50 protein-coding genes, 3 tRNA genes, 1 pseudogene and 1 riboswitch are annotated in these 57,671 nt (G+C 59.6%); of the genes and pseudogenes, 12 read left to right on the top strand and 42 right to left on the bottom strand.

From position 1 onward, the window contains the following. Both INT39_RS10080 and zapE read left to right on the top strand, forming a co-directional pair. Positions 1-233: pseudogene (locus INT39_RS10080) on the top strand (amidohydrolase); the annotation flags it as partial. Between the two features lie 108 nt (positions 234-341). After that, positions 342-1,454, top strand: a complete 1,113-nt coding sequence (gene zapE / locus INT39_RS10085; protein ID WP_193073803.1) for a cell division protein ZapE — start codon at positions 342-344, stop codon at positions 1,452-1,454. A gap of 23 nt (positions 1,455-1,477) precedes the next feature. Here the strand turns inward: zapE and yghU are convergent, their stop codons facing one another. The 9 genes from yghU to hrpB all read right to left on the bottom strand — a co-directional run bounded on the left by yghU (position 1,478) and on the right by hrpB (position 11,556). Next, a complete protein-coding gene (gene yghU / locus INT39_RS10090) occupies positions 1,478-2,320 on the bottom strand; it encodes a glutathione-dependent disulfide-bond oxidoreductase (protein WP_193073804.1) in 843 nt (280 codons plus the stop codon). A gap of 101 nt (positions 2,321-2,421) precedes the next feature. Then, positions 2,422-3,498, bottom strand: coding sequence for a sulfate/molybdate ABC transporter ATP-binding protein (locus INT39_RS10095; protein WP_193073805.1), 1,077 nt, complete (start codon positions 3,496-3,498; stop codon positions 2,422-2,424). Positions 3,499-3,508: 10 nt separating this feature from the next. Next, positions 3,509-4,399: a sulfate ABC transporter permease subunit CysW gene (cysW, locus tag INT39_RS10100; protein ID WP_193073806.1), complete on the bottom strand. Its 891-nt coding sequence runs from the start codon at positions 4,397-4,399 to the stop codon at positions 3,509-3,511. A 10-nt stretch (positions 4,400-4,409) separates the two neighbouring features. Next, positions 4,410-5,240: a sulfate ABC transporter permease subunit CysT gene (gene cysT, locus INT39_RS10105; protein ID WP_193073807.1), complete on the bottom strand. Its 831-nt coding sequence runs from the start codon at positions 5,238-5,240 to the stop codon at positions 4,410-4,412. Positions 5,241-5,300: 60 nt separating this feature from the next. After that, positions 5,301-6,317 (bottom strand): sulfate ABC transporter substrate-binding protein, encoded by a 1,017-nt coding sequence (locus INT39_RS10110; RefSeq protein ID WP_193073808.1) that lies wholly within the window; start codon positions 6,315-6,317, stop codon positions 5,301-5,303. Between the two features lie 218 nt (positions 6,318-6,535). After that, complete coding sequence (locus tag INT39_RS10115) at positions 6,536-6,715, bottom strand: DUF2292 domain-containing protein (protein WP_193073809.1); 180 nt, start codon at positions 6,713-6,715, stop codon at positions 6,536-6,538. Between the two features lie 186 nt (positions 6,716-6,901). Next, on the bottom strand, positions 6,902-7,468 hold the full coding sequence (locus INT39_RS10120) for a TMEM165/GDT1 family protein (RefSeq protein WP_193073810.1): 567 nt from the start codon (positions 7,466-7,468) through the stop codon (positions 6,902-6,904). A 92-nt stretch (positions 7,469-7,560) separates the two neighbouring features. Further along, a riboswitch (yybP-ykoY riboswitch) is annotated at positions 7,561-7,679 on the bottom strand. 26 nt (positions 7,680-7,705) lie between these two features. Next, positions 7,706-8,725: a methyltransferase gene (locus INT39_RS10125; protein WP_193073811.1), complete on the bottom strand. Its 1,020-nt coding sequence runs from the start codon at positions 8,723-8,725 to the stop codon at positions 7,706-7,708. A gap of 290 nt (positions 8,726-9,015) precedes the next feature. Further along, positions 9,016-11,556: an ATP-dependent helicase HrpB gene (gene hrpB / locus INT39_RS10130; protein ID WP_193073812.1), complete on the bottom strand. Its 2,541-nt coding sequence runs from the start codon at positions 11,554-11,556 to the stop codon at positions 9,016-9,018. Between the two features lie 71 nt (positions 11,557-11,627). Between hrpB and INT39_RS10135 the strand changes: the two genes are divergently transcribed. The 6 genes from INT39_RS10135 (at position 11,628) to INT39_RS10160 (ending at position 16,260) form a co-directional block, all read left to right on the top strand. Continuing rightward, complete coding sequence (locus INT39_RS10135; RefSeq protein ID WP_193073813.1) at positions 11,628-12,038, top strand: polyribonucleotide nucleotidyltransferase; 411 nt, start codon at positions 11,628-11,630, stop codon at positions 12,036-12,038. Next, positions 12,038-12,952, top strand: a complete 915-nt coding sequence (locus tag INT39_RS10140) for a cation diffusion facilitator family transporter (protein WP_319021349.1) — start codon at positions 12,038-12,040, stop codon at positions 12,950-12,952. The genes INT39_RS10135 and INT39_RS10140 overlap by 1 nt, the downstream gene beginning before the upstream one ends. Positions 12,953-13,237: 285 nt before the next feature. Beyond that, positions 13,238-13,726 (top strand): Lrp/AsnC family transcriptional regulator, encoded by a 489-nt coding sequence (locus tag INT39_RS10145; protein ID WP_193073814.1) that lies wholly within the window; start codon positions 13,238-13,240, stop codon positions 13,724-13,726. 32 nt (positions 13,727-13,758) lie between these two features. Continuing rightward, positions 13,759-13,959 (top strand): DUF2788 domain-containing protein, encoded by a 201-nt coding sequence (locus tag INT39_RS10150; RefSeq protein ID WP_193073815.1) that lies wholly within the window; start codon positions 13,759-13,761, stop codon positions 13,957-13,959. Positions 13,960-13,990: 31 nt separating this feature from the next. Further along, positions 13,991-15,637 (top strand): isovaleryl-CoA dehydrogenase, encoded by a 1,647-nt coding sequence (locus INT39_RS10155; protein WP_193073816.1) that lies wholly within the window; start codon positions 13,991-13,993, stop codon positions 15,635-15,637. Between the two features lie 14 nt (positions 15,638-15,651). Then, a complete protein-coding gene (locus tag INT39_RS10160; RefSeq protein WP_193073817.1) occupies positions 15,652-16,260 on the top strand; it encodes a pseudouridine synthase in 609 nt (202 codons plus the stop codon). 63 nt (positions 16,261-16,323) lie between these two features. Here the strand turns inward: INT39_RS10160 and INT39_RS10165 are convergent. Both INT39_RS10165 and INT39_RS10170 read right to left on the bottom strand, forming a co-directional pair. Continuing rightward, positions 16,324-16,400 (bottom strand) — tRNA-Asp (locus INT39_RS10165). Between the two features lie 13 nt (positions 16,401-16,413). Continuing rightward, positions 16,414-16,489: transfer RNA gene (locus INT39_RS10170), tRNA-Val, on the bottom strand. A gap of 191 nt (positions 16,490-16,680) precedes the next feature. Here INT39_RS10170 and rdgC point away from each other — a divergent pair. Further along, complete coding sequence (gene rdgC, locus INT39_RS10175) at positions 16,681-17,598, top strand: recombination-associated protein RdgC (protein WP_193073818.1); 918 nt, start codon at positions 16,681-16,683, stop codon at positions 17,596-17,598. A gap of 398 nt (positions 17,599-17,996) precedes the next feature. Here rdgC and bamD read toward each other — a convergent pair whose 3' ends face one another. The 25 genes from bamD to dapA all read right to left on the bottom strand — a co-directional run bounded on the left by bamD (position 17,997) and on the right by dapA (position 45,272). Beyond that, the gene (gene bamD / locus INT39_RS10180) at positions 17,997-18,611 is read right to left on the bottom strand and encodes an outer membrane protein assembly factor BamD (RefSeq protein ID WP_193073819.1); all 615 of its coding nucleotides are present in this window, start codon (positions 18,609-18,611) and stop codon (positions 17,997-17,999) included. A gap of 35 nt (positions 18,612-18,646) precedes the next feature. Further along, positions 18,647-19,402 (bottom strand): type II secretion system protein N, encoded by a 756-nt coding sequence (locus INT39_RS10185; protein WP_193073820.1) that lies wholly within the window; start codon positions 19,400-19,402, stop codon positions 18,647-18,649. Continuing rightward, the gene (gene gspM, locus INT39_RS10190) at positions 19,402-19,887 is read right to left on the bottom strand and encodes a type II secretion system protein GspM (protein ID WP_193073821.1); all 486 of its coding nucleotides are present in this window, start codon (positions 19,885-19,887) and stop codon (positions 19,402-19,404) included. Before gspM ends, INT39_RS10185 begins: the two co-directional genes overlap by 1 nt. Further along, positions 19,884-21,119, bottom strand: a complete 1,236-nt coding sequence (gspL, locus tag INT39_RS10195) for a type II secretion system protein GspL (RefSeq protein ID WP_193073822.1) — start codon at positions 21,117-21,119, stop codon at positions 19,884-19,886. Before gspL ends, gspM begins: the two co-directional genes overlap by 4 nt. Before the next feature lie 25 nt (positions 21,120-21,144). Next, entirely contained in the window at positions 21,145-21,948 is an 804-nt protein-coding gene (locus INT39_RS10200; RefSeq protein WP_319021342.1) for a type II secretion system protein GspK, read from the bottom strand. Continuing rightward, the gene (gene gspJ, locus INT39_RS10205) at positions 21,945-22,577 is read right to left on the bottom strand and encodes a type II secretion system minor pseudopilin GspJ (protein WP_193073823.1); all 633 of its coding nucleotides are present in this window, start codon (positions 22,575-22,577) and stop codon (positions 21,945-21,947) included. The genes INT39_RS10200 and gspJ overlap by 4 nt, the downstream gene beginning before the upstream one ends. Continuing rightward, positions 22,574-22,972: a type II secretion system minor pseudopilin GspI gene (gene gspI / locus INT39_RS10210; protein WP_193073824.1), complete on the bottom strand. Its 399-nt coding sequence runs from the start codon at positions 22,970-22,972 to the stop codon at positions 22,574-22,576. Before gspI ends, gspJ begins: the two co-directional genes overlap by 4 nt. Then, positions 22,953-23,471 (bottom strand): type II secretion system minor pseudopilin GspH, encoded by a 519-nt coding sequence (gspH, locus tag INT39_RS10215; protein ID WP_193073825.1) that lies wholly within the window; start codon positions 23,469-23,471, stop codon positions 22,953-22,955. The genes gspI and gspH overlap by 20 nt, the downstream gene beginning before the upstream one ends. A gap of 2 nt (positions 23,472-23,473) precedes the next feature. After that, positions 23,474-23,944 carry a type II secretion system major pseudopilin GspG gene (gene gspG, locus INT39_RS10220; RefSeq protein WP_193073826.1) on the bottom strand — a complete coding sequence of 157 codons (471 nt, stop codon included), beginning with the start codon at positions 23,942-23,944 and terminating at the stop codon, positions 23,474-23,476. 1 nt (position 23,945) lies between these two features. Continuing rightward, positions 23,946-25,157, bottom strand: a complete 1,212-nt coding sequence (gspF, locus tag INT39_RS10225) for a type II secretion system inner membrane protein GspF (RefSeq protein ID WP_193073827.1) — start codon at positions 25,155-25,157, stop codon at positions 23,946-23,948. A gap of 2 nt (positions 25,158-25,159) precedes the next feature. Then, the gene (gene gspE, locus INT39_RS10230) at positions 25,160-26,692 is read right to left on the bottom strand and encodes a type II secretion system ATPase GspE (RefSeq protein WP_226944691.1); all 1,533 of its coding nucleotides are present in this window, start codon (positions 26,690-26,692) and stop codon (positions 25,160-25,162) included. Next, positions 26,689-28,740 (bottom strand): type II secretion system secretin GspD, encoded by a 2,052-nt coding sequence (gene gspD / locus INT39_RS10235; protein ID WP_226944692.1) that lies wholly within the window; start codon positions 28,738-28,740, stop codon positions 26,689-26,691. The genes gspE and gspD overlap by 4 nt, the downstream gene beginning before the upstream one ends. Positions 28,741-28,747: 7 nt before the next feature. Then, entirely contained in the window at positions 28,748-29,614 is an 867-nt protein-coding gene (gene gspC / locus INT39_RS10240; RefSeq protein WP_193073828.1) for a type II secretion system protein GspC, read from the bottom strand. Between the two features lie 309 nt (positions 29,615-29,923). After that, positions 29,924-32,023, bottom strand: coding sequence for a PhoX family protein (locus INT39_RS10245; protein WP_193073829.1), 2,100 nt, complete (start codon positions 32,021-32,023; stop codon positions 29,924-29,926). A 123-nt stretch (positions 32,024-32,146) separates the two neighbouring features. Continuing rightward, on the bottom strand, positions 32,147-33,880 hold the full coding sequence (locus INT39_RS10250) for a bifunctional protein-serine/threonine kinase/phosphatase (protein WP_226944693.1): 1,734 nt from the start codon (positions 33,878-33,880) through the stop codon (positions 32,147-32,149). An 8-nt stretch (positions 33,881-33,888) separates the two neighbouring features. Further along, positions 33,889-34,713 carry a formate/nitrite transporter family protein gene (locus INT39_RS10255; RefSeq protein WP_193073831.1) on the bottom strand — a complete coding sequence of 275 codons (825 nt, stop codon included), beginning with the start codon at positions 34,711-34,713 and terminating at the stop codon, positions 33,889-33,891. Between the two features lie 22 nt (positions 34,714-34,735). Continuing rightward, positions 34,736-35,140, bottom strand: coding sequence for a nitrite reductase small subunit NirD (gene nirD, locus INT39_RS10260; RefSeq protein ID WP_193073832.1), 405 nt, complete (start codon positions 35,138-35,140; stop codon positions 34,736-34,738). After that, complete coding sequence (gene nirB / locus INT39_RS10265; RefSeq protein WP_193073833.1) at positions 35,140-37,698, bottom strand: nitrite reductase large subunit NirB; 2,559 nt, start codon at positions 37,696-37,698, stop codon at positions 35,140-35,142. The genes nirD and nirB overlap by 1 nt, the downstream gene beginning before the upstream one ends. Positions 37,699-37,932: 234 nt before the next feature. Further along, positions 37,933-40,401 carry a mechanosensitive ion channel family protein gene (locus INT39_RS10270; RefSeq protein ID WP_193073834.1) on the bottom strand — a complete coding sequence of 823 codons (2,469 nt, stop codon included), beginning with the start codon at positions 40,399-40,401 and terminating at the stop codon, positions 37,933-37,935. Positions 40,402-40,488: 87 nt separating this feature from the next. Then, complete coding sequence (locus INT39_RS10275; protein WP_193073835.1) at positions 40,489-41,439, bottom strand: adenosine deaminase; 951 nt, start codon at positions 41,437-41,439, stop codon at positions 40,489-40,491. A 126-nt stretch (positions 41,440-41,565) separates the two neighbouring features. Continuing rightward, positions 41,566-41,655 (bottom strand) — tRNA-Ser (locus INT39_RS10280). Between the two features lie 44 nt (positions 41,656-41,699). Then, positions 41,700-42,413, bottom strand: a complete 714-nt coding sequence (gene purC, locus INT39_RS10285; protein WP_193073836.1) for a phosphoribosylaminoimidazolesuccinocarboxamide synthase — start codon at positions 42,411-42,413, stop codon at positions 41,700-41,702. Positions 42,414-42,450: 37 nt separating this feature from the next. Next, positions 42,451-43,254 (bottom strand): MBL fold metallo-hydrolase, encoded by an 804-nt coding sequence (locus tag INT39_RS10290; RefSeq protein ID WP_193073837.1) that lies wholly within the window; start codon positions 43,252-43,254, stop codon positions 42,451-42,453. A 1-nt stretch (position 43,255) separates the two neighbouring features. After that, positions 43,256-44,365 carry an outer membrane protein assembly factor BamC gene (bamC, locus tag INT39_RS10295; protein WP_193073838.1) on the bottom strand — a complete coding sequence of 370 codons (1,110 nt, stop codon included), beginning with the start codon at positions 44,363-44,365 and terminating at the stop codon, positions 43,256-43,258. A gap of 31 nt (positions 44,366-44,396) precedes the next feature. Then, positions 44,397-45,272, bottom strand: coding sequence for a 4-hydroxy-tetrahydrodipicolinate synthase (gene dapA / locus INT39_RS10300; protein ID WP_193073839.1), 876 nt, complete (start codon positions 45,270-45,272; stop codon positions 44,397-44,399). Between the two features lie 201 nt (positions 45,273-45,473). On the opposite strand from dapA, the gene INT39_RS10305 reads away from it, so the two are divergent. Both INT39_RS10305 and INT39_RS10310 read left to right on the top strand, forming a co-directional pair. Further along, positions 45,474-46,031 (top strand): glycine cleavage system protein R, encoded by a 558-nt coding sequence (locus tag INT39_RS10305; protein WP_193073840.1) that lies wholly within the window; start codon positions 45,474-45,476, stop codon positions 46,029-46,031. A 20-nt stretch (positions 46,032-46,051) separates the two neighbouring features. Then, positions 46,052-46,519, top strand: coding sequence for a peroxiredoxin (locus tag INT39_RS10310; RefSeq protein ID WP_193073841.1), 468 nt, complete (start codon positions 46,052-46,054; stop codon positions 46,517-46,519). Between the two features lie 85 nt (positions 46,520-46,604). On the opposite strand, the gene INT39_RS22520 is transcribed toward INT39_RS10310, so the two are convergent. The 5 genes from INT39_RS22520 to INT39_RS10335 form a co-directional block, all read right to left on the bottom strand. Next, positions 46,605-47,729 (bottom strand): T6SS immunity protein Tli4 family protein, encoded by a 1,125-nt coding sequence (locus INT39_RS22520; RefSeq protein ID WP_226944694.1) that lies wholly within the window; start codon positions 47,727-47,729, stop codon positions 46,605-46,607. Positions 47,730-47,760: 31 nt separating this feature from the next. Then, positions 47,761-48,900 (bottom strand): T6SS immunity protein Tli4 family protein, encoded by a 1,140-nt coding sequence (locus INT39_RS10320; RefSeq protein WP_193073842.1) that lies wholly within the window; start codon positions 48,898-48,900, stop codon positions 47,761-47,763. After that, positions 48,897-52,127, bottom strand: coding sequence for a phospholipase D-like domain-containing protein (locus INT39_RS10325; RefSeq protein ID WP_193073843.1), 3,231 nt, complete (start codon positions 52,125-52,127; stop codon positions 48,897-48,899). The genes INT39_RS10320 and INT39_RS10325 overlap by 4 nt, the downstream gene beginning before the upstream one ends. A gap of 6 nt (positions 52,128-52,133) precedes the next feature. Beyond that, complete coding sequence (gene tssI, locus INT39_RS10330; protein ID WP_193073844.1) at positions 52,134-54,539, bottom strand: type VI secretion system tip protein VgrG; 2,406 nt, start codon at positions 54,537-54,539, stop codon at positions 52,134-52,136. A 129-nt stretch (positions 54,540-54,668) separates the two neighbouring features. Then, positions 54,669-54,935 carry a sulfurtransferase TusA family protein gene (locus INT39_RS10335; protein WP_193073845.1) on the bottom strand — a complete coding sequence of 89 codons (267 nt, stop codon included), beginning with the start codon at positions 54,933-54,935 and terminating at the stop codon, positions 54,669-54,671. Positions 54,936-55,095: 160 nt separating this feature from the next. Here INT39_RS10335 and INT39_RS10340 point away from each other — a divergent pair, with 160 nt between their 5' ends. Continuing rightward, positions 55,096-56,523: a M48 family metalloprotease gene (locus tag INT39_RS10340; RefSeq protein ID WP_193073846.1), complete on the top strand. Its 1,428-nt coding sequence runs from the start codon at positions 55,096-55,098 to the stop codon at positions 56,521-56,523. On the opposite strand, the gene nadA is transcribed toward INT39_RS10340, so the two are convergent. Next, a complete protein-coding gene (gene nadA / locus INT39_RS10345) occupies positions 56,524-57,558 on the bottom strand; it encodes a quinolinate synthase NadA (RefSeq protein ID WP_193073847.1) in 1,035 nt (344 codons plus the stop codon). It lies immediately after the preceding gene. Positions 57,559-57,671: the final 113 nt, after the last annotated feature.

A 57,671-nucleotide genomic window follows, 5' to 3' on the forward strand; every position in this document is an offset into this window, starting at 1 on the left:
CCGATGGCAAAGTGGCTACCGCTGAACTCCCTGGCGCGGCCGAAGACTTTTCCTTCTTTGCCCAACAGGCACCAGGCTTTTATGTGTTCCTCGGCGTCACCCCGGATGGCCAGGACCCCACTACCGCTGCCCCCAACCACAACCCTGAGTTCTTCGTGGATGAAAGTGCACTGGTGGTAGGTACCCGCGCCATGGCGATGATGGCGGTCGATTTTCTTGCCAGCGAAGATTGAGCCTGCAAGCTTGCTGCCACCGGAACAATGCGGCAAGCTTGCTTTTTTCACCGCACCCCCTTCTCCAGGTCTGGTATCGCAACGCCGGCTGGGCCACCATATACCGCCATGAACCTACCTATTCCCCTCTCCCCTCTTCAGGCATGGCAACAGGCACTTGAGCAGGGCTTTGTATCCGACCAGGCTCAGCATCGTGCTGTGTTGGCACTGGAAGCTCTGCACCAGACATTGCATGCCGACGCCACTAACTCATCACCTACGGGCGTCTATCTCTGGGGGCCGGTGGGCCGGGGCAAGACCTGGCTTATGGACAGTTTTCATAGCAGTCTTCACGTACCGAGTCGGCGTCAGCACTTTCACCACTTCATGCAATGGGTACACCGGCGTCTTTTCCAGCTCACCGGCACGGCCGACCCACTGACGGTTATCGCCCGCGAACTGGCTACGGAAGTACGTGTGCTGTGTTTTGACGAGCTGTTCATCAGCGATATCGGCGACGCCAGCATCCTCAGCCGGCTGTTTCTGACCATGTTTGCCGAAGGCATGATAGTGGTTGCCACCTCCAATCAGCCGCCTGAACAGTTGTATGAAGATGGTCACAACCGCGAGCGATTGCTGCCGGCCATTGCGGCGATCGAAAAGCATATGCAGGTGCTGGATGTGGATGGCGGCCAGGATCATCGACTGCATCCGGGGCAGCAGCACCCACGTTATTGGGTACGCGATGCCAAGGCTCTGGCAGCCGTGTTTGATCAGCTCTGTGACGGCGGTGCGGTATCCAGCGAACCGGTTCAACTCAACCACCAGCAGCTGCGGCCCATTCAACATTGTGACAGCGCCATCTGGTTCAGCTTCGCCGAACTCTGCGGCCAGCCGCTGGCTGCCGGCGATTTCATCGCGTTGTGCGACCGTTATTCGATGATATTGCTGAGTGAGGTACCTGACCTCAGCAGCGCGCAGCGGGAAGTGAAGATTGCCCGAGGCACCGAAGATGCGGCAGAACAGGTAGCCGCCGGCGACCGGGTGCTGGCCCCCCTGTCAAAACAGGATGACAGCGTGCGCCGCCTCATTGCATTGGTCGATGAGTGCTATGACCGCCGAGTGCCATTGTATATCGAAGCGGCAGTTCCCTTGACCGATCTGTACACCGAAGGCGCCCTGACCTTCCCGTTCCGCCGCACCCTGAGCCGCTTGCAGGAGATGCAGCTGGAACGGTTCTGAGGGAAGCCTGAGACCGGCCAGTCTCAGTGATCGAAATCACTGGCTGCATGCCGCTCCGGCACCTGCTCATCCAGTTCGCCCCAAGTGCGGTTGACCTGGCGCCCACGTTGCGCCGCCGGGCGCTGCCCGACCTCCTCTGCCCAACGCAGCACATGGGTGTAGTTATGCGCCCCGAGGAATTCCGCAGCCTCATAGACCTGGTTGGTCGCCACACCGCCGTACCAGGGCCAGATCGCCATATCGGCAATACTGTACTCTTCCCCGGCGACGTAGCGCTTGTCGGCCAGCTGCCGATCGAGCACATCCAGCTGACGCTTGACCTCCATGGTGTAGCGATTGATCGGATACTCGAATTTTTCCGGAGCATAGGCATAGAAATGACCGAAGCCTCCGCCGAGTAGAGGTGCACTACCCATCTGCCAGAACAACCAGTTCAGACACTCGGTGCGCCCAGCAAGATCCTGCGGAATGAAGCGGCCGAACTTCTCCGCCAGATACAGCAGAATGGAGGCAGACTCGAAGACCCGCAGCGGCGGGCTGATGCTGGTATCCAGCAGCGCCGGGATCTTCGAGTTGGGATTGATATCGACGAAGCCGCTGCCGAACTGGTCGCCCTCGCTGATGCGGATCAGCCAGGCGTCATATTCAGCCTCGGCGATGCCCAGCGCGACCAACTCCTCAAGCATGATGGTGACCTTGACCCCATTGGGTGTGGCCAGCGAATACAGCTGCAGCGGATGCTCGCCCCGAGGCAATTCCCGGTCATGGGTAGGTCCAGCGATTGGCCGATTGATATTGGCAAACTTGCCGCCATTATCCTTGTCCCAGGTCCAGACCCGCGGTGGTACGTAGGTGTCGTTGCTCATTCGGCTCTCCCATGCTGATTCCGGCAGAATGTCCGCCAGAGAAGAATGACATGGAAAGATACTAGCCCTCGCGGGCTTCACTGACCACCGCAGCCACTGAATCAGGCTCTACGGATTTCTCCATCGTCCAGGAATACACGGCTGTTCAGCAGCCTGATCCAGGCATCGCCGCCCTGCGCCAGACCCAGTTCGCGGAAGCGGCCGCGGGACATTTCTGCGTGTACCGTCTGGCTGCTGTTCTCGGTCTGCAGCTCCAACCGCACCCGCGGTCCGATCACCGACACCAGGTCGATCCGCGCATGCAGGCTGGCATCGCTGGCGCCCGGTAGCACTTCGATGTCATGCGGTCGCACGTAAGCCACCGCCGGGCTATCACTCTGACCGGCATATTCCGGTGCGGACACCTGCAGCCGCCCGATCTGCGCCACTCCATCCCGGACTCGCGCGCCGAACCGATTGACGCTGCCCAGGAACTGGTAAACGAATGGATTAGCGGGATGATCATAGACCTCTTCCGGGCAGCCATCCTGCTCGACCCGGCCGTGGTTCATCACCACCACCCGGTCAGACACTTCCAGCGCCTCTTCCTGATCGTGGGTAACAAACACACTGGTAACATGGATTTCGTCGTGCAACCGCCGCAGCCAACGGCGCAATTCAGCCCGCACCTTGGCATCCAGGGCGCCGAAGGGCTCATCCAGCAACAGCACCTTGGGCTCAACGGCCAGCGCCCGCGCCAGTGCGATACGTTGGCGCTGACCACCGGACAGTTGCGATGGCAGCCGATCAGCCGTCCAGTCCAGTTGCACCATCTTCAGCAGGTGCATGACCTTTTTGCGGATATCCGCCTTGCTCGGTCGCTGGCTACGCGGCTTGACGGTCAGGCCGTAGGCAACGTTCTCGTAGACACTCATGTGCTTGAACAGCGCATAGTGCTGGAAGACAAAGCCAACGCCACGGTCGCTGACATGCAGATCAGTGGTGTCCTCACCATGAAAGCGGATACGCCCGCTGTCCGGCTGTTCCAGTCCGGCAATGATGCGCAGCAAGGTGGTCTTGCCCGAGCCAGAGGGCCCGAGCAATGCGGTCAGTTCACCGTCATTGAGGGTGAGGCTGACGTTGTCGACGGCGACGAAATCGCCAAAACGCTTGTTTATCCGATCAATTCCAATACTCATATCAGCTCTCTCAATGACTGTCGGTTGCAGGGTGATTGCGCTCATCCAACCACTCAACAAAACTCTTGACCGCAATGGTGACCAGCGCCAGCCCGGTCAACAGCGAGGACACGGCAAAGGCGGCGGTGAACATGTACTCGTTGTACAACACCTCGATATGCAGCGGCATGGTGTTGGTTTCGCCACGAATACGCCCCGACACCACCGCTACGGCGCCGAACTCACCCAGCGCCCGCGCGTTGCACAGAATCACCCCGTAGATCAGTCCCCATTTGATGTTCGGCAGGGTGACGTACCAGAAGGTTTTCCAGCCGCTGGCGCCGAGGGTCAGGGAGGCTTCTTCCTCCTCCTTGCCCTGCTGCTGCATCAGCGGAATCAGCTCGCGGGCGATAAACGGCATGGTGCCGAAGGCGATCACGATGACGATGCCCGGCACCGCGAAGATGATGCGCATATCGTGCGCTGCCAGCCATGGCCCCAACCAGCCCTGGGAGCCGAACAGGATGACGAAGATCAACCCCACCACCACCGGCGAGATGGCAAAGGGCATGTCGATCAGCGAGATCAGGATCGGCTTGCCGCGGAATTCGAACTTGGCAATGGCCCAGGCAGCCGACACACCAAAGATCAGGTTGATCGGCACGACAATCAGCACCACCAGTAACGACAGGCGAATCGCTGCCAGCGCGTCCGGTTCGTTGACGGCGGCCCACCACGCTTGCAGCCCCTGCTCGAAGGCACCGTAGAGTACAACTATCAATGGCAGAACCAGGAACAGGGCAAGAAAGGTCAGCGCTACACCGATCAGCGTCCAGCGTACCCAAACGGGTTCTTCAGTGGCGCGGCGCCAACGTGCAGCCTGCTCAGGGTTCGCCACATGGGCCAGGGTTTGGGTAGTCATCCTTGGTTCCTCACCGGCCACGACGCTGGGTCCACCACTGCAGACCATTGATCAACAGCAGCAGTAAAAACGCAGCAATCAGCATGACGGTGCCGATGGCGGCAGCGCCGGGGTAGTCGTACTGCTCGGCCTTGGCCACGATCAGCAGCGGAGTGATCTCGGTGCGATAGGGCATGTTTCCGGAGATGAATACTACCGAGCCGTACTCGCCGACAGCGCGAGCAAAAGCCAGCGCGTAACCGGTCAGCAAGGCCGGTAGCAAAGACGGCAGGATCACCCGACGGATGGTGGTGAAGCGGCTGGCACCCAGACTGGCGGAAGCTTCTTCGCGCTCGGCTTCCAGATCCTCCAGCACCGGTTGCACGGTACGCACCACGAAAGGCAAGCCGATATAGGTCAGCGCAATCACCACACCCAACTGCGAATAGGCCACTTTGATGCCGAAGATATCAAGGTACTGCCCTACCCAGCCGGTCGAGGCGTAGAGCGTTACCAATGCAATACCGGCCACCGCGGTAGGCAAGGCGAACGGCAAGTCCACCAGCGCATCGACGATCTTCTTGCCGGGGAAGGTATAACGCACCAGTACCCAGGCCACCAGCGCGCCGAATACCAGATTGATGGTCGCGCCAATCAGCGAGGCGCCGAAAGACAGCTTGTAGGAAGCAACCACTTGCGGATGGCTGACGGCGCTCCAGAAGTCATCCCAACTCATCAGCGAGGTGTACAGCAGCAGCCCGCCCACCGGAATAAGAAAAATGAAGCCCAGGTACAGCAGGCTGAAGCCCATGGTCAGCCCGAACCCGGGTATGACCCTGCGTTGCTTGGTGGCAGAAAACATTCATCACCTCGGAAAAAGCCCGGGCGTATGGCGCCCGGGATAGCTGCAGATGAATCCGGATCAGCGTCGGGAAATACTTTCCAGAATGCGGTCGAACTTGCCACCATCGTTGAAATGTTCGTTCTGTGCCTGTTCCCAGCCACCGAACACCTCGTCGATACCAAACAGTTCGACGTCGACGAACTTGTCGGCAAACTCCTTGGCGATCTGCGGGTTGCTCGGGCGGTAGTAGTGCCTGGCTGCCAGACGTTGCGCGTCATCGGTATACAGTTGTTGCAGATACGCTTCGGCCACCTCACGGGTGCCCTTGCGCTCGGCGTTCTTGTCCACCACGGACACCGGCGGCTCGGCCAGAATGCTGACCGACGGCACGATGATTTCGAACTGGCCCTTGCCCAGCTGTTCAACCGACAGATAGGCCTCGTTTTCCCAGGCGATGAATACATCACCCAGCCCACGCTGAACGAAAGTATTGGTGGCGCCACGGGCGCCGGGGTCGAGCACCGGCACGTTGGCGAACAACTTGCTGACGAACTCGTAAGCCTTGTCCTGATCGCCGTCGTTGTGCTTCAGCGCATAGCCCCAGGCCGCCAGGTAGTTCCAGCGCGCGCCGCCGGAGGTTTTCGGATTGGGGGTGATCACCTCCACGTCGTCGCGGATCAGGTCATCCCAGTCCTTGATGTTCTTCGGGTTGCCCTTGCGCACCAGCAGCACAATGGTCGAGGTGTAGGGCGAGCTGTTCTTGTCCAGGCGGCTCTGCCAGTTTTCGGGAATCAGATCGGCGTGCTGACGCAGCGCATCCACATCGTAGGCCAAGGCCAGGGTTACCACATCGGCATCCAGGCCGTCGATCACCGACCGGGCCTGGGAACCGGAGCCGCCGTGGGATTGGCGCACGGTGACGGTGTCGCCTGTGGCCTGTTTCCAGTATTCGCTGAACGCCTCGTTGTACTCGCGATAGAACTCGCGGGTCGGGTCGTAGGACACGTTCAACAGGGTGATGTCTTTCGCCAGCACGGAGCCAGCCAACAGAGTGGCCAGGCCACCCACCAGGGTATTGCGCAGAATCTTCTTCATGATAATTACTCAGTAAAAGCTGTCAGGGAAATCGCTTGGATCGGCTGATTACCGACACATTCGTGCAGTGACGCTTTTACAGAGGCGGGTCTGACTGGATGTGGCAAGCCGTGTCATGGTGTGCTCCATGTTGTAGTGGCGGTTGCACACACCTCTGGTTATCCAGTCGGCGGGCGATTACTTAAAATCGTGTTGGCGCAATCCCGTGGTCGGGTAACTCAGGACGTTCGTGTCGGTGGCTGGAAGCGGATCTTTTCCTTGCGCTCGATCTGCACCACCTGGCCGTTATGCAGGGTAATCTCCACTGCACCGAACTGAATGCTTTGCAGCGCTTCAGCAATGGCGGCCAGTACCTTCTGATCGTCCACAGCCGCATGAAGTTGTGTTGTTGCGGTCATGGTCTTGCTCCGGATCATGGTTTGATACTTGCGTATCGGAGGAGCAGATAGTAGACAGAGAAACATATAACGAAAAATATTATTTTGGAACTTGGTTATAACCAAAAATAACAGCTAATACCCCGTAGAAGCACCGCCTCGGGGCGCGACGGCGCCTGCCAGAACGCCTCCGCTCACCTACCGGGCTTACCCCAGGGCCAACCAGCCCGCATACAGGCCAAGCAGAAGAAAGATCACCGCGGTAATTCCTCGAATCAGGCCCAGCGGCAGCTTGCCCGCCGCAGCGTTGCCGAGAAATACCACCGGTACGTTGGCCAGCATCATTCCCAGAGTGGTACCTGCAACGACCCACAGATAGGCGTCGAACTGCGCGGCCAATACCACGGTGGCAACCTGCGTCTTGTCGCCCATTTCCGCGAGAAAGAAGGCCACCAGCGCCGCCATGAAGGCGCCGTAACGGCTAATGGGGGGAGTGTTATCGTCATCCAGTTTGTCCGGAACCAGGGTCCAGGCGGCAACGGCCAGAAAGCTGATGGCCAGCAAGCTGTACAGCCAGGTATCGTTGAGCAGATCCGCCACCAACTGACCTACCGCACCCGCCAGGGCGTGGTTGGCAATCGTTGCCAGCAGAATCCCCCAGATAATCGGCCAGGGCCGACGAAAACGCGCAGCGAGCAGCAACGCCAACAGCTGGGTCTTGTCGCCGATCTCTGCCAGCGAAACAATACCGGTTGAAACTAAAAAGGCTTCCACGGACTTTCCAAACGAGGGCGGGTCAGACTGTTCCAATGACACAGGCCCACCCCCGCCCCTCGGCTGGTGTTCCTGTGTCAAAGGTCTCGTCAAACCCCATCACCCCAAGGGTGATCGATGGGTCGCAAACGCCACGGCCTGAGGGCCGAGTATGTTGACGTTTGCCTTGGAAGGCAGGCTTCCGGAGAGACTACTCCCCTAAGACGGCGGCAACTTTAGCAGGGGCCGCCTGTTGAATCAACCTGGCGCTACCGCCGAGTACACCTTGAACCTGTTGTTCTCGCGCAGCACCCGGCATTTTCCGATATGCGCCTCGATCAGCGGCGGGTACTTGAGAAAGCCGTTCGCCACGATGCGCAACTCGCCGCCCGGCAACAGATTGCGGGTGACCTCGTTGAAGAATTGTTCGGCGATACTGGTGTCGTGACGGATGCCGGTATGGAATGGCGGATTGCTGACCACGGCGGCAAAACGGCCATGCACATCGCTGAGGCCATTTGACGGATAGACCTGCGCCTGCACCTCATTCTGGCTCAGGGTCTGTGTCGCGCAATACAGCGCCAGCGCATCGATATCCACCAGTTCGAAGCGAGCGCCTGGATTGCGCCGCGCCAACACGGTAGCCAACACCCCTGCCCCGCAGCCAAAATCCAGCACTTTGCCGGAGGGCAGCGGCGCCATCTCTTCCAGCAACAGCTGACTGCCCTCATCCAACCGACCATGACTGAACACCCCCGGCAGGCTGATCAGATCGACAGCCTGATCGGGGAATTCCAGACGAATGGAGCGCTGCCAGTCAGCCAACTGGAAAGCCGCGATCTGGTCATGGGCAATACTCCGCCACAGTTGGCAGTGGCGTGCGGAGTCCAGCTTCTCTATCGCCGAGCCATAAGGGGCCAACAGCTTTTCTGCCCGGGTTACACCGCCCTTCTTTTCCCCTACCAGATACAACGGGCACCCGGATTTCAGCAATGGCGCCATCTGCGCCAATGCATACTCAGCCCGCTCGATGGCCTTGGGCATCACCAGAATGGCCGCATCCAATCCGTCAACCTGCGGGCACAGATGGGAGAAGCTCAGATGCTGTTGATCCAAACGGGAACTCAGCCCCTGCTGCACGGAATAATCCCAGGTCCAAACGTGCCAGTCCGCGGGCAGCTCGCCGGTCAGCCCATCCGCAGGCGGATTGACCAACAGCAGGCGCTTTCCGGCAAACAGCTCGGCGCTGCGTTCAAGTATCTGACTGGTGTTGTCCATGATGATGCTCCGAAGATAAACCGGGCCGGGCATTGTACGCGTGGCCAGCAAGAGCTTAAAGACAGGGCCAGAAATTCAGCGGTCGAGCCCACCGTCCGCACAACAGCCAAAACCGGGACGCAGAGCTCATACCATATGGTGCCCACGCTCCAGCGTCCGAACCTGCCGGCTGCACAACAACCAAACCGGGGCGCAGAGCGTCCCAGCAGGCATTCCCACGCTGGAGCGTGGGAACGATCGAACGCAGCGCTCATCTCGGGTGCTTGAGCGTGCACGGGGCTTGTGAGGCTTCAGGGTTTTCTTGGTTTGGCTCGGGCCGTTGGTTCCGCCTCGAGAGGGTTTTCAGGCCAATAATGCTTGGGATAGCGGCCGCGCATATCCTTGCGCACCTCGGCATAACTGCCGCTCCAGAACCCGGCCAGATCCTGAGTGACCTGCACTGGCCGCCGGGCCGGGGACAGCAGGTGCAACTTGAGTGCTATCCGCCCATTGGCGATGCGCGGAGTTTCTCGGCTGCCGAACATTTCCTGCAGACGCACGGCCAACACCGGTGGTTGTTCGCCGTAGTCGATCCGAATGCGTGATCCCGTCGGCACCGTCCAATGAGTCGGAGCCTGCTCATCCAACTGTTGTGGCAATGGCCAGGCCAACAACCCGCTGAGAATGCCGGCCAGATCCAACGCCGCGAAATGCGCCAGCCGGCTGACCTTGTCCAGCCAGGGCGCCAGCCAATCTTCCAGGGTATCGAGCAAGCACTGATCGGACAGATCAGGCCAGGCGCTTACGCGGCCTTCCTGCAGATCCTGCTGGCGCAGCAGCAGGATGCGCGCCTGCCATTGGCGCAGCGCCGGCGTCCACGGCAGCAAGGCCAGCCCCTGACGGCGCACCACGCCGCAGAGCGCACGGCTGCGCTGGGCCGGATCGATTCCCGGCAAGGGTTCGCGATTGAGAATCAGCGCACCTATCCGCCGTTGCTGCTCGGCAATCAGTGTCTCACTGCGCGGGTCCCATTCCAGAGTCTGCTCCTCATGCAGCAGTTCCGGCAGATACTGCTCCAGCCATTGCGGGTCCAGCGCGGCAGCCATGAATATCCGCGCATTTCGCTGTGCGGCATGCCCTCCCAGACTGGCAATCACCAGCCATGCCTGTTGTTGCAGGCTATCGACCTGAACGAAGCCGGCAGAACGCCCATTGGCCAGACGGTAATCACTACCCTTATCGCCACGGCGCTGGGCAATGCGGTCCGGATAGGCCAGCGCCAACAGCAGCCCAGCCCAGCGCTCGCTATCCGGCTCCGGTAACGAAGACGTGACAGAGCCTCGACCGATAAGCCGTTGCCACTGCTCGGCCAGCTTGCGCGCACGCTGCAGCGCACCGCGGTCCAGCGCCGGTTCATTACGGGGTTGTTCAAACACCGCCAGTCGACGGCTGATATCGGCATCATCGACACCACGCAGCAGATCCCGCTCACCGAGTATCGCCGCCAGCCGACAGGCCTGACGACCCAGTCCCAACTGCTGGCCGCGCACCAGCATGTGTGCCAGCCGCGGATGCATCGGCAGTGCCGCGAGCGCACTGCCGTGCTCAGTCAGTTGCCAGCCCCGCTCCCCGGCTTGCAACACACCCAGCTGACCCAGCAAATCACGCCCTTGTTGCAGAGCTGCGGGAGGAGGCGCATCCAGCCAGGCCAGCTCGGCAGGATCATCAATACCCCACTGGGCCAGTTGCAGCGCCAGTGGCGCCAGATCCGCCTGAAGTATCTCGGCCTGACTCTGGGCCGCCAGTTGGGCATGCTGATCAACAGACCAGAGCCGATAACAGACACCCGGCTCGGTACGTCCGGCGCGACCTGCACGCTGCTCGGCGGCAGCACGCGAGATGCGGCGAGTATGCAAGCGGGTCATGCCGGATACCGGATCGAAAGCCGGCTCACGGCACAGACCCGAGTCAATCACCACCCGCACCCCTTCGATGGTCAGGCTGGTTTCGGCAATGGGCGTAGCCAATACCACCTTGCGCCGACCGGGCGCAGCCGGACTGATCGCCTCGCGCTGGGCAGCAAAGTCAAGATCACCATACAGCGGGGCGATGTCCACCGTCGGCCAAGCCGCCAGGGAATCCTCAAGCCTCGTTTGCAGTCTGCGGATTTCCGCCGCCCCCGGCAGAAACACCAGCAGACTGCCATTGTCTGTGGCCAGCGCTTGCAACACCGCCTGCTCAAGTTGCGGCTCTAGCGACTGACCCGGCGCTACGGCTGCACCATGTTGGATCTGCACCGGGTACTGCCGGCCCTCGCTGCTGACCAGCGGCGCATCGTCCAGCAACCGGCTGACGGCAGCAGCATCCAGTGTGGCGGACATCACCAACAGCTTCAGCGGTATCTCATCACGCAGGTATTGCTGGGTCTGCAGACACAATGCCAGGCCCAGATCGGCATCCAGACTGCGCTCATGAAACTCGTCAAAAATCACCAGCCCGACACCCGGCAACTCCGGGTCGGTCTGTAACAGGCGCTGCAAGATACCTTCGGTGACCACCTCTATGCGGGTAGCGGCACTGACTCGCGTTTCCAGACGAATGCGATAACCCACAGTCTGCCCCACCGGCTCGCCAAGCATGTGCGCCAACCGCTCGGCGGCAGCGCGGGCAGCAAGACGACGCGGCTCCAGCAAAATGATCTTCTGTCTCGCCAGCCAAGGACTGTTGAGCAGGGCCAAGGGCACCAGTGTGGTCTTGCCGGCACCGGGAGGTGCCTGGAGCACCACGCTGGGGTGACTGGCCAATTGCTGGTCGAGCTCACCCAGCACGGCATGTACAGGAAGTTCGTTCATCAGTTCTCGCAATCAGTCTGGCAGCGTATAGTGATGGCTTACTGAATCACCCGCAATGTACGAGGATCGAAATGCGTCTGAAGGCTCTGGCCAGCATCCTGCTGAGCACCACACTGGTTACCCAATTAACAGCGTGCGGATCGATTTTTTATCCCGAGCGGCGCGGCCAGATCAGCGGGGAGATCGACCCCGGCGTAGCGATTCTCAACGGCATCGGCTTGCTGTTCTATGTCATTCCCGGACTGATCGCCTTTGCTGTGGACTTCACTACCGGCGCTATTTATTTCCCGGATGAGCGCTACACGCTGACACCGGAACGTCTCGACCAGGCCGTCGATGCGGATGGCGAGGTGAACCCGCTGAAACTCAAAGCCATTCTGTACCAGGACCTGGGCCTGCAGTTACCTCTGGAACAGGCCCGGCAACTGCATCACCCGCAGGCAGAACACCTCGCCCTGCTCGGCCTGCCGGCGCGCGCATGATGGATATGACTGCTCAGCAACGCAATGAACGCAATGCCCGTTTGCTGCGGCTGGCAACCTACGCCTCGGTCTCACTCGCCGTTGCACTGATCATACTCAAGGCTATCGTCTGGTTCATGTCGGGTTCGGTGAGCCTGCTGGCATCATTGATCGACTCGGTAATGGACGCCGGCGCTTCAGTGATCAACCTGGTCGCAGTGGCCTATGCACTGACACCGGCAGACAAAGGCCACCGGTTCGGCCACGGCAAGGCCGAAGCCCTCGCAGGTCTGGCACAGTCCGTATTCGTCGCAGGCTCGGCGATTCTGGTATTGCATCAGGGCATCGACCACCTGCGCAATCCCCGCCCGCTGGATGCAGCCTGGTTCGGCGTCGCCGTGATGCTGATATCGATCGTCGCCACTCTGCTGCTGTTGAGCTTCCAGCGCCACGTGATTCGGCACACCGGCTCAACGGCGATACGCGCTGACGCCCTGCATTACCGCTCCGACCTGATGATGAACGCCAGCATCATCGCCGCTCTGGTGCTCGCTCATTACGGCCTTCCCCAAGCAGACGCCCTGTTCGGTATCGGGATCGCCCTGCTCATCGGTTTCAGTGCATTGCAGATTGGTCGGGATGCGGTCCAGATTCTGATGGATCACGAGTTACCCGATGAGGTACGCAAGGAAGCACTGGCACTGGCTCGCGCCGTGCCCGGCGTAGTCGACGTGCACGATCTGCGCACCCGCGAATCTGGCCAGCAGTGGTTCATGCAGCTGCACCTGGAGCTACCCGGTGACCTGCTACTGACCGACGCCCACGAACTCGGCGAACAGGTACGCCACGCCATAGAGCGGCGATTCCCTCAGGCTGACGTACTGGTGCACAAAGACCCCGTCGACCAGAACCCACAAACGCAAACGGCCGACTAGGTCGGCCGTTTGCGCTGGGTCCGCTGAGTATCCTTTTGGGATATTGCCTGTCCCGTGGCCTTGTGGGCTGGGTAGCCGGGTGACGACCAGATGCGGTAGAACCTGTCGTCCCAATGTCACTCTCGTAGAGCACTTGGTTGGACTCGCCGGCTAGGGCTTGAAAACATGTGGTTATAATAGCGACGCCTCTGCGACATTTCTTGCCTTTTATTGCGCAATTCAACCACGACAGCGCAATAATAACTCGCTATACTCTGATTCTCAGCAACGCAAGAAGAGAACATCATGCAAGAAGACAATCTTGACCGTTATGACCTGAAAATTCTTGCTGCCCTGCAGCACGATTCACGCATCAGCAACCAGGAACTGGCCGAGCGTATCGGCCTGTCACCCTCCCCCTGCTCCCGGCGAGTCAAACAACTGGAAGATGCGGGCTTCATCACCCGCCAGGTAGCGCTGCTTGCGCCGAAGAAACTCGGACTGACCCTGACAGCCTTCGTGATGATCGGCATGGATAGACACACACCGGACCGTTTCGCCGGTTTCGAGGAGACCATTCGTTCCTGCCCAGAGGTGCTGGATTGCAGCCTGGTCACTGGGATGGATGCCGATTACCAGTTGCGGGTGGTGGTGCCGGACATGGACCACTATCAGCAATTTCTGCTCGGCACCCTGACCCGGATCGAGGGTGTTTCCAGCGTGCGTTCCAGCTTCGTCTTGAACCAGGTGGTATCCAGTACGGAATTGCCGCTCAATCATCTGGTCAGAAAATAAACAGCCTTTTCCTTTCCTTACAGGAGTCCATCGTGTCCTACGAAGAATTTGAAGCCCTTGCCCTGCCCCTGACGCTTTTTGCCCTGGTGGCCTTCATGGGCTTTATCGTTTGGGATCTGGCCAAAAAATCCAAGGCAGGGCGCTACGGCACCATGGTGCTGTTCTTCGCCCTGGGTCTGGGTGTGCTCGGCTTCGTGATCAAGGCCATTATTCTTGGTAGTGTGGAAGGCTAAAAAATATAAAACCTCCTCGGAGCGCCGCGCCATGAACCTGCACCAATACGCTGAAACACATGAGGTCACCAACCAGGTCCCGCCGCTGGATGGCTTGAATCTGTACCGCAGCGACCTGCCTTTGCAGCAATGGGTGCACCGCTACCGAGGCGATTGGGCCGACGAGCAACTATCTGCCTATGGTCAGCTTGCCGGCACTCCGTTGATGCATGCCGGCTTTCAAGCCAATGAGAACCCACCGACTTTCCATAGCCATGATCGTTATGGCCAGCGTATCGATGTAGTCGAGTTTCACCCGGCCTATCATGAGCTGATGCATGCCGGGATCACCCATGGCATCACCTCCGCACCATGGAGCGACCCGCGTCCGGGCGCACACGTTGCCCGCGCTGCGACCATGTATCTGCATAATCAGGCCGAAGCTGGCACCAGCTGCCCGATGACCATGACCTTTGCCTGCGTACCCGCATTGCGCCTGCAACCGAATCTCGCGGAAAGCTGGCTACCAAAAATATTGTCGCGTCAGTACGACCCGCGCAACCTGCCGATGGAGCAGAAGACCGGCTTGACCATCGGCATGGCCATGACTGAAAAACAAGGCGGCACCGATGTGCGCGCCAACACCACGCGCGCGTGGCCCATGGATAATCCAGGCCCTGGCCGGCCCTATGAATTACTGGGGCATAAATGGTTCTGCTCGGCGCCCATGTGTGATGCCTTCCTGACCTTGGCGCAGACCGACAAGGGCCTGAGTTGTTTCCTGCTGCCGCGCCACCGGCCCGATGGCAGCCGTAACCAATTCTATATCCAGCGCCTGAAAGACAAGCTCGGCAATCAGGCCAATGCCTCCAGCGAAGTGGAGTTTCGAGGTGCATTGGCCTGGATGGTAGGTGAGGAAGGCCGCGGCGTACCGACCATTATCGAAATGGTTGCCATGACCCGCTTCGACTGCATGATCGGCTCCAGCTCGCTGATACGTCAGGCACTGACTCAGGCCATCCACCATTGCAGCCATCGTCAGGTGGGCGGTCGGGTGCTGGTCGAGCAGCCGTTGATGCAGAACGTACTGGCCGACATGGCGCTGGAAAGCGAAGCTGCTGTGGCGCTGACCATGCGCATGGCCAGCGCACTGGATAATCTGGGTGATGAACATGAAGCCGGGTTCGCTCGACTGGTCACCGCAATCGGCAAATATTGGATCTGCAAACGCGCCCCCGCAATGATCAACGAAGCTCAGGAATGCCTGGGTGGCGCTGGTTACGTGGAAGACAGCATCCTGCCGCGACTGTATCGGGAAGCGCCGGTGAATTCCATCTGGGAGGGGTCCGGTAACGTGCAGTGCCTGGATGTATTGCGCGCGCTGAGCAAAGAACCCGGCCTCGTGGAAATGCTGTCCGCCGAACTGGGCGATGGCCACGGCGATTCCTATCTGAAAGCTCATATCCATAGGCTGCAGCAACAGATTGCAGATAAGAACGACATCCAGTACCGCGCACGCCAGCTGACCGAAGATATCGCCGTCGCACTGCAAGCCAAGCTGTTGCTGGAAGCAGGCAACAGCACAGTATCCGACGCCTTCATTGCCAGCCGGCTACAGCATCGCGGCCGCGTCTACGGCACCTTGCCACGCGGACTGGACGTAGCTGCCCTGATTGCCCGAAGCGCACCACAGGTTTGATTGGCAGATCCCTGATGAATACTCGCCCGCGTAAACCATCGCTCCTCCGCCCAACCGGCAAGCCTCGGCGCCAGGCAGCACCGCCCGCCGACCCGATATTGATTGCATTGAACAAGCCCTTCGATGTGCTGACCCAGTTCAGCGACGACCAAGGCCGAGCCACCCTCAAGAACTTCGTCGATACACCCGGCATCTACCCCGCCGGCCGCCTGGACCGGGACAGTGAAGGACTGCTGTTGCTGACCAACGACGGCCGCCTGCAGGCACGCATCACCGACCCGAAACACAAACTGGCAAAGACCTACTGGGCACAGGTTGAAGGCGAACCAACCGCAGAACAGCTACAGCAACTGCGTGCCGGCCCCGAACTGAATGACGGCCCTACCCGCCCTGCAGAGGTTGAACAGATCAGCGAACCAGCACTCTGGCCACGTAACCCGCCGGTACGCTTTCGCAAGAACAAACCCACCTCCTGGCTCGCCATCACCGTCCGCGAAGGCCGCAACCGACAGGTACGCCGCATGACAGCAGCAGTAGGCCTGCCAACGCTGCGACTGGTGCGTGTACGAATCGGGGATTGGGTATTGCAGGATCTGCAGCCGGGGGAGTGGCGGGAATTGTAGGCTTGGGCTGGGCATACAAGCATAAAAAAACCCTCGCATCTTTCGATGCAAGGGCTTCGGATATGGCGCAGTGGACGGGACTCGAACCCGCGACCCCCGGCGTGACAGGCCGGTATTCTAACCAACTGAACTACCACTGCGCGTTACCTCGAGTGGTGGGTGATGACGGGATCGAACCGCCGACCCTCTGCTTGTAAGGCAGATGCTCTCCCAGCTGAGCTAATCACCCGTTTACTCTCGAAGTGGGGCGCATTCTAGGCAGGTTTTTCGCTTCTGGCAATACCTTTTGTGAAAAAAATCTCGCTTTCTTTCAATATGTTATGCAGCCGTCGGCCAGCACTGGCTGAAAATGTCGTCACGCGCAATAATGCCCGCCCTTTCCAGCTCTTTCATCCACGCACCGTCACACAAGGACTACCCATGTGGTTTCGTAATCTACTGCTCTACCGTTTCAGTCAGGATGTACCCTTCAACGAAGCAGAACTGCTCGCCGCTCTCGAAGAGCGCCCCGCCCGCCCCTGTGCCAGCCAGGAAACCCACACCCTGGGCTGGACCACGCCTTTCGGACGTCATTCCGAAAACCTGCTGCAGGTCGGTGACGGCTACTGGCTGATCGCGCTGCGCAAAGAGGAACGCATTCTGCCCGGTAGCGTAGTAAAGGACGCCCTGGCCGAGAAGGTGGAAGAAATCGAAGCTCGTGATGCCCGCAAGATCTACAAAAAGGAACGCGACACACTAAAGGACGACATCATCATGTCGCTGCTGCCACGCGCCTTCACTCGCACCCAGACCACCCTCGCCTGCATCGCACCGAAGGAAGGCTGGATTGCGGTGGACACCTCAAGCGCCAAACGTGCCGAAGACCTGCTCAGCTTGCTGCGTGAAGGCACTGGCAGCCTGCCGGTACGTCCGATGAACGTGAAAATGGCTCCAGCCGCGTGCATGACCGAGTGGGTCAAGAGCGGCCAGGCACCGGAAGGCCTGCTGATCTCGGATGAGTGCGAACTGCGTGACACGGGTGAAGGCGGCGGTGTGATTCGTTGCAAGCGTCAGGATCTGTCCAGCGACGAGATCCAACAGCACCTGACTGTCGGCAAGCAGGTCAGTCAACTGGCTCTGCATTGGCATGACAAGCTGTCCTTTACTCTGGACGACAAACTGGCAGTCAAACGTCTGCGTTTTGAAGAGCTGCTGCGTGACGAAGCGGACGACCAGGGCGGCGATGACATGGCCGGCCAACTCGATGCCAGCTTCATCATCATGTCCCGCACCCTGTCAGAACTGCTGCCAGCACTGACCACCGCGCTGGGCGGAGAAGATATTCCCCAGGGAATCTGACCCCGCAACCCCGGCGCTATCGGGGCTTGGGCAAGCTATCCACAAAACCTGTGGAAAACTCTGTGGATAGCCTGCTTAAAACTCGTTCCGCAGCATGAAATACGTGGCCGCGAGTCAGAATGATCAAAATATAACCAACATTTTTTATCAATAAAATCAACGAGTTAGTGTAGTTCGTGATATATCATGGACTTATAGCCAAGCGTTCGCACAAATCCGACCCGAATCCCTTTGACTGTGCACAATGTCAAGCGTCAATATCTCAAAATCGCGTAAAAAACCGGATCAAAACTCGGCATTAGCTATTGACGAACTCGCGGTCCGTGGAATCAATCTGTGCCGTGAGAGAACGAGTGGTGCTCCCTGCGGGAGCGGTCGGGGGCTTCTGCGGGGCGAGGCTACCGCTCCTCGTGCTGGTCCAGCCAGGCGTTGGCGTCTCGGCCGGGGTTGGTGTGGGGGTAGTATCGGGCGATATAACGCATGCGTTGTTCGCCGATCTGAGCGTCGCCGGCTTCGATGGCCTGCAATGCCAAGCGGTACTCGGCCCCCGCCATCTCTTCCAACAGCTCATTCAGCCGAGGTGCGATTTCGGCGCGGTAGTCGGACTCCGGAAAGTCCCGGACAAACTCGGCGAACAGAGCGTGAACCTTGCGCGCTTCCTTCAGCCGCAGTGCATCATCATCCTGGGTCATTTCAAACCGGGCATATTGCGCCAGCGTCATCAGGTACGCTGAGTAATCCGGATACGGCGGATCGACATGCCGCTTGCGGTAATCCTTGAGCAGCGCTTCCACCGCCACCACTTCGCCCTGCTGCAAACAGATATAAGCCGCCTGCTGCTCAAGCTCCGGAGCCTTGTGCCGGCGCAGATCAGCAACCAATCCATTATCGCAGCGGCCCATGCTGATCTTGGCCCGAGCATCGACCAAACCTGCCTCAGTCTGCTGCGATGAGCCCATTCCCGCACACCCCGTCAGCCCGACCAGTAACATCAGCACCACAAATAAACGCATCAGATATCCCCTGCCATCATGGCCGTTGTTCCATTTCACTGTAATTGCGCGCGCCAGCTGACCCAGCCCTGCGCATTCGGTTGGCCAAGCAGCCCCAGACCATCAGCCAGCCCACGCTCGGCATCCGGTCGCGCCTGCAGCTGCACATTGAGTTTCATCGGTTGCCCGGGACGCCAGCGCGCATCGCCCATCAGCCCCAGCGGCCCGCCCTGGTCCTGCAGATTGAGCAGCAACCAGCCATCGTCGTCCTCCAGTGTCGCGGTCAGATGTCCGAACGGCATCGCCTGCGGCAAACCACCCGCCGCATCCTGCCATACCAGACGGCCATTGGCTGCCACCACCGACTCGAAATCCTTCAGCGCCACTTCGGGCACATCCAGCAACCAGACTCCACGCAGAACAAAAGGAGCGTTGTTGATGGCCGCCATGCTCGCCGCATCGAGCGTGCCATTGATCTGGCTGATTGTCAGCGAACCCAGACCCGCATGCAGTTGCGCATTGACCTTGCCATTGCGCGGCTGCCAGAGCAGGTCGAGCCCGATCTGGCCACGCAGCAATCGGGACGGCAACCAGTCCCAGCTGAGCCTACCCTGATCGATGCCATCCACTTCCATCCGAGCCACCTGCCCGGACCACAGCGTACCGGTCAACCCATGCAGGGTCACCGGCGTCGGCAACTGCCCCTCCAGTCGTTTCCAGACAAAGGCTGCGGGCAGATTCCATAGCAGCGTGAGCACATACAACAACAGCGCACAGACCACCATCATTTTGATGTTCCAGGCTTTGATCATCAACGCGGCTCCACCTTGACTCGGGCCGACACCTGACCCGGTGCCGTTCCCGCATCCACGGCCAGTTGGCTGACCTGTAAACCATGACGCTGCTCCAGCTCGGCCAGCCACACCAGCAACACGTCAAAGCTCATCTCGTTGAACCACACCCGAGCACCCTGTCCTTCGGGTTGTACGCGCTCCATGGATTCGCGGATGCCCGCCGCGCTGGCCGAGACCTCCACCAACGTCAGCACCGAACCACCTGCCGCCACGCCCCCGCTCTGACTGCCCCGCTGCGTGCCCTGTCGTTTGACCTGCCCAGCTACCTGCTGCATCCAGGTCAGGTCGGCGGTCAGTGCACTGATGTCCGCCCGCTGCTGTTCGCGCTTCTGCACCAGCGGCTCCCAGATCAGCAACCAGAGCACCAGTATCGACAGCAATAGGGCACCGCCAATCAGCACCGCTCGTTCACGCGGAGCCAGCCCTGCCCACCAGGTATTCATGATCCACCCCTTTGTACCTTGAGCCGGGCAGTAACACCCTCATTGCCTGAGTCAGCACCCTGCAAGGTCTCGCTCAGACCAGGTCCGGCAGCCAGTTTGCTGCGAATACTTTCCAGTTCAGCGAAGGACGGCAGTTGCAGCTCCAATTCGACCTCGGTTGGCGTCGCGCGAAACTGTTTGATCTGCTCCGTATTGCCCTCACCCACCACCGCCAGGACCTCGTACAACAAACTACCGGTGCCACTCTGACTCGCCTGTGCCGTCCCGCCGGCAAGTGCCTGGCGGAACTGGGTGACCGGATCTACCCGTCGGCTTTTCGGCAGCGTGCGATCGAACAGCTGGTCAATTTCCGTCACCAGCCGCTCACGCTCGTTGGATAACAGCATGCCCTCGATCACCAGCTGCCCCACCAGCACCGCCAGCAATACGCCTGCCGCGATCATCACCGGCCGCAGTTTGCGCCAGGGAGGCGTGGCCATGCCGTTGGTGTAAGGGCCACATAGCAGGTTCAGCACCCGCGCCGGTTGCTGGCAGCGCTTGAGTGCGGCGTCCAGCGCCGGGATCAGCTCTGCCTGCTGCACCTTGCACTCGGCTTCCGACAGTCCCAGCTCGGTCAACTCATAGCCGCTCAGCTCCAGGACCCGCTGCTCCCCATCCAGTTGTGCCAGACGCTGTTTCAGCCAGAACCCGAGCAACCCGGTTTCGATCAACACCGGCTCCTGATCGACGCTGGTAACCAAGGCTCTATCAGCCTCGGCGGGCCAGGGTGATGGTTGCACCCGCAGCCCTGCCGCGGGCGCCATATCATCGTGCAGACTGGCTTGCGGCAGTAATGCTTCCAACCGCCAGCCGGCGGCATGACAGCCATCCAACCAGGCCACCATATGACGCTGCTCGGTGACAGCGGCGGCGAAGCGGCCATCGGCTCGACGCGGGCCCGCCACCAGATGCAGCTCTTCCAGCTCCTGGCCCAGTTGATCCTCCAGCGCAAAGGGCAGCGCGGCGCGGGCTGCCGAGGCGCTGCGCACCGGTATGGCAATGCGGTACAGATTCACTTCGGTGGCCGGAGCCAGTGCGCGTAAACGTTCGGTCGGAAAGCGTGTGCGCAACTGGGCCAGGCTGTCTTGCCCAGACTCCTCCGGCGTACCCTCACGACCGGTGCGCCACCAATGCAGTCGGGGCGGCTCAAGCGTGCCGATATCCGGTGATTCAGGTAGTAGCACTATCAGCATGTTTTCATCCGTCGATTAACACTGGTCATGGCTCGCAGGCCGTTTGTTCTCTGAGAACCACTTTTCCATTGGGTGCATCCAGCAAAGTGCATTGATAAAACCGCCGATTGGCAAATTCCGCCATGATTTGCAGACGCATGAACCAGGGCGCATTCTCCCCGGCGCTCCGGTCAGCGAAGACCTCCTGCATCAACTCCGGGCTGCGCTCCAGATCAATAGGGCTGGCCGTTCCGGGATAAGCCGTCACCCAGGGCGCCAGTGCCTGCCAGGCCTCCGCCGTCATGCCACTGACGCTGTTCAGTTCCGATGCCACTACCATCGGCCGGTTTCCGGAGACCCTGGCCGGGGTCTCCAGCCGGTAGATCGGATCATCCGATTCGGGGTTCATCCAGTCACTCACCGCCATGGCCAGTTGCGCGCCGGAAGGCATCTGCACGCCGCTCTCCTGCCCTACCTGATCGACCAGACGGGCAAAATAGCCCTGCTCGGTTTCATCGGCGCCGGCCAGGGCATTGAGATTGTAACGACAGCGCATGTCATTCAGTGTCGCCTCCAGGCGTACGCCATCAACTTCGAAGGGTAACGCCGGCGACAGGCAGGTATCCCACAGCAAGTCCTCCGGCCCCTCGGCCCGCTCCAGCAACTGCAACACCATGTTCTCGGCACCCAGTGCCACCTGACGTGAAAAGTCACGCTCGAATACCGCACTGGTACGGCGAATATCTGCCTGTCCGCGCATGGCCATCCCCACTGCGGCGACCACCGCCAGCGCCATCACCAGCAGCGCAGTGATCAGGGCCACGCCTTTCTGTTGATGTCGTGTATTCACAACCCCACCGCCATCATCCGTCGTATCTCACCCAGGCCCGGCAAATCCAGAACCACCTCCACCGCCACCGGCAAGCCACCCGCTTCCGGATCGGCATCGGCCAGTGGCCAGACATCAACCCGCTCCAGGCCCGAGGGTGTGCGAACGATGAACACAAATCCGCTATTGGCGCCAAGCAATCGCTGCTCGTCGGCCAGCTCGGCAAAGGGTCGTACGCGCATGCTTTCGGCATCCACGATATCCACTCCCGGCCACAGACGCCGCTCCAGGCCCCGATCCGTAATCTGCCAGGCACTGCGGCGCAAACGCTGGTCACCACCCGCCCCGGCACGCACCAGTTCCAGCAGATGCTCGTCGGCCCCCGGGCGCAAGCGCAACGGCGGTAAAGGGTCGCCGAACTCGTCACGCACAGTGACATCCACCACCTGGGCCAGATCCCGCTCCAACACACTCAGGGTCACCTGCAGGTCCGCCAACTGCTGCCCCTGCTCACGAGTGATGAAGTCCGCATTCAAAACCGCGCGCAAGCCTTGATAGGCCACCACACTCATCACCGCAAAAACCGCCATGGCTATGAGCATCTCAAGCAGCGTGAAGCCCCCCTGCCGGGATATATTCGAGCGTCTCATGGCAGCAGGAATCCACTGGCAGTGGCGCGCTGCGCGTCTTCGCCCCGTTCAGCCAGCCACAGACGCACATCCACCCGTTTCACCGCAGGCAACGGGAATGGTGACTGCGCGGTGTAATCACTCATTTCCACCTCGAAGCCAAACCGATAAGGCCCCATGGTGACCTCGCCGGTACGCCCCCCTTCAGTCACGGCACGCATACCGGTCTGATATTCGGTCAACAGGTTCTGCCCTGCCCAGTGCGCCAGGGTGCGCTCCCGAAGATAAGCGGTGTTGCGCGCATGGTCTGCGCCGGTCTTGACCAGTGCAGCGAGCGCCACCGATAGAATGGTCAGCGCCACCAGCACTTCAAGCAGAGTGAATCCGGCCTCGCGCCTAGTTCTGAGGTATGGCATCCAGCACCTCGATATGACCTTCCAGCTCGACTCGCATATGGCGTACCAGATCCTTGCCGGGCACCCGCAGAGTGATCAGCGCGGGTGTCATCTCGCCGGTATTGCCCAGCCGGATATGCGGCTCCCAACCCCGCGTCTGCGGCAATGGTGTACGTTCGCCATCCAGTTCCAGCTCCACCTCGATCAACCCCGGCTCGAATTGCCGCGGGCCCAATTGCCGGTCCACCAATGGCCGCCACTCCCGGGTGTTGTCATCCAGCACCACCAGTTCGAGAAAACTGTATCCGTCGCGGCGCAAACCCAGGGCCCGATCCGACTGGCCGGTGATCAACAGTTCATCCCGGGCCAGACTCAGGGTTGCTGCCAGGCGTTCCGTTTCGGAGCGCAGCGTGCGTTCAGCGCCATCACCGATCGACAGCGTTGCCAGACCCGCAACGATGCCGATCAACACCAGCACCACCAGCAATTCCATCAATGTGAAGCCGCGCTGGGTCCGCATGATCAGTTGCGGTTTCCTGGCTCTTCCACGTTCCAGTTGCCGATATCGGCGTTGGCGTCGGTACCGCCGGCGCGGCCATCGGCGCCAAAGCTGTAGATGTCATACTCGCGGTCATCCCGGCCCGGTCGCAGGTACTGGTACTCATTGCCCCAGGGGTCATTCTGCAGACGGTCGATATAACCGCCGGCACGCCAGTTGCGCGCCGTATCATTGCCGGTCGGCCGCTCCACCAGAGCACGCAAGCCCTGCTCAGTGGTTGGGTAGTTGAAGTTATCCAGGCGATACAGATTCAGCGCGCTCTCCATCGCCCGGATGTCGTTCTGCACCTTGGTGATCCGTGCCTGATCGGGTCGGTCCATCACGCGCGGCACGACGACAGCCGCGAGAATACCGAGAATGACTACCACCACCATGACCTCGATCAGGGTGAAACCGCGTTGTGCAATGGGTGTTTTTCGTGCTGTATGGGACATATCAATTGACCAGTTGGTTGAGTTCAAAGATAGGCAACAGGATGGCCAGTACGATAATCAGTACCACGCCCCCCATCGCCAGAATCAGTAAGGGCTCAAAGACGCCCATGACCATCGCAATCCGTGCTTCCAGTTCCCGCTCCTGGGTTTCCGCTGCGCGTTCAAGCATCTTGTCCAGCGTGCCACTGCTCTCACCGCTCTTGATCAGACTCAGGGTCATCGGCGGGAAGTAGCCGCTGCGTTCCAGCGAATGGCCGACGCCCGCGCCTTCGCGGACTTTCTTTGCCGCGTCACTGACCGCATCGCGCATCGGCGTATTGCTGATCACACTGGCGCTCATGTTCAACGCATCCAGCAGCGGCACACCACTGCCGGCCAGAATATTCAGCGTGCGGGCAAAGCGTGCGGTATTCAGGCCGCGGATCAAGCGCCCGACCAATGGCACCTTGAGCATCGTATGGTCCCAGCGATAGCGCGCCGCGGGCCGCTTGAGAATATGCCGGGTCAATATCACTGCGCCGGCAATCGACAACAGCATGAGCCAGCCCCAATGCCGTACCGTATCACTGGTGGCAATCAGCGCCCGGGTCAGCCAGGGCAACTGCTGATTCATCCCCGCGAACACCTGCACCACTTCCGGGACCACATAGGTCAGCAGCGCGACCACCACCAGCAACGCCACCAACGTCAGGATCGCCGGGTAGAACATCGCCAGCTGGATCTTCTGGCGCATGGCATTCTGCGCCTCCACGTTATCGGCCAGGCGCTCCAGCACCACGTCCATGCGCCCCGCCTGCTCGCCAGCAGCAATGGTGGTGCGATAGATGGTGGGAAACACGGAGGGGAACTCACCCATCGCATGGGCCAGCGGCAACCCCTCCATGACTCGCGTGCGCACCGCCGACAGCGTAGCCTTGACCTTGGGCGACTCGCTTTGCCGGGCCACGGTGCCAAGCACCTCCTCAATCGGCATGCCCGCCCGGGCCAGCGTAGCCATCTGCCGGGTCGCCAGTGACAGCTCCAGCGGTTTGATCCGTCGTTGCAATACCGGCATGCGCAGCACAGATCGCTTCTCGGCAATCTCGCTCACCGATATCGGCATCAGTCCCTGTTCGCGCAGGCGCCCGCGAACCTGGCGGGAGGAATCACCCTCCTCCACGCCCTTGCGGGTACGACCGGACTGATCCAGCGCAACGTATTCGAAAGCCGGCATGCTCAGTCCTCCCGGGTAACGCGCAGAACTTCTTCCAGCGTGGTGTCACCGGCCAGCACCCGGCGCAGCCCATCCTGGCGAATACCCATTTGCGCCAGCCGCGCATGCCGCACCATGGTCTGCTCACTGGCACCGTCGTGGATCAGCCCGCGCAGGGTGTCATCGATTTCGATCAATTCATAAATGCCGGTCCGCCCACGGTAACCGCCGCCCTTGCATTTCGGGCAACCCACCGGACTGTACAGCGTCGGCGCGGCCGTCGGGTCAACACCCAACAGACGACATTCGCTGGGCGTGGCAGTATGCGCCTTGCAGCAATCAGGGCACAGCGTTCGTACCAGCCGCTGGGCCAGCACGCCGTTAAGTGTGGAGGACAACAGGAACGGCTCTATGCCCATATCCCGCAACCGGGTAATCGCACCGACCGCCGTGTTCGTATGCAGCGTGGAAAACACCAGGTGACCGGTCAGACTCGCCTGAATGGCGATCTGTACTGTCTCCACGTCGCGGATCTCACCGACCATGACCACATCCGGATCCTGGCGCAGAATCGCGCGCAGCCCCCGGGCGAAGGTCATGTCGACCTTGGTGTTGATCTGGGTCTGACCTATCCCATCCAGGTAATACTCGATGGGGTCTTCCACGGTGAGAATATTGCGGCTGCGGTCATTCAGGCGCATCAGCGCTGAGTACAGCGTAGTGGTCTTACCCGAACCGGTCGGTCCGGTCACCAGCACGATACCGTGCGGGCGACTGAGAATGCGTTCCATGGCCTGATAATGCTCTTCGCACATTCCCAGATGTCGCAGCTCCAGACGACCGGCCTGTTTATCCAGCAGACGCAGCACTACCCGCTCGCCGTGTCCGGAAGGCAAGGTCGACACCCGCACGTCCACCGCCCTGCCCACCAGACGCAGGCCGATACGGCCGTCCTGCGGCAGGCGTTTCTCGGCAATATCCAGCTTGGCCATGACCTTGATCCGCGACACGATAACCGGCGCCAGCGCCCGTGGCGGCTCCAGCACTTCACGCAATACACCGTCGACCCGCAAACGAATCGACAGGCGGTTTTCAAAGGGTTCGATATGGATATCCGAGGCGTTTTCCTTGACCGCCTCGGACAGCAGCGCATTGATCAGCCGGATGATCGGCGCCTCGTCCTGGGATTCGAGCAGGTCTTCCGGCTCGGCCAATGACTGAGCCACCGACATCAGATCGGTATCCTCGCCCAAACCTTCAACAAACTGCATGGCATCGTTGGCCGAGCGCTCGTAGCGGTCACGCAGGCGGGCAGCGAAGGCATCATCGTCCAGAACGATCGGGCGCAATGGATGCCCTGCCAGCCGGCGCAACTCCAGCAGCGCCTGCGGGTCACAGTCAGCGCGCACAAACACATCCAGCTGATTGTCGTGCAACTTGTCAGGCAGCACCCCGAAACGCCGGGCGAACCGATAATCCGTTTCGGCCTGCAACCCGGCCTCAGGCATTACAGCACTGATATCAGCCTCAATCACCGGCACCTCCCGGATGGTCATCTCGACCCCGGCGGCGCAGGGATCGGACTCTTGACCGCCAGATTATCCTGGCTGGCATTCTCGAAGGGCGGCGGCAAGGTCAGCAGATAATTCCAATCTGGCAACACCGGCATATCGCTGCGTGGCAGCAAGCTGTCGTTACGCCCCTGTTCCTTTAATTGCTGATCACGAATATAGCTGTATTTGGCGTGGGTCAGGCTCTCCGCCACCGCACTGTCGCGCACGATGACCGTCCGCAGAAAGACCATCAGATTACGCTTTTCCACACTCGCCGTATCGTAGCGAAACAACCGGCCCAGCCCAGGTACGTCGCCCAGAAAAGGCACCTTGTCGCGGGTCTCGACCATCTGGTCATCGATCAACCCGCCCAGTACGATCATCTGGTTGTCATCCACCATGACATGGGTATTGAGGCTACGCTTGTTGGTGATCAGGTCGGCCGCGCCGCTGGCACCCGGTGCGATCTGCGATACTTCCTGGGCAATTTCCAGGCGGACCGCGTTGCCTTCGTTGATCTGCGGACGAATCCGCAATTTGATACCCACATCTTCCCGCTGGATGGTATCGAACGCCTGGCCGGAGTTTTCCACCGAGCGACCAACAATGAAGGGTACGTTCTGACCGACAACGATTTCCGCTTCTTCGTTATCCAGCGTCAGTAGACTCGGCGTGGACAGGATATTGCTGGAGCTGTCGCCCTGCAGCGCATTGATCAGCAGACCGATCTGCGTGCTACCGATAGTGCCCACACCGCCAAGCGTTGCGCCATCGGACAGCGACGGCGGCGAGGTGAGATCCCCGTCCAGAAAGCCATCAATACCCGCCGCCAGGTTGAGGATGCCGCCACTGCCGCGGGCGAAGTTGATGATCCCCACGCCCTTGCCATCATTGGCAAAGCCCCACTGCACACCCAGCTCCTTGGCACGATCATAAGACACCTCGGCAATGACAGCCTCAACCAGCACCTGCGCCCGTCGAATATCCAGCTGACGGATGATCTGTGACATCTCACGGGTCAGTTCCGCGGGACCGTAGATCACCACCGAGTTGGTACTCTCGTGAGCCTGAATCCGCACCCTGGAATCCTGGTTACCATAACCGTAGGAGCCGGAGGAGCTGCCACTGCTCGACGAAGTGCTACCCGTAGAGCCACTTTCCACGTCCCGCCCGTCAGCAATACCACGCAGCACCTCGGCAACATCCTCGGCCTTGGCGTAGCGCAGATAGTGCACCTGGGTATTGCCTTCATCACCGACCACGTCCAACTGACGAATCATCGCCCGGTAAGCCAGACGCTTTTGCGGATCGCCCAGCAGCACCACCGTATTGGTGCGTTCATCGGCGATCATGCGCACGCGCTTGGAGGCGTTTTCTTCCGGCGAGGAAACCTGCAACCCTTCGGTTATACGCACCAGTTCCAGTGCCGAGGCATGCTCCAGCGGAATAACTTCGAACTCCTCCATGGATTCCTGATCGATACGCTGGATCAGCCCTTCGATACGCCGTACGTTGGCGGCGGTATCAGCAATCACCAGTGAGTTGGATTCGGCAGCCGCTGCCAGATGCCCGCCCTTGGGCACCAGCGGGCGCAAAATGCGCACCAGTTGGCTGGCGTCCAGATGGCGCACGCTGATCACATGAGTAATGAACTCGTCGCCACGGCTGTTGCTATCCAGCGTGCCTACTTCGTTCTCCTTGGCCTGCACTTCGGGAACGATGCGCACCGTACCTTCGGCACCTGCCACCGCAGCAAAGCCGTAGGACTTCAGTACGCCGAGAAACAGGTCATACAATTCATCACGCTTGATCGCCTGGCCGGATACCACATTGACCTGGCCGCGCACCCGCGGATCGACAATGAAGTTGATGCCGGTTTCCTGGCTGACGATTTCGATCAGTCCATTGATATCGGCGTCCCGCAGATTCAACACCAATTCATTGTCCGTGCTCTGCGCAGCCGGTGTCTGCGCCATCGAAGCAGCACTCAGCAAACTCAGACTCAAAGCCAACGACAGGGTAAAGCGGGTCTTCGCAAACAACATAGGCATCGTAGTCTCAGTCCATGGTAATCGTTATGTTCATCGGTTGTCCGTCACGCTCCAGAGAGACTGATACCGAACTGGCATCGGCAAGCTCTTTCAACAGATCGCGGTAATCACTGATATCCGACACTGGGCTGCCATTCACCTCAGTGATCACGTCGCCAGCGACCAGCCCGGCGGCCTCGAACTCACGGGAATTACGCGCAGGGCTGACTTCCAGCCCATGCAACGCGCCGTCCCGCATCACCGGGCTGGCACTGATCACATCAAGAAAACGTTGGGGGTTGTCGACCCAGGCATCACGGTCGATGCGCGGCACGCCGCCATCGGCTGCCAGCGAAGCGGATTGAGCTGTCGGCAACGCTGGCGCGCGCCGGCTTCCGGCGGAAGCACCAGCAGTGTCATGGCGTTTCAGCCGGAGGGTTTCCAGACGACCACCGCGATTGAGAATGACCCGGTCGGGGAATACTTCCTGCAGCTTCACGCCACCCGGCAGACTGGCGCCGACGCGATACAGTTTTTCAGATTGCCCACGGGGCAGAAGAATGGCCGCGCTGCGGCTCGGATCAGGATCGGACAACACACCTTTGAGGGACCAGCTGAGGGAGGTTTCTGGTGCGTGCACAGCTCTGGCCCCGCCCTTGGCGGCAGACTTGCCGAACACAGACAGATTCGCGAGCTCACCGAAACTGCCGCCTGCGGTGGTGGTACTGGCGAACAACTCTATGCTGGCAGGTGTCTCAGCTACAGCAGTCAGGATGCTCGAAGGCTCCAGCAGAGCCCAGGTCAGGCGTCCCAGCAGAACAGCAGTGATAGCCACCAACATGAAGGTTGAAAACCTGACCACAGAATCCAGGGTAAAACGGGCTACCAGTGGCATGCTTTCTCCAGGCAAAGCCAGTGGCCGAATGGCCACACGATCAGTCGCAGAAGACTACCGACCTTTCGTTGCAGTTTTATTGTTATGGTTCTGAAACATTATCTCAGCCGATTTGATTGTCACGAATTTGCCATATACCAGCAAGCTTCTTGATTGAATTATCGGAGGCACTGCACGCTACCGGTCATTCGAGACCATGCTCAATAACCTGTTTGGGTGACACAGGAGGAGGATGGAGCGCCTTGGCTCCAAAAAAAAATGGCTGGGACACCTCAGTGCCCCAGCCATTTCAGATACCGCAGGTCTTGATCAGCTGCCGATCACACCGCCGTCATCCTTCCAGATGACCACAGTGGCTGAACGGGGCGGCATTCTGACCGGGTTGCGGTCCGGCCAGGTGCTGCGCACATAGCGCTGACCCACTTCCCATTCCTGCGGGGTGGTGGTGGCACCCGGATGCTGCACGTTGATGAACATGGTCTTCTGATCCGGGGTGGTGATCACACCGGTGATCTCCTGGCCGATCGGGCCGGTCAGGAAGCGGCGCATCTCACCGGTATTCGGATCAGCGCAGAGCATGGCGTTGTTACCGAACACTTCAAACACACCATTGTTCTGGCTACCTTCGCCGATATCAGTCTGGATCCATACACGGCTGTCCTTGTCGATCCACAGGCCATCCGGCGAGCTGAGCAGGTTGTCTGCGGTCAATGCCTCACCATCAGCGCCCTTGCCCTCGAGGTGGGCTTCGCCACTCTGACCGGTGTCGCCACCAAACAGGAAGATATCCCACTCGAAGGTGGTCGAGGCATGGTTGCCACCGGCTTCAGCCCAGCGAATGATGTGACCATGGCGGTTCTGCTTACGCGGGTTGGCTCCCTTGGCATCCTCCTCGCTACGACCGCTGTTGTTGGTCAGAGTGAAGTACACATCGCCATTGTTCGGATCGACAGCGCCCCACTCCGGGCGGTCCATTGGCGTACCACCGACGATGCCGGCAGCCATACGGGTATTGACCAACACATCGGCCTGGTCGGAAAATTCAGGGGCATTCAGGCCATTCTGACCATGCACCAATGGCAGCCAGTCGCCAGTGCCATCATCGTTGAACCGGCCAACATACAAGGTACCGGTGTCCAGAATGGAGCCGTCAGTAGTGCCCTTCTGGAACGGCTGATCGCTGACGAACTTGTAGATGAATTCGTTGGTCGAGTCGTCACCGGAGTAGCAGACCACCGGCTCACCATCCACGGCAGGGCCGAACACCACGCCCTCATGGCCAAACCGACCCAGACTGGTGCGTTTCTTCGGCGTGCTTTGCGGATCGAAGGGGTCGATTTCTACCATCCAGCCGAAGCAGTTCGGCTCGTTGCGGTAGTCTTCAGCAGCGGACGCGCCGATGCTGGTGGCGTCGAAGCGGGTGAATTCCTCTCCACCACCATTAGCCAGGGCCCAGCGGTAGCGGCTGTCACTGGCGCGGATACCGTAACGCTGGTGTTCACGGGGTAGTGTCTCGTCGCGGTTGCCGAAATAGCCAGCCCAGTTTTCCTCGGCGGCCATATAGGTGTTCCAAGGCGTAACACCCATGGCGCAGTTGTTCAGGGTGCCGCGGGTCGCGAAGCCATCCGGACTGTACTTGGTTTTCACCAGATCGCTGCCGCGTACCGGGCCGTGCAGCTCCATAGGGGTCAGACCGGTGACGCGACGGTTGTAATCACTCTGCACATGCTCCCAGCGGTTGTCGCTGCGCTTTTGTACATGAACGACCGATACGCCGTGGCCATTCAATTCCTTGAGCGCCTGATCGCGGTCACGGCTGCCGTCATCGCGCATAACCACAGCGCCACTGCTTAGAGCCACACCGATATGATTCGCATGCATGAAACGCGGCTCGACGTACTCATGGTTCATTACCAGCAGCCCTTCATCGGAGCTACCTTCGAAGGGTTCGTCGCCTTCGATCGGGAAGAAATGCATACCGTCATGGTGCGAGCCCATCTGCATACCCTGCTCGGCGCCTGTGTTGTCGATGGCGAAGGCAGGCATGTCACCCAGAATGGGCGTACCCCAGGGCAGAATCACCTGAAAGCTATAACCCTGCGGAACAATGATATCGTCTGATTCGCTGGTCGGTACCGCAGTGAACCCCAGCAGCGGCCCGGTTTCACCGCCGTCGCCTGCACCTGGCGCACGGTCATCGTTGTCACTATCGCTGTCCAGGCAGCCAGCCAGGCCCAGGCTCATGAAGCCCAGCGCCGCTGCACCGGCTGTGCCTTTCAATACAGAACGCCGCGCCAAACGGGCTTCCAGTACGTTGGCGAAACTTCTGTTGCCAGAATAATCCAGCTGCGGCTCATCACCGTTGCCGTTGTCGACGATGATGACGTTGTTGCGAATTTCCTCAGACATCCGATCTTCCCTCTACAGGCTTTAGTTATGATCGCTAGAGCATGCAAGCGGCAGATGAAAGCTGAACGACTATCGAATGAAGGTTTGAAGACCAAAAGAAGGCCGAATGATTGCCTGTTGATATCAGCTGCCGGCGATCTTGAAAAGCGCCAAAAGCAGCGCCACTGACAGCAGCAGCGCAGCGCTCTGCCATACGGCGACAGGATTGCGCTCCAGCAGGGATGGGCGCTGCGTGGTCAGGCGCGCGCCGCCGGACTGACACAAGTCGAAGGTGAACTCGGATAACGCAGCGTAACGTTTGTTCGGGTCCGGATGCACCGCCTTCTTCAGCACCTCATCCAGCCAGACGGGCAGATCCTGCCGGTACTGCAACGCGCTTTGGTAACGAAGCCGCAACTGCGCAGCCCGGGTGGATGCCTTGGCCACCTCGGTGCCATAGGGCAGCCTGCCGGTGAGCAGCTGGTAGGCGATCACTCCCAGCGAGAATAGATCCGAGCGCGGCGATCCTCCCAGCCCGAGGAAGTATTCCGGCGCCGCGAACTGCACCGTCCCCGGCACCGGATGCCGCGGCGCGCCACCCTCCATCTCATCGATACCGGCGACCTGCACCGAGCCGAAATCGATGATCTTCACCGTACCGGCGCGATCGAGCATGATGTTCTGCGGTCGCAGGTCCTGGTGCAGCATGTCCAGGCGATGGAAGGCACGCAGCCCCGTGGCGATCTGGTCGATGATGTCGCGCACCCGCTGCAGCTCCGGCAGCGGGTTGTCGAGCATCCACTGATGCAGGGTCTGACCTTCGACGAACTCGTTGACGGTGTACAGATAGTGGCGCTGGCGAGCCGGCGCCGCGCTGACCACATGGGGACTGTGCAGCCGTCGGGCGACCCATTCCTCCAGCATCAGATGCTCCAGCGAGGCCGGGTCCTGGCGCTGGTCGATCGAGGGCACCTTCAACGCCACCCGTTGGCCGGATGCGTTGTCCGTCGCCAGATAGACATGGCTGCGGCTGCTGGCCTGCAGTTCGCGCTCGATGGTGTAGCCATCGAAAACCGCGCGACTCTCCAGCAGGGGCGCCGGCGACAGCTCGGTCAGTTGCCGGCTGTGCTCCATGACAGTCGGTGCCGGCAGAACGTCAATACGCAACAGTTGCACGGTCAGGTTGTCGTCACTGCCCAGCGCCAGCGCCTGTTCGATGATGCGCCGGGCAGCCAGGTTCAGGTCATCTGCATGCTCGGAGATCACATGCCCGAGTTGCGGCGCATCCAGGTATTCGTGAACCCCGTCGGTGGCGAGAATGAACAGGTCACCGCGTTCGATAGGCAATGCCAGATGGTCGATTTCCAGATGCGGACCAATACCCATGGCCCGCGCCAGATAGCTGACATCCGCCGACACGCGCAGCCGGTGGTCGCGGGTCAGTTGCTCCAGTTCAGCGCCGCGCAATCGGTAGATTCGCGCATCACCCACATGGAAGAGATAGGCGGTCGCTGACTTGATGATGAGCGCGCTGAAGGTGCAAACGTAACCCCGGTCGGCATCATGCCGGTATTCACCCTGACGGGTCTGGCCGTGCAGCCAGGCGTTAGTGGCCGCCAGCACCCGCTGCGCCGACTTGCGCACCGACCAGGCGTCCGGCGTGCAATAGTAGTCCTCCAGAAAACCGGCAACCGCCGTGTGACTGGCGAGATGACTGACCTCGCTGCTGCTGATGCCATCGGCCAGCGCCACCGCGATGCCCTTCGTGCTCAACAGGGGTTCCGCTGGCAGACAGACGCCATGACAGTCCTGATTGACATCCTTGCGCCCCCGGTCAGAAGCCTGACCGAGGGCGATATCCAGACGTGGATGCGACATGGCGAGCGTCATACCACCTGGCGCACCTGTGCACGCTTGGGTGCGGTACGGATATGGGTGGTGTAGAGCGTCAGCCCGGTGAAAGCCAACCCACCTACCAGATTGCCCAACGCGGTAGGAATCTCGTTCCAGATCATGTAATCCATCACCGAGAAATCGCCACCCATGATCATGCCGAAGGGGAACAGAAACATGTTCACCACCGAATGCTCGAAGCCCATGTAGAAGAACAGCATCACCGGCATCCACATGGCAATGGCCTTGCCGCCGACGGTGGTGGAAATCATCGCGCCGACCACGCCCAGCGAAACCATCCAGTTGCACAGCATGCCGCGCAGGAAGATAGTCGCCCAGCCGGCCGCGCCATATTCTGCGTACCCCAGGGTACGGCTTTCACCGATATGCGAGATCTTTTCGCCGATCTCTCCCGCTTCAATGGAAAAGCCATAAGTGAAGACGAAGGCCATCATGAAGGCAACGGTCAGCGCCCCGGCAAAGTTGCCGAGAAATACCCAGCCCCAGTGGCGCAGAATCGTCCCAGCCGTAACCCCCGGGCGTCGATCCAGCAAAGCCAGGGGTGTGAGCATGAAGACCCCGGTGAGCAGGTCGAAGCCCATCAGATACAACATGATGAAGCCAACCGGGAACAACACCGCGCCCAGCAGTGGCGAGCCGGTCTGGACGGTCACGGTAATGGCAAACACCGCCGCCAGGGCAAGAATGGCGCCGGCCATGAAGGCCCGGATCAACGTATCACGAATGGACATAAACAGCTTGGACTCACCGGCATCGACCATCTTGGTGACGAATTCAACAGGAACGAGATAGGACATGGGTTGTTTCCTTATGTGAGAGTCAGATGTTCATGGCGCTGCGGTTGCCGGGCGCGTAGATCTCCACCCGATCCCCGCTGAGCCGCACCGGCCAGACCTGCAGCGCCAGCTCGGGCTGCTCCAGACAGTGCCCGTCTTCCAGACGGAAATGCTGTTTGTAGAGCGGTGACGCCACCACCGGCGCGCCTTGAATATGACCGACCATGCCCCGGCCGATGACATTGGCCGTCGACTGCGGATCGCGGTTATGCAGCGCGTATACCTGTTCTCCATCGTCCGCCTGGAGCAGATAGAACAGTGCTATCTGCGCGCCAGCAAACCAGGCCACCACGCCCGAGTTGGGGACCAGATCATGCCGATGACATAGCGAATGCCAGTTGGCCATTGGGTGCTGCGAATCGATGGTAAGAGCATATGCCTGGGTCATCAGAGTGCCTCCTCGGTAACAGGGATCAATGTCAGCTCAGTGGCGCGCGCCGGACGGCGCTGCCCGCGTTCCTTGACGAAGTGAATATCCGGGTCATCGCGTTCGTCGTTGACGAAGGTGCGAAAGCGCTTGAGCTTTTCCGGATCATTAATGGCGTTGGCCCACTCGCATTCGTAGCGGTCCACCACCCGTTGCATCTGCCCTTCCAGCTCTGCGGCGAGCCCAAGACTGTCTTCAATGACCACTTGCTGCAGATAATCCAAGCCACCCTCCAGACTCTCGCGCCAGGTCGAGGTGCGTTGCAGACGGTCGGCAGTACGGATGTAGAACATCAGAAAGCGGTCGATGTAGCGCACCAGGGTCTGGTCATCCAGATCGGTGGCGAACAGCTCGGCGTGGCGCGGGCGCATGCCACCGTTGCCCGCCACGTAGAGGTTCCAGCCGCGGTCGGTGGCAATCACGCCAATATCCTTGCTCTGCGCCTCGGCACATTCGCGGGTGCAGCCGGACACGCCGAACTTGATCTTGTGCGGCGCACGCAGGCCCTTGTAGCGATGCTCCAGCTGCAGGGCCATGCCGACACTGTCCTGTACGCCGTAGCGGCACCAGGTGTTGCCCACGCAGGATTTCACCGTGCGCAGGGACTTGCCGTAGGCGTGACCGGTCTCGAAGCCGGCCGCGATCAGCTCGGCCCAGATATCCGGCAGGTCGTGCAGCTGGGCACCGAACAGGTCGATGCGCTGGCCACCGGTGATCTTGGTATAGAGGTCGTATTTGCGCGCCACCTCACCCAGCACGATCAACTTTTTCGGGGTGATCTCGCCACCGGCGATGCGCGGCACCACCGAGTAGGTCCCATTCTTCTGCATGTTGGCCATGAAGGTGTCGTTGGTGTCCTGCAGGGGCACCAGCGCCGGGTCCATGACCGGCTCGTTCCAGCAGGAGGCGAGGATCGAACCCACCGCTGGCTTGCAGATGTCGCAGCCGAGTTCGCCCTTGCCGTGCCGGGCCAGCACCTGTTCGAAACGGGTAATACCCTCTACGCGGATGATGTCGTAGAGCTCCTGACGGGTATGGGCAAAGTGCTCGCACAGGCTGCGATCGACCACCACACCCCGTGCGCTCAGCTCATGCTCGAAGACCTGTTTGAGCAACGCGCTGCAGCCACCGCAGCCGGTGCCGGCCTTGGTGATGGCTTTCAATTCACCAAGGTCGGTCACGCCAGCGTCGACCTGACAGCACACGGAGCCCTTGCTGACGTTATGGCAGGAGCAGATGGTGGCCGCCGCCGGCAGCGCATCGACGCCCAGCGCCGGGTTGCCCTCGGACTGCGGCAGGATCAGGCTGGCCGGGGCTTTCGGCAGCTTGATGCCGTTCTGCGCATACTGCAGCAAGGTATCGTAGTAACTGTTATCGCCAACCAATACCGCACCGAGCACATGCTGGCCATCGGCAGAAACCACCAGTCTACGATAGGCGGCGGTGGCCTCGTCGATAAAACGGTAACTGCGCGATCCGGGGGTAGCGCCCTGGGCATCACCGATAGAGCCGACATCCACGCCGAGCAGCTTGAGCTTGGTCGACATATCCGCCCCGGTGAACGGCTCGCTGGTCTGGCCAAGCAATTGCGCCGCCACCAGCCGGGCCATCTGGTAGCCCGGCGCAACTAGCCCGAATACCTGCCCATTCCAGCTGGCGCACTCGCCGATGGCATGGATGGCCGGGTCACTGGTGCGACAGTGATTGTCCACCACCACGCCACCCCGTTCCGCCATGCTCAGTCCTGCGCTGCGTGCCAGCGCATCCTGCGGCCGGATGCCGGCGGAGAACACCACCAGATCGGTTTCCAGGTATTCGCCATCGGCGAAATTCATCCGCCAGCGGTACTCGTCGCCCCGCGTGATCTTACTGGTGGCGCGGGACAGATGCACCGCCACCCCCAGCGCCTCGATCCGCGCCCGCAGCGCGGCGCCGCCTTCAGCGTCCAGCTGCACCGGCATCAACCGCGGCGCGAACTCCACCACATGGGCCTCCAGTCCCAGAGATCGCAGCGCGTTCGCCGCCTCCAGCCCGAGCAGGCCACCGCCGACCACCACACCACGCCGGGCGCCATCAGCCGCCTGGCGAATGGCATCCAGGTCGTCCAGAGTCCGGTAGACCAGCCTTGAAGTACCTTCGGCGCCCTGGATCGGTGGTACGAAGGGGAAGGACCCGGTGGCGAGTATCAGCTGGTCGTAGCTGGTTCGACCGCAGGCAGTGATTAGCTGTTTATTGCCGCGATCAATATCCAGCACTGGCGAGCCGAGATGCAGATGCACTCCCGGTTGTTGATACAAGGCCGCTTGCCCTAATGCCAGCGACTCGGCATCACGCCCGCCAAAGTACTCGGACAGATGCACCCGGTCATAGGCCCGCTGACGCTCTTCACCGAATATATGGATTTCATAACGAGACAATGCACCCAGCGCAATCAGTTGCTCGACGCAATGATGGCCCACCATCCCGTTGCCGATGATCACCAGCCTTCCCCGCCAGGTTGAAGTGACATCCCCACCCATAAGTCTTCCTCTCTTCGCTGCAACTGTCTGTGCAAGGACCAGAGCAAGGGGCGTGCCAGTCTGAGGAACAACACGCAAGCACGTCTCGCATACCGCGTGGCGCAAGGGCTGGGAGTTTATAGAGTGAGGGAAAACCGTACGGGAGGGGCTTGAATAGACTGGAAGAATGAGGCCCTGCTTGAACCATGTCAGCGCAATATAACGCCTGCAGGGCCTGCTTTGGTGCGCTGGGTGTCAGCCTTCGTCGGACGAGTTAACTGCCGAAGAAGGTGGCATGAAAGGACGTTCACGCGGGTCAGCAATGGCGATGCCCAACTGCCGGAAGCGTTCCAGCACCCGGCGGTTGATCTCCCGCTGGACGCCCCAGCGGCCCTTGTCGGTACAGCGCATCTGGCCGGCCAGGGTGACCATGGAGCCATCCACGGCATCTACGCCCCAGATTTCCATATCCGCCAGGATCTGCGCCGAGAAGACGGAGTCTTCACGGAGCGCTGCGCCAATCGCCTTGAGTTCACTGATGGCCTGGTTGATATCGGTGTCATAAGAAACACTGATGCGCACAGCCGCGTTGCCAATGCCCCGATGAGCATTGTTGACCGTGGTCACCGAGCTGAACGGGACGATATGCAGGGAACCATCACCGGCGCGCAGACGCACGGTACGGATCGACAGGTTTTCCACCGTTCCCGCCACCCCCGCTACCGTCACCGAATCGCCCACCTGCATGGCATTTTCCATCAACAGGAAAATCCCGGTAATGAAATCCTGTACCAGCTTCTGCGAGCCGAAGCCGACGGCCACGCCGATGATGCTGGCACCGGCGATCAGCGGTGTGGTGTTGACGCCGATCTGGTTCAGCGCAGTCAGTCCGACAATCAACACGATCACCAGAAACAGGCCGGCGCGAAGCATCGGCAGCAGTGTATTGAGCCGCGCGGCACGTAACAGATCACCCTGCCCGCGCCAGCGAGTAATGCGCTGTTCAACCGCGGCGTTGGCAGCTTGCCAGACCACCAGGGCGATCGCCACGGCAATGACGATAGTGACGAACGCGGACGCCAGGCTGCTGCCAATGGTGCCGGGGGCAAACCACTGCAACGCATTCAGCCCCCAGGCCTGCAGCAGCGCAACCAGAGTGGCTACCGTAATCACCAGCGAAACCAGCCAGCGCAGCAGCGGGTAATACTGCTCGGCAAGCTGACTGCGCAGATCAGTGGAGCTGGTCGGACGGCGCTCATCCGGCACATCCTCGCTGACACCGGCCAGACGCCCCAACGCACCCAGCGCCAAGACAGCAGCCAACCGACCCAACACGATGATGGCAGCGGAGATTCCAATAAATTCGAGCAGCTTGGTGAAGCCATCTTCGATGCGCAGTGCCCAGACCACCCAGCCACCCATGATCAGCACCGCCATCAGCAGCGACCAGACACCGGCCAGCCAGCGCCGCAACGCATACACCGCACCGTCACGCTCGGGTGAACCGGCGATCCACACTGCCACCGGCTGGCGAAAACGGAACACCAGAAAGATCAGCGTCAGATGGACCAGCAGTGAGGTTGTTTTGACAGTCACCAGCTGGGCTTCGGGGCCGGTGCCGAGGATGCCGAGTGCATTGCCAATCGCCACACCAAAAGTCGCGAGCACCACCAGCCGGCGCGTCCATCCATGTATCTGCTCGGCGGCAATATCGCCCAGCTGGATGATCCGCACACAAGCATCAGCCGGTGACAGCAACAGACGCACCACCGCCATGACGACACGGGTGATCACATAGGCGTAAACGAACTCGCGGGTAACCAGATGGGTACGCGCATCCAGCCCCGGCAACAGTTGCAGGACCAACGCCGCAATGCCGAAAAACAGCCCCAAAGGCAACAGGTCGAGCACAAAACCGGCAAAGGCAAAGGGCAGCCTGCGTAACGCCCTCATTTCGGACTCGATAGGTGCTGCGGCAGCCGGCGCTGAAACAGGCTGCTCAACAACCTCCACCGGCGAGTCCGCAGCAGAATCATGGGGGCCGACCGACACCGCCTCCACATATTCCACCCCATCGCGCTGGGTCTGGACCAGTGCAGTACGACTGTCGAGCGGTCGCAGTGCAGCAAGGGCAACGGGGTCGCTGGTGTCCGGAACGGGTCCAGGAATAGGCGCTGACTCGGGCACGCGGGACTCGGCCTGGTTGGCGCTGCTTATCAAACTGCTCACGGATCTGCGCAGCAAACGGCGCAGCAGCCATTCCAGACACAGGCCGATGCCGAAGACGATAGCCAGATCAATCAGCGTCTGCAGCGCCAACATGCGCCCCACCTCATTGAGGAAGGTGGTGTGGAACCAGGAGGGTAAATCAGCCAGCGCCCGGGCAATCCGTACCAGCTGCGCATGCAGCCCATCAGTCCAATCGCCGACCTGATCCATCGTGCGGGCGACCAGACCACCCTCCTCCAGCGGCACTATGGCGCTTAACGGCGACTCCTCCACAGCCGGCGCTTCATCATCGGCCAGCGCCTCGCTGGCTATAACCTCCAACGCCCGCACCACTTCATTCCGCCGCTCGTCATCCTGCAGCGTATCGAGCACCTGTCGCGCTTGTGCCGGATCCAACTCTGTTTGGTCAGCCGTTTGTGCCGACACCGCAGCGACCGGCATGAACAACAGAGCCAGCATCAACACAACAAACCCAGGCAGTTTCGATATCAGCATAATATCCGTCCCTAATAAACCTTGCCGGTCCGCCAGGCAGGCCAGCTGTTCACTATTCGAACCTACCCAGGCCGTTTGGGTTCAGCTTTATGCCAACCGGGCGTCGAGACTGTTCTGCGCCAGACGCCGGGCCTGATCTTCTGTCATCCTCAGGCTCTCATGCAAAGCCATGAAGTTCTCATTCACATAGCCGCCAAAGTAAGCCGGATCGTCAGAATTCACCGTAACGTTCACGCCCTGCTCCAACAGGCTCAGGATGTTGTGGTCTCGCATATCATCAAATACACGAAGCTTGACGTTGGACAATGGACAGACGGTCAGCGGGATCTGTTCGTCGATCAATCGCTCAATGAGCTTAGGATCTTCCGCAGCGCGTACGCCATGATCAATGCGACTGACCTTGAGCAGATCCAGCGCTTGCCAGATGTAGTCCGGCGGCCCCTCTTCACCGGCATGAGCAACTGCCAGGAACCCTTCAGCACGAGCCTTGGCAAAGACCCGTTCGAACTTGCTGGGCGGATGCCCAAGCTCCGAACTGTCGAGCCCGACGGCAAAGAAAGCATCCCGATACGGCAAAGCCTGAGCGAACGTCTCGAAGGCATCATCCTCACTCAAGTGCCGTAGAAAGCTCAGGATCAGTCCGCCGCCGATACCCAGCTGCCTCTTTCCATCACGCAGCGCTGTGCTAATCCCCTCGAGAGCCACCTCGAATGGAATACCCCGTTCGGTGTGCGTCTGAGGGTCATAGAACGGCTCGACATGCACCACCCCCTGCGCATGGCAACGCTGCAGGTAGGCCCAGGTAAGGTCGTAGAAATCCTGCTCCGTGCGCAAGACATTCGCGCCCTGATAGTAGAGATCAAGGAATTCCTGGAGATTGCCAAAGGTATAAGCCCCCCGCAGGGCATCTACATCCGCCCAGGGCAGACTGATACCGTTACGCCCGGCAAGATCAAAGAGCAGTTCTGGCTCGAGTGAGCCCTCGAGATGCATATGCAGCTCTGCCTTGGGTAAAGCTGCCAACCATTGTTCGTTCATTCCCACCTCCGCGCCGAGACGCTATCCGACCAGCATAAACAAAAAGCCCCACACCATTTTCAGGTTGTGGGGCTTTTTGTGGGATAGCAATCAAAAACCTGTGAAGTCATTGATTGACCCGTCATTTGGCGGAGAGTCAGGGATTCGAACCCTGGGAACAGTTGCCTGTTCAACGGATTTCGAATCCGTCCCGTTCGACCACTCCGGCAACTCTCCAAGTCGGCGCGCATGATAGCAGCTTCACTACGGCCGATAAAGCGTTAAGACAGCGGAACACCCAGTCTTTGAGCGACTTCTTCGTAGGCTTCGATGACGCCACCGAGGCCCTGACGGAAGCGATCCTTATCCATCTTCTTGCCGGTTTCCTTATCCCACAGGCGGCAGCCGTCGGGGCTGAATTCGTCACCGAGAACGATCTCACCCTTGAACACACCGAACTCCAGCTTGAAGTCGGCCAACAACAGACCGGCATCATCGAAGGCCTGCTTGAGGACGTCGTTGACCTGCAGGGTCAGTTCGCGCATACGCACCAGCTGCTCGGCTGTCGCCCAGCCGAAGGTCACAACGTGGGATTCGTTGATGAAAGGGTCACCCTTGGCGTCGTTCTTGAGGAACAATTCGAAGGTCGGCGGAGACAGCTCCTGACCTTCTTCGATCCCCAGGCGCTTGACCAGACTGCCGGTGGCGTAGTTACGCACCACACACTCAACCGGAATCATATCGAGCTTCTTGACCAGGCATTCGGTATCGGACAACAGCGTGTCGAACTGAGTCGGTATGCCAGCGTCCTGCAGCTTCTGCATGATGAAGGCATTGAAGCGGTTGTTGACCATGCCCTTGCGTTCCAGCTGTTCGATCCTCTTGCCGTCAAAGGCCGAGGTGTCGTTGCGGAACAGGAGGATCAGACGGTCCGGGTCGTCGGTGGTGTAAACCGATTTGGCCTTGCCGCGATAGAGTTCAGTGCGTTTTTCCATTATCGGCTCCTGATGCGCGCGAAAAGATGGTGGTGGTTCATAGGGTCTCTTTTTCCAGCAACACAGGTCGTGAAATATCAACAGACCCTATGTTCTGCCAAGGCAGACCCTGATTTTGTAATGCCAACCGCAACTCGCCCTCCCAGCCATCCAATACTCTGGACAGCTCGCCAAGGGCAAGCTCTGGCCGGTTGTTCTTTTCACTGATGTGAGCGATGGCAACGTGTTGCAGTGCGCTCATGTCGATCGATTCAAGCAGTCCCGCTGCCTGTTGATTGCTCAGATGCCCGAGGCTGCCTCCTACCCTCGCCCGCAGAAAGGGCGGATAGGGGCCGTTGGCCAGCATGAGCGGATCATAGTTGGCTTCAAGAAACAGTGCATCCAGACCGCTGTACATTTCCGTGATCAGCGGGGTAATCATACCGGTGTCAGTGAGTACGCCCAGACGATGACAACCACTGTCAAAAATAAACTGACAAGGCTCGCGCGCATCATGGGGCACCGGAACCGGCGTGACCCGGATATCACCGATCACCAAATCCTGACCAAAGCGGATCAGCTCAACCGGCAACCCTGTGTCACCCATGCCAAGGTAGGTGCCTGCCGTCATATACACCGGCAGACTGTAACGCGTGGCCAGTCGCTCGACACCTTTGATGTGGTCCGAATGTTCGTGGGTGACCAGTATCGCTGTCAGCTGTCGTGGACTCAGGCCTGCTGCAGCCAGCCGCTGTTCGGTGGCGCGCAAACTGAAACCGCAATCCACCAACAGCCGGGTCCGACCATGTTCAATCAGAGTGGCGTTGCCTCGACTGCCACTCCCGAGCGAGCAGTAGCGCATCTCAGTTCAAATTATCATGAATCCGGCGGAGCAATTCCCTGGCTTGGCTGGAGTCAGTGCTGGTGTCGATGTTGTCTTCCACGGTGACCTGGACCCGATTACCCACCGACGTCAGACGCACCTGGGTACGCTGTGCGCTGTCTTGCTCAGGCTGCTTGTCACGACCGAACAGGCGACCGAAGAAACCGGGTTTGTCATCCTCGACAGCGCTCTGCTCAGGGTTGACGTAGTACACACCGGCGCTGCGGTTGATATCGGCAACCTGGATGTCCGCCTTGGCCAACGCCTGGCCGACTGCTGCCCAGGCACGATTGAAGTCGCTGGGGATATTCAGCACCGGATTGCCGGCACCGTCCTGATCCAAGGTACTGCGCCGCGCTGCCGGAGCATCACCCACGGTCGACAATGCAGCCGAATCCAGGTCGCCGGCTTGGCTCAGGTAGGTTTCCAGCTCGGCCAGTACGGCGCGCTCAAGATTGCTGTTATCCGAAGCAGCAGGCCACTCAGCCCGGTCGCTGCCCTGGCTGCGCTGCATGTGCAGCACTTTGATTTCGCTGCTGCCCGACTGCACGCCCGGCTCCACACGAATACGGAAACGCTGTTCCTGACCATCGGTACGGCGGTTGGGCCCAACGGCTGGCAACAAACGGCGCATCAAGGCATTGTCAGCGTCTTCCTCAAAGGCCAGCCAATCTGTTTCCATCTCGCCCAGCGTGGCGGACTCACTGGCGACGGGGACCTGGTACTCACTCAGGAATTGTCGTACCTGTGGCCACAGACCTGTCGGTTCGCGCTGCGCCAGCAGCCAGCGGTCACCACCGTTCTGCTGCATGGAAAATTCGCTGAAATCCGCACCGACATTCAGCGCTTGCGGGCGCGGCAGCTGGAATTTCTCTTCGCTGGTGACGCCCAGCTGACCTGGCACCGGCAGCAGGTCGCCTATGGGCTTGCTGTTCAGTTCGACAGGTACCGTCATGCGCGGCTCGATGACAGCGGACTGGTAGTCCGAACCGCGGTCACGGAAATAACCTTCTTCACCGAACAGATAACCACAGCCGCTCAGGCCAGCGCTGATCACTACCAGGGTCAGTGCATTGAGCACAGGCTTCATTTGGAATTCCTTGATTGTATGATTCTCAGAGTCACAGCAAGCCGCACTGCTGCATGGCCTCGCGCACTACCGGCTGGCAGCCCGCACTGAGACTGGTCAGCGGCAGACGCAGACCGTCCTCGATCAGGCCCATTTCATGCAGCGCCCACTTCACCGGAATCGGATTGGACTCGATGAACAGCTGTTTGTGCAAAGGCATCAGCAGGTCATTCAAACGGCGGGCAGTGTCGGCATCGCCGTGCAATGCGGCAATACACAGATCATGCATGGCCTTGGGTGCGACGTTGGCAGTAACCGAGATATTGCCCTTGCCGCCCAGGAGAATCAGCTCCACCGCGGTAGGGTCGTCACCCGAATACACAGCCATGCGCTCACCAACGCGTTCAATCACTTCGCGGGCACGCTGCAGGTCGCCGGTGGCTTCCTTGATGCCGATGATATTGGGAATATCTGCCAGCCGTACCACGGTATCGGGCAGCATGTCGCAGGCGGTTCGCCCGGGCACGTTATACAGAATTTGCGGAATGGCCACTGCTTCGGCAATGAATTTGAAGTGCTGATAAAGCCCTTCCTGAGTGGGCTTGTTGTAGTACGGCGTAACCAGCAGACAGGCGTCTGCACCCACGCTGCGTGCCGCTTCAGTCAGCTCGACCGCTTCACTGGTGGAGTTGGCTCCCGTCCCGGCGATGACCGGAATCCGCCCGGCGACCTGATCGACCACGCGGCGGATGACCTCTTTGTGCTCATCCATATCCAGCGTGGCAGACTCTCCTGATGTGCCGACCGCGACGATACCATCGGTGCCCTGCTCCAGATGAAAGTCGATGATACGCTCAAGCGCTTGCCAGTCCAGGCTGCCACGCGAGTCCATGGGGGTTACCAGCGCCACAAGGCTGCCTGAAATCATGCAAGGGCTCCACAAGAAATAGATTGATCAGCAATGGTACTTTCGCCATGGTTCCAGCACAAGGGACGACGGCTGCGTTAAGCCTATAAACAGCAGTAAAACTGATGGTTGAACCGCCGACGACAGACGGGGACAATAGGCAGCTTGTCAGCAGGCCTCGTTTGGACTGCCGACCCGGCAATCCAGTCTTTGAGGAATCTTATGTCCACAGCGCCCAGCCCCCAGGAGCAATTTCTGGTAATCAATGCCATGGGGCAACAAACCACTGCAATGGCCAGCATGCTGACGCGCCTCTGCATGGAGCAGCGTTGCCTGATTGTCAGTAGCCGAATGAGCCGACACGGCACCTGCACTGCTCTGTTGCTGCAAGTGAGCGGCAATTGGGATGCCTTGGCTCGACTGGAGACGTTGCTGCCGGCGCTGGCCAAGCGCGAACACCTGACATTATCCCTGTATCGCAGCAATGCATTGGAAGAGCGCCCTTCTGCGCTGCCCTACAATGTCTTCGTTACAGCTGGCCAACGGCCCGAACTGGTCGCCGAACTGTGCTCCTTTTTCCAGCATCTGGAGATCGATATCGAGGAGATGTTCAGCTTTACCTACATGGCCCAACACACCGGCACCGCCATGCTGAATCTGACGCTGACCATCGCCATCCCGGTAAAGACTCAACTCAGCTGGCTACGCGAACAGTTCCTCGACTTCTGCGATGAGCTCAACCTGGACGCCGTCATAGAACCCTGGCGTCCCCTTCACTGATTTCGATAATGAGGCTGTCAATGAGCATCAAACCGGATTCCACCCTGCCCGACTTCACAGTGCAGGCCACCAGCAGCAAGACCGTCACTCTCTCGGAGCTGGCCGGCAATAAAGTCGTGATCTATTTTTACCCCAAGGATCACACTCCTGGCTGCACCACTCAGGGGCAGGATTTCCGTGACATGCATGAGCAGTTTCTGGCAGCCGACACCGTGGTCTTCGGTGTCTCCCGGGACAGCTTGCGCACTCATGAAAACTTCCGTGCCAAGCAGAATTTCCCGTTCGAACTGATCAGCGATGCCGATGAGACCCTGTGCCGCCTGTTCGATGTAATTCGTCAGAAGAAGCTGTATGGCAAGGAATACGAAGGTATCGAGCGCAGCACCTTCCTGATTGACCGCGAAGGGGTACTGCGTCGTGAATGGCGCAAGGTGAAAGTACCCGGCCACGTTGCCGAAGTACTCGAAGCGGCGCGTGAACTGGCGTAAATGCCTTACCACGGGCAGCCTCCACGGCTGCCTTGCTCAAGCTTCTCAACGACATCCCGCCTGAAAACCCACGCTTACATGCGTATCACTTGTCCAGCGTCACCTGAATGGTTTCGCTCAACCCCTTCCAGCGGGGCAGGACATCTTCCGGCGGCGGGGTGAAGTCGTTGAGGTTGTCCAGTCCTTTCTGGAAGGTGAATATCTGCACCGCGATCAGCGGATTGAGCAGCCCGCCAGTATGTGCCAAGGCAAACCAGGCCCGCTCCTGTTCGCCGGACTCCGGCTTGGGATCCAACCGCCAGCCCTCCAGCCCCGCCAGGCGATCACCGATATAGCTGGGTTCGATAAAGCGCGTCAGCTTCCATTTGGTGCCGTCGTAGCCGGGTCGGTAATCGGTGTCGTAGGTGCCGGTGGTGGGTTGGGTCTGCCACGGGTCATTGGCTGAAGCTGTAACCAGGGTGAATATCACATTAGGTGTGCTGGTAAAACGCAGACTGTTCTTGATTGAATAGGCTGTCTTGCCGTCGTCGGCGATAAAGCCATAGGGAAAGCAGATACCGGGACCTTCAGGTACTTCATATAAGTCACGAGGGCGAAAGCGTGCCATCAGGTCCTTGAACGCTTCGGCGCCGGTCCCATCAACAGCCCCCTGGCGCATGGCAAAGTAGTAAACGCGTTGATTGCGGTATACATAACCGAACCCCGGGAAGTCACCGCCGAGGAAGTAAGCGTCGGGGATACCAAGGTCATGCTCGCGCGGAATTGCGTTCGGTATTTGGGCTTCCAGATTCTTGATGGTCTGTTCAAGTTCCACAAGCTCCTCGGGACCGTAGCCCATGCCCGGAAGCTTTGCGAGACGACGTTTGTTGGTTTCTAGTCGCTCCTGCAGCTGCTTCTGATAGCGCATGCCGGTACCTTTCTGATAACCAACAGCGGCTTCAAATTCCGAGCGCTCGACAATATCACTTACGTGGATGACCAAGCCGTTGAAGTCATAGGAGGCAAGGTCACCTTTGGCGCCGACTTTCAAACCAAAACCATGTCCCCCGCCGTCCGAAACTCGATGGATGTAGTCAGCATGAAAGGTAGCCCACTCTAGTTCTTCCGGCACCTCGAATGTCATGCGGCCCAAACATTCCTGCCGAAGCGTGTCTGCCGCTGCAAGGTTGAGGGACAGGCAAAGTAGAATCGCAAAAATAGGCCTGGTCATGTGGTTAAGTTCCTCTATCCTGGCGCCAACCTTAGCGATCCAGTGTCACCCGAATGCTTTCGCTCAATGCCTTCCAGCGCGACAGGACGTCTTCCGGGGGTGGGGTGAATTCGGTGAGGTTGTCCAGTCCTTTCTGGAAGGTGAATATCTGCACCGCGATCAGCGGATTGAGCAGCCCGCCGGTATGTGCCAGGGCAAACCAGGCGCGCTCCTGTTCGCCGGACTCCGGCTTGGGGTCCAACCGCCAGCCCTCCAGCCCCGCCAGACGATCACCGATATAGCTGGGCTCGATAAAGCGCGTCAGCTTCCATTTGGTGCCGTCGTAACCGGGGCGGTAGTCGGTGTCGTAGGTGCCGGTGGTGGGTTGGGTCTGCCGAGGGTCATTGGCCGAAGCTGTGACCAGGGTGAATATCACATTGGGTGTGCTGGTGAAGCGCAGGCTGTTCTTGATCGAATAGGCTGTCTTGCCGTCATCGGCAATAAAGCCATAGGGAAAGCAGATACCGGGACCTTCAGGTACTTCATATAAGTCACGGGGCCGAAAACGCGCCATCAGGTCCTTGAACGCTTCAACACCGGTTCCATCGACAGCTCCCTGGCGCATGGCGAAGTAATAGACCCGTTGATTGCGATACACATAGCCGAACCCCGGAAAATCACCGCCAAGGAAATAAGCGTCGGGGATGCCGAGGTCGTGTTCTCTGGGGATGGTCAGGGGAATATCTTTCTCAATCTGCTCAAGATCTTTCTCAAAGCCATCTATATAGTCTTGGGTGATATCCACACCAGCTGCAGCCTGCTCTCTCAATGAAACGATAATTTGTTTATAGCTTTCCGCTTTCTCCATCAGAGTTTTTTGATACCGCATGCCCGTCCCTTTCTGATATCCGACAGCGGCCTCGAATTCTGATCGAGCGACGATATCGCTGACGCGGATGACCACGCCGTTGAAGTCATAGGAGGCAAGATCACCTTTGGCAGCAACCTTGGATGTGAAGTTATGCCCTCCTCCCGACGAGATTCTAAATGTACGCTCAGCATCATAGGTGGCCCACTCCATTTCTTCCGGCACATCAAAGGTCAAACGACCTAGACACTCCTGGCGCGGGCTCTCGGCAGCGGTAAAACCGGAGGGCAAGCAAAGTATGACTGCAAAAATGAGCCTGATCATGTGGTTGAATCCCTTTGTCCCGGTATTGGTGCCGCCGCACTGGCAGTAAAACGATTGCTCTGTCGCCTGATCAGTTGAGTCAGTATGGTCAGGTTGATACCCGAGTCGTTGTTCTCGCCGCGAGTCCATTGAATCGGTAACTGACAGATAAATCCTTGTACACCCTGGGGTCGAGCGTAAGCTCGAGGCGGCAGATGAATATCGCCTCGCCAGAATGCTGCTTCATAAGGCATAGCTTCCATCAAATTTCCGCCCACCCTGAGATCCTCCAGATCTTGATATCCCCAGGTCGGCCATATAGATGCGGGAAAACCATCGGGGTATTTCGACGTATCCGGCATATTACGTCGCTGGACCTGGCTGATATTGCGTGGAATAAAGTCGAAAGATCGCTCGTAAATATCTTGATTTTGACGCGCAACCGTTTTGATGGCCTGCCAGGTACTCATTGCCGCGGGCTGACTTAGGCAAGCGGCCAAGGCAGTGGCTGGCTGCACTTTGGAAGCCTTGCTCAAACTCAACCCAAAATGCTTTCTCCACAAATCCACCCGCAGCTCATGCACCGCCTTGCTGACCTGTTGGGGGTTCTTGCCATCCAGCTTCACCGTGACCGGCGTACTGTCACGCACAATCACCGCCAATTCGGAGTCGCGTGGGCCGAGCAGGCTGCGATCGTTGATGTTGGCGCTGCCGAGAATGGCCACACGGTCATCGGCGATCAGCAGCTTGCTGTGAACATAGATCTGCTCGGTTACCACACGGCCGTCCAGCTCATCCCATGTGCGCAGGTTCAGCAGGGTCAGGTAGCGGCTCCAGTCCTGCAGTTCATAGACCGGACGGTTGTCGGATCCGCGCCGCTCTATAATCCGCTCGGCCTCGTCCCGACTGATCCCTCGGTCCAGTAGCCCGCGAATGCCCATGCGGCGCTGGATCCGCTTGATCAGGCTTTGCTCCCCAAACGCGAGGCTCTGCATGGTCAGGTGAACCTGATGCATGATATTAGGCACATTAAGCGGGCCTTCCGGGTGAACCGGCAGAATCATGTAAACATGAAACGGCCTGTGTTCGTCGATAGCGCGACCAATACGCTCTGCCAGCGCCTTGCCGATATCGTTGATCACACCCTGCTGCACTTCACCCAACCGGTGGCTGAGCCAGCCTTGCGCATTGAGCCCCCACATACCGAACAGTTGGTCGAGAAAGTCGCTGCTTTCCTTATCGGCGTTGCGTGATATGGCGTCTATCTCTACCCAGTTCAAACGCCAGATATCCCTGGCCTTCAGGGCTTCACGCAAGCCCACCCGGAGCACCAGATCCTGGCGAAGAGTTTTAGGGTCGCGAAGGCTCGCCATTGGACCTGAAAGCGGAACATCTTCAAAAAGCTCACCTTCCCGACCGAACTCGGTCTGAAAGAACTGATTCTCGATATAAATGAACTGTTGCGCACTGGAGATCGCCTGCAACATGGCGATCTTGCAGTTGGCCTGTATGCCACGGCTCTCAAACCCAGGAAGTACTGGCAGACTGACCGACGCCTGACGGCGACCAACCTGCTCCTGACTGAGCATCCTCTCCCCAGCGCTACGCAGTACCTGCACGCTGACGCCACCGAGAACGGATTCAGGGTAGGTAGGCAGGCGTTGTGGGTCTGCAATCCAGACTGGAGTGGGTTGCTTCAGGTCCAGACGAATAAAGTTATCGTTATCCAGGAAGTGATGCAGATGTGCCTTGCGGATCAATAGGTTGAGCCAGGTCATGACCGTTTCAAGAGCCCTGCTGACTATGGCGGTATCTTGTGGTGCCGGCGTATTGGCCAGATACGCTTGTTGACCATTCCATCGGTCAATGAAGTTACGCGACAGATCATATACCGATGGTCCGCAGATGCTGCAATGCACGTCCTGCCAGGGCATCCGTGGCTGGTCTTCCGCCAGACAACTGTTATCGGGGGATGATAACGGCTGGGCGTGCTCAAGCAGATAGGGAAAAGGCGCCTGATTGTCGCTCGTCTGCTCTTGCAGAAGACCGTACAGATGCCACAGCACCGAGCTACCCAGTTCATTGACCTTGGGGACCAGATCAGCCGGCAAGGTATCGAATGAAGCGCCAGACAGTAGTCTGAATACTTGCCCGATATCTGTTTCCGACATCCACAGGTTGATCAGATGAATGCTCTTGATCCGCAGCGCCACGGTCATGTTACCTGGGGTGCGCTGCAGCTCCGCCAACCATAGCTGCAGTCGCTCCTTCAATTCAGGGCTGCCCGGCAAGTCATCGACTACCAACTGTATCAGTTCAGACGTGGCACGTATGGACCGCTCCAGGAACCTGTATTTGAGTTCAGCAACGGCCCTCCGACCCCGCTCCAAAGTACCGCCAAACCTCTCCACACCTTGCTGGATGGACTGCACGATGGGCAACGGCGGCCCGCGGAAGAAATCGAGAACATGGTTGATGCTATTGCCCATTTGAGCCCGGGTGGGCATCGGCACGGGCCCACCAAGCGCGGGCTTGGACAGATCGAACAGCGCCGCCATGATTAGACCGGTGCGGCTGACATGCCCATCCAACTCCATCCAACCGAGCTTGGGCAAACCGGGGTTGTAGGCATCATTGCCCAGTCTGTCAGCGCTGGTCAGACTGAAGTTGTTGTCATCTCGACGTCCATAAGCCAGATCGATACCACCGACATAGCCCAGGGTGTTATCGATCACCACGCTTTTCTGATGATGCGAAAAGGTTGCGCCAAGACCTTTCATATCACTTTGCTGAATCGCCGGTGTGCAGAATGCGCGCGGCCCTCCGTCCAATCCCGCGTTCAGCTGAAATATCGCCAACATGGTTTCGATATCATAGGTGCCTACGCTGCTGCCGGGGCTCAGCCAAGGCATGACATACACTCGCAGTTGCGGCTTGCTGGTCAGTGCCTGGTGCAAGCATCGCCAGAGCGTACGCTCGCCATCCAGCAATACGTCGTAGTTCACCTGCCAACCAGTGATGAAGATGCAGCGCTCGGCTTTGCCTATCGCGCCGGCCAGGTCTTTGAAGTAATCCTCACCCGTAGTGAAGAACTGCACCTGGTTACCCGTTCGTTTGGCGGCAAATGCCGAGTCGTCGCTGATAAAAAAGTCCGGCGCCGAATAGGCGGCAAGGGCCTCGCCATCCTGCTGATTGATCTGGTTGACTTGCTTGGCGCGGACGCCGTTGTATGCAGTGGTTTCAGTCATGCTCAATCAACCCCTGGATTGCAGATGGGTATAAAGGTCCGCCGCGCACTGACTGTCCTCTTTGCTTCGCTGGGCAAATAAGGGCGCGTTGCACTGAGCGGGGTTAACACTGTCGCTGTAATCCAGGGCAGCCATGGCTACGCTGTCCGCATGCCAGCTCTCCTGTTCGATATGCATGCTCAATTTCACACGCTGGCCTGGATAGCACAGCCAGATAGGGCCGGATGTTCGATAGTGATCGGACAGCGTGTGCTGCTGACCGTCATCCAGCAGCACACGGCCTTGCCCATCGCTCTCGCCTTCAAAAAGCACCTCACCCTCTCCGCGGATCAGTTGCCAGGGGGTATGCGCCAGCGGAAAACCATCTTCGCCCGGCACATCCAACAACTGCATATTGAAACGGTATTCGGTCGGCTCCCGGTCCTGTTGCGCAGCCACTGAATTAGCCTGAGCCCTGCCAAGCTGACGGCCGACCAGATCAAGCGCCGCCGCAACCGGAACAATCGGCAAGCGGATGTCCAAGCCACTCCCCTGTCCTGCCGCTCCTCCCGTGTTGATCTTGATTGTCGGCCCACGCAGCGTTATGCCGCTCGGAGCCAGTTTGATGAACGAGCCGCCAGCGTTGAGCGTCATTTCCATGCCGGCTTCGATAACCATTTTCTGACCAACCTTGAGATGGATCTCGCGGCCGGCGTCGAGTAAGTGGGCAGTACCGATCTTGACGTGCTGGTTGTTGGCAACGGTCAGGTGGTCGTCGGCTTTGATCTCGGTTTTGCGGTCGGCGTGGGTGGTGTGGTGTTCTTCTGCCAGCAGTTCGGTGTAGCTGTTGGCTTCGGCGCGGTCGTGGCGTTCGTTGCCGACGCGGATATGCTGGTCATGCTGGATGTTCTGGTCCCAGTCACGCTGGGCGTGGATGAAGATCTGTTCTTCACCGGCCTTGTCGTCGATGCGCAATTCGTTGAAGCCGTCGCCGCCGGGCGTGCTGAGGGTTTTGAAGACGCTGCGGGTTTTGTGTTCCGGCAGGTTGTACGGGACTTGATGGGTCTTGTGGTACAGGCAGCCGGTGATCAGTGGTTGGTCGGGGTCGCCTTCGAGAAAGCTGACCAGCACTTCCATGCCGACTCGCGGGATCGTGATGCCACCGTAGCGGTCTCCGGCCCAGTTGCTGGCGACTCTGAGCCAGCAACTGGTCTTGTCGTTGGCCTGGCCGTGGCGGTCCCAGTGGAACTGGACTTTGACGCGGCCGTATTCGTCGCAGTGGATTTCTTCGGTTTCGGGGCCGGTGACGACGGCGGATTGGCTGCCGGCGATGGTTTGTTTCTTGTGGTCTGTTTGAGGACGGAAATTCACATCCCACGGGGTGGCGGTGAAGGTGTTGCGGTAGCCTTGGGTGAAGCCATCCTCGGACTGGGTATTGCTGGTAACCGACTCTTCCAAGACCTGGGGCTGTTTGCCTTCGTGTTTGACGGAGGTCAGGAGCCAGAGGTCGTTCCAGCCTTCTCGTGGGTGTTCAGCCAGAGCCAGAAAATGCCCGCTGATCAACAAGGGCTGGTCACTTTCGCCGTGGACCAGTCGGTAGTCGCTGCGGTGGGTTTCCAGGGTTCTTGTGGCGAGGTGCGCGCCGCGGTCGCGGTGCATGAAGCGGCCGGGGTAGGCGTAGTCTTCCAGTGCAGGCAGGACTTCGCTTTGCGCTGCGCTTTCCATCAGCAGCCGCGGCTTCTCGAAGTTGTAGTCGCGGCGGGTGACGTGGCTTGGGCGAGTTTGCAGGCGCAGGTTGAAGCGCTTGATGACCGGTTCGTCGGCGACCATGCCGCTGCCTTGATTGAACTTGGTTGCCGGCAGTGTGGGGAAGAGGGTCTGGTCTTCGCCAAACACCAGCTGATGCCCGTCAGGGCTGTGCTGGAAGTGGTAGTGGATGCCCTCTTCTTCGCACAGGCGCTGGATGAAGTGCAGGTCGGTTTCGCCGTACTGGGTGCAATAAACTCGTTCGGGGCCTTCTTCGCGCAGCTGGAACCGAAAGGAGTCGGTGAAAATACCGTGGCCCTTGAGTACCTCGGTGATGATCTGCGGCACGCTGCGGTGCTGGAAGATCCGCTGGTTGGTGGCGTGCTGCAGATAGGCCAGACGCGGAACCAGGGTGATGCGGTAGCGGGTCAGGCGTTTGCCGGATTCACCCTGGGCGATGCTGTGGATGAGGCCGTGTACCCCTTTGCCCGGACCGGCATAGCTGAGAAACACCGGCTGGTGCAGCAGGCTTTCGATATCCAGATCGGGGCGTTCGCTGACCAGGTCCAGCTCGAAGCAATAAGGCTGGCTGATGGCTTCGGTGCCTAGAAAGGACAACACCTTGAAGTCGTGGTCTATGCGGGGAATGTCGAGCGTGAAATACGCGGTATTGGCCGGGGCGAACATCCTGTGTTCCTTCGTCTGACGAACAAAGTTGCCGTTATATCAGAATCCGGACAGGCGGGCCGACTCGGGGAAACAGAGGTGTGATGCAGTTGGCAGGAATGAATAATCCGAACCAAATCTTTCTCGAAATTACCCCTCTTCTCTCGCACCAGCCTTGCGCAACCAATAGTGAAACTCCCCGTCCTGCTCGTCGGCACGCAACAACGAATGTCCCGCCAATTCAGAAAATCTCGCTATATCACGCTGCGAGCCGGCGTCGGTGGCGCATAGATAGAGCACCTGCCCAGAGGCCATGCCGTTCAGCGCCAGCTTGGCGCGCAGCAGCGGCAGCGGACAGGAAAGCCCGCGGGCATCCACAGACTGATCCGCCTGCAGTTCATTGTTTCCATCAATCATGTGTTTCTCCCGACAAGCAGCTGTTTCCGTTTCATCACGGGACGGCAAGTATACCGCTGCTTGATCGACGGCAGACAATCCAGGCAAAAATGGGTTAGTGTCTATCCTTATTTCGTCACCATTTCAGAGTCTGTCCATGCAATGTATCAAAGCGGCCAAAATGCCTATCAGAGCTCTGCTGTTCTCGCTGATGACCGTTATTGCAGTACCCGCCACCGCTGAATTCAATCTGCCTTCGCTGGGTGATACCAGCTCGTCGATCATGTCGCGCGAACAGGAATACCAGCTCGGGCGCGCCTGGCTATCCATGCTCCGCGGCTCGGTACGCACCCTGGAAGACCCGCTACTGAAGGATTACATCGAGTCGCATGTGTTCGGCCTGGCGGAAACCAGCCAACTGGATGATCGGCGGTTGACCTTTGTTGCCATCAATAGCCCGCAACTCAACGCCTTTGCAGCCCCTGGCGGCGTCATAGGGATCAACGGCGGGTTGTTTCTGCATGCCCATACCGAAGCAGAGTTCGCCTCGGTCATGGCGCATGAGCTGGCTCACTTGTCCCAGCGGCACTTCGCCCGCGGTTTGCAGCATCAACAGCAGAACCGTATCCCGCTCATGACCGCCATGCTCGCCAGCATCATCCTCGCAGCCAGCGGTGGCGGCGATGCCGGTTTCGCGGCGCTGGCTTCAACTCAGGCGGCGGCAATTCAAGAACAACGGCGCTTTTCCCGGCAGAACGAGCAGGAAGCCGATCGCATCGGCCTGCTCAACCTGAAGCAGGCCGGCTTCGATCCCAACGCGATGCCGAATATGTTCGAGCGGCTTGCCAAACTGAGCCGCTTCAGCCGCACTCCGCCGGAATTTTTGCTGACCCACCCGGTCAGCCAGTCCCGGATCGCCGATTCGCGCAACCGCGCTGGCCAGCTCAACAACGATGGTCGCTTGGACAGTCTGTACTACCAGATGATGCGCGCCCGTGTGCAGCTGTTCTATGAGGACAGCCCCGGCCTGGCGACACAGCGATTCCGTGCGCTACTGGACCAACATGAAGGTGATCACTCTGCCGCACGCTACGGTCTGGTGCTGGCGCTGACTCGCGGCGGACAATATGACGCTGCAGAGGAAGAACTGGAGCCTTTGCTGGCCGAGCACCCGAACAACATTGCCGTACAGTTGGCCAGGGTTGAACTGGATAACAGTCGCAATCAACTGGATGCGGCCCTGGCGCGTCTGGACCGGCTGCTGCAAACCCAACCCGACAACTACCCACTATTGAATGCCAAAGCCGATGTGTTATTGCGCATGCGCGACTATTCCGCCGCCGAGCGCGTAACAGATCGTCTGGCGCGGCTGCGCCCTGAAGACCCGGACGTATGGTATCTGGTATCGGAAATCCGTGGACTGGCGAAGAATATTCTGGGCGTGCATCAGGCCCGTGCGGAATACTTCATGCTGGCTGGCGACCTGGATCAGGCGGACCAGCAGCTGGAGCAAGCGTTGAAGCTTGCCGTCAATTTCGTGGTCAGTTCCCGCATCAACGCGCGCCAGGAAGAGGTCGCGCGTCGACGGGAGATCATCAAAAGCTTCTGATCAGAGATTGCGGGTAAAGTTGAGCATCCGCTCCAGTGGACGTACCGCAGCAGGAATCAGCTCTTCCGGCACCAGAATCTCATTGCTGCCCTGCTCCAGGCTTTGCAGCAGACGCGGCAGGGTATTCATCGCCATCCATGGGCAGTTGGCGCAGCTGCGGCAGGTAGCGCCGTCGCCCGCGGTAGGTGCATCGATCAACCTGCGACCAGGCGCCGCCTGCTGCATCTTGTAGAAAATGCCCTTGTCGGTAGCCACGATGAATGTCGGGTTCGGCAGCTCCCGAGTGGCGTTGATCAGCTGACTGGTTGAGCCCACCACATCAGCCAGCTCCACGACCGACGCCGGGGATTCCGGATGCACGAGAATGGCCGCCTCAGGATAGACAGCCTTGAGGTCCAGTAGTGCCTGGGCCTTGAACTCCTCATGCACGATGCAGGCGCCATCCCACAACAGCATATCGGCTCCGGTCTGGCTCTGGATATAACCACCCAGGTGCTTGTCCGGCGCCCACAGGATCTTTTCGCCTTTGTCCATCAGACTCTCGACAATCGGCAAGGCGCAGCTGGAGGTGACAACCCAGTCAGCACGCGCCTTCACGGCGGCGGATGTATTGGCGTAGACCACCACAGTGCGATCGGGATGCTGATCACAGAAGGCCGAAAACTCATCAATCGGACAGCCGATATCCAGTGAGCAGGTAGCGTCCAGCGTGGGCATCAGCACGCGCTTCTCCGGGCTCAGGATCTTGGCGGTTTCGCCCATGAAACGTACACCCGCTACCACCAGCGTGCTGGCCGGATGATTCTTGCCGAAACGCGCCATTTCCAGTGAGTCGGAAACACAGCCACCGGTTTCCTCTGCCAGCTCCTGCAGCAGCGGATCAGTGTAATAATGCGCGACCAATACCGCATTATGGGCTTTCAATGCCGCGGCGATGCGTACCTTGTAATCGGCTTTCTCGGCATCGCTCAGCGGCGCCGGCTGCTTTGCGGCCAGATGGGCCTGCACCAGCAACCTTTCGGAAATCTGAGACATCTAACAACCCCTCCGGGAATGGAACGGCGACATCATACCACGGTCGCCCTCATCTACCGATGCACAGCGCGAACACGACTGGAACTCCCTGCAACGAAGCGAGTCAAGGATTA

This window comes from Pseudomonas sp. FME51, assembly GCF_014897305.1.

What these genes read in the sequence shown, in the direction of transcription:
- cysW (WP_193073806.1), bottom strand. Translation starts at nt 4,399, where the DNA reads ATGACTACCCAAACCCTGGCCCATGTGGCGAACCCTGAGCAGGCTGCA.
- gspF (WP_193073827.1), bottom strand. Translation starts at nt 25,157, where the DNA reads ATGCCGGCTTTCGAATACGTTGCGCTGGATCAGTCCGGTCGTACCCGC.
- INT39_RS10290 (WP_193073837.1), bottom strand. Translation starts at nt 43,254, where the DNA reads ATGCGCTACTGCTCGCTCGGGAGTGGCAGTCGAGGCAACGCCACTCTG.
- bamD (WP_193073819.1), bottom strand. Translation starts at nt 18,611, where the DNA reads ATGCGTTTATTTGTGGTGCTGATGTTACTGGTCGGGCTGACGGGGTGT.
- INT39_RS10255 (WP_193073831.1), bottom strand. Translation starts at nt 34,713, where the DNA reads ATGTCCTATCTCGTTCCTGTTGAATTCGTCACCAAGATGGTCGATGCC.
- INT39_RS10185 (WP_193073820.1), bottom strand. Translation starts at nt 19,402, where the DNA reads ATGATCAAAGCCTGGAACATCAAAATGATGGTGGTCTGTGCGCTGTTG.
- INT39_RS10250 (WP_226944693.1), bottom strand. Translation starts at nt 33,880, where the DNA reads ATGTCGCATCCACGTCTGGATATCGCCCTCGGTCAGGCTTCTGACCGG.
- gspM (WP_193073821.1), bottom strand. Translation starts at nt 19,887, where the DNA reads ATGAATACCTGGTGGGCAGGGCTGGCTCCGCGTGAACGAGCGGTGCTG.
- gspL (WP_193073822.1), bottom strand. Translation starts at nt 21,119, where the DNA reads ATGCTGATAGTGCTACTACCTGAATCACCGGATATCGGCACGCTTGAG.
- bamC (WP_193073838.1), bottom strand. Translation starts at nt 44,365, where the DNA reads ATGAAGCCTGTGCTCAATGCACTGACCCTGGTAGTGATCAGCGCTGGC.
- gspH (WP_193073825.1), bottom strand. Translation starts at nt 23,471, where the DNA reads ATGCGGACCCAGCGCGGCTTCACATTGATGGAATTGCTGGTGGTGCTG.
- rdgC (WP_193073818.1), top strand. Translation starts at nt 16,681, where the DNA reads ATGTGGTTTCGTAATCTACTGCTCTACCGTTTCAGTCAGGATGTACCC.
- INT39_RS10305 (WP_193073840.1), top strand. Translation starts at nt 45,474, where the DNA reads ATGTCCACAGCGCCCAGCCCCCAGGAGCAATTTCTGGTAATCAATGCC.
- INT39_RS10340 (WP_193073846.1), top strand. Translation starts at nt 55,096, where the DNA reads ATGCCTATCAGAGCTCTGCTGTTCTCGCTGATGACCGTTATTGCAGTA.
- zapE (WP_193073803.1), top strand. Translation starts at nt 342, where the DNA reads ATGAACCTACCTATTCCCCTCTCCCCTCTTCAGGCATGGCAACAGGCA.
- gspC (WP_193073828.1), bottom strand. Translation starts at nt 29,614, where the DNA reads ATGCCACTGGTAGCCCGTTTTACCCTGGATTCTGTGGTCAGGTTTTCA.
- cysT (WP_193073807.1), bottom strand. Translation starts at nt 5,240, where the DNA reads ATGTTTTCTGCCACCAAGCAACGCAGGGTCATACCCGGGTTCGGGCTG.
- INT39_RS10270 (WP_193073834.1), bottom strand. Translation starts at nt 40,401, where the DNA reads ATGCTGATATCGAAACTGCCTGGGTTTGTTGTGTTGATGCTGGCTCTG.
- INT39_RS22520 (WP_226944694.1), bottom strand. Translation starts at nt 47,729, where the DNA reads ATGACCAGGCCTATTTTTGCGATTCTACTTTGCCTGTCCCTCAACCTT.
- INT39_RS10155 (WP_193073816.1), top strand. Translation starts at nt 13,991, where the DNA reads ATGAACCTGCACCAATACGCTGAAACACATGAGGTCACCAACCAGGTC.
- tssI (WP_193073844.1), bottom strand. Translation starts at nt 54,539, where the DNA reads ATGTTCGCCCCGGCCAATACCGCGTATTTCACGCTCGACATTCCCCGC.
- INT39_RS10275 (WP_193073835.1), bottom strand. Translation starts at nt 41,439, where the DNA reads ATGAACGAACAATGGTTGGCAGCTTTACCCAAGGCAGAGCTGCATATG.
- INT39_RS10310 (WP_193073841.1), top strand. Translation starts at nt 46,052, where the DNA reads ATGAGCATCAAACCGGATTCCACCCTGCCCGACTTCACAGTGCAGGCC.
- INT39_RS10110 (WP_193073808.1), bottom strand. Translation starts at nt 6,317, where the DNA reads ATGAAGAAGATTCTGCGCAATACCCTGGTGGGTGGCCTGGCCACTCTG.
- gspG (WP_193073826.1), bottom strand. Translation starts at nt 23,944, where the DNA reads ATGTCCCATACAGCACGAAAAACACCCATTGCACAACGCGGTTTCACC.
- nirD (WP_193073832.1), bottom strand. Translation starts at nt 35,140, where the DNA reads ATGACCCAGGCATATGCTCTTACCATCGATTCGCAGCACCCAATGGCC.
- gspE (WP_226944691.1), bottom strand. Translation starts at nt 26,692, where the DNA reads ATGACCATCCGGGAGGTGCCGGTGATTGAGGCTGATATCAGTGCTGTA.
- INT39_RS10125 (WP_193073811.1), bottom strand. Translation starts at nt 8,725, where the DNA reads ATGGACAACACCAGTCAGATACTTGAACGCAGCGCCGAGCTGTTTGCC.
- gspI (WP_193073824.1), bottom strand. Translation starts at nt 22,972, where the DNA reads ATGCCATACCTCAGAACTAGGCGCGAGGCCGGATTCACTCTGCTTGAA.
- INT39_RS10145 (WP_193073814.1), top strand. Translation starts at nt 13,238, where the DNA reads ATGCAAGAAGACAATCTTGACCGTTATGACCTGAAAATTCTTGCTGCC.
- dapA (WP_193073839.1), bottom strand. Translation starts at nt 45,272, where the DNA reads ATGATTTCAGGCAGCCTTGTGGCGCTGGTAACCCCCATGGACTCGCGT.
- nadA (WP_193073847.1), bottom strand. Translation starts at nt 57,558, where the DNA reads ATGTCTCAGATTTCCGAAAGGTTGCTGGTGCAGGCCCATCTGGCCGCA.
- gspD (WP_226944692.1), bottom strand. Translation starts at nt 28,740, where the DNA reads ATGCCTATGTTGTTTGCGAAGACCCGCTTTACCCTGTCGTTGGCTTTG.
- yghU (WP_193073804.1), bottom strand. Translation starts at nt 2,320, where the DNA reads ATGAGCAACGACACCTACGTACCACCGCGGGTCTGGACCTGGGACAAG.
- INT39_RS10320 (WP_193073842.1), bottom strand. Translation starts at nt 48,900, where the DNA reads ATGATCAGGCTCATTTTTGCAGTCATACTTTGCTTGCCCTCCGGTTTT.
- INT39_RS10140 (WP_319021349.1), top strand. Translation starts at nt 12,038, where the DNA reads ATGGATATGACTGCTCAGCAACGCAATGAACGCAATGCCCGTTTGCTG.
- gspJ (WP_193073823.1), bottom strand. Translation starts at nt 22,577, where the DNA reads ATGAGACGCTCGAATATATCCCGGCAGGGGGGCTTCACGCTGCTTGAG.
- nirB (WP_193073833.1), bottom strand. Translation starts at nt 37,698, where the DNA reads ATGGGTGGGGATGTCACTTCAACCTGGCGGGGAAGGCTGGTGATCATC.
- INT39_RS10115 (WP_193073809.1), bottom strand. Translation starts at nt 6,715, where the DNA reads ATGACCGCAACAACACAACTTCATGCGGCTGTGGACGATCAGAAGGTA.
- purC (WP_193073836.1), bottom strand. Translation starts at nt 42,413, where the DNA reads ATGGAAAAACGCACTGAACTCTATCGCGGCAAGGCCAAATCGGTTTAC.
- INT39_RS10095 (WP_193073805.1), bottom strand. Translation starts at nt 3,498, where the DNA reads ATGAGTATTGGAATTGATCGGATAAACAAGCGTTTTGGCGATTTCGTC.
- hrpB (WP_193073812.1), bottom strand. Translation starts at nt 11,556, where the DNA reads ATGAACGAACTTCCTGTACATGCCGTGCTGGGTGAGCTCGACCAGCAA.
- INT39_RS10325 (WP_193073843.1), bottom strand. Translation starts at nt 52,127, where the DNA reads ATGACTGAAACCACTGCATACAACGGCGTCCGCGCCAAGCAAGTCAAC.
- INT39_RS10135 (WP_193073813.1), top strand. Translation starts at nt 11,628, where the DNA reads ATGCGTCTGAAGGCTCTGGCCAGCATCCTGCTGAGCACCACACTGGTT.
- INT39_RS10160 (WP_193073817.1), top strand. Translation starts at nt 15,652, where the DNA reads ATGAATACTCGCCCGCGTAAACCATCGCTCCTCCGCCCAACCGGCAAG.
- INT39_RS10245 (WP_193073829.1), bottom strand. Translation starts at nt 32,023, where the DNA reads ATGTCTGAGGAAATTCGCAACAACGTCATCATCGTCGACAACGGCAAC.
- INT39_RS10335 (WP_193073845.1), bottom strand. Translation starts at nt 54,935, where the DNA reads ATGATTGATGGAAACAATGAACTGCAGGCGGATCAGTCTGTGGATGCC.